The sequence below is a fragment of the Salipiger abyssi genome (genome assembly GCF_017311415.1).
Lineage (GTDB): Bacteria > Pseudomonadota > Alphaproteobacteria > Rhodobacterales > Rhodobacteraceae > Salipiger > Salipiger abyssi_A.
This window is the reverse complement of record NZ_JAEKIS010000025.1, coordinates 1-44,500: the sequence shown is the minus strand read 5'-3', so window position 1 is coordinate 44,500 and position 44,500 is coordinate 1. Positions and strand designations below refer to the sequence as shown.

Below are 44,500 nucleotides of genomic sequence, written 5' to 3'. Positions count from 1 at the left end.
CGAACGGTTCTACAATCCAAAGCGTCGGCACTCGACCATCGGGTATCTAAGCCCTATCACGTTCGAGGAGAGAGCTATGAAAGCTTAAACTGCCGTCCACGAAACCGGCAGCAGGCCACCCTTTGGAAGGGTAATGATCAATGGGTCTTACGCTGCAATGGGTTTGCACGGATACGTTAGCTTCGCATTTCACGACGATCGGCTTTCCGGCGTCATCTTCAGGTTCGCAGGCAAGGACAGTGCCAGCGTGCTTATGATGTTGCAGGATCAATACGGAGCACCGGACATGGAGCCAACCGCCATCAGAGGTCCGGAACAAATCTGGTTCTGGCGGGATGAGGCTTCTGGTAACAACGTGCGATACATCCATGTGCCCGCCAGCCTAGAGCCAGACGCTCTGGTCTATACGCCAATTTCGAGCGGCGACCTGTCAGGGCTTTAGGGCTGGCGTTTCCGCGAAAATCCGTTGCATGTTCGGCGGCAGTGCGCGGCGCTCCGCCACACACTCAAGATGCTGATGCCTAACGGTTTTTCGAAACATGCAACGCGTCATGGCAACATGCAACGCCATTTGCATGTTCCGACGCTGGGCGCGGCCGCTGAAAATCCTGCGAAACCCGCCTCAAATGCCTTGTTTTATTGGCTCGTGCGCCTCCACGGCGACCTTTATCCGCGCCACCCTGAAACCGCTCTGCATCGCCGTTTGAGGCCCGTTTTCCGGTTTACTGAAAGACATGCCCAGCTGCGCGCTCAGCACCTGCCAGATCGCCCGAAACGCCTTGTTTCATTGGGCCATTCGGATACTTCCGAGGTCATCCCTCTTCTTCCGGCATCACTGAAAGAATGTCTGTCACACAACACCCAGACCCGAGGATCGCCGCGCCGTCCTGAAACTGGTCTTCGCCGACCCGCTGCCATACACCCGCAATCAGGGCTTTCGAACCGCGAAAACTACCTTACCGTTCAATATCTTAGGGGAGATTTCCTCCGATGGGGAGGAAATGGCGGAGAGGAAGGGATTCGAACCCTCGAGACGGTTACCCGCCTACACACTTTCCAGGCGTGCGCCTTCGACCACTCGGCCACCTCTCCGCCGACCCCTTTAGCGGAACTGCGTAACCGGTTGCAAGGCCCAATCCGCCCACAAAACAAAGCCCCGGACCAGAGGCCGGGGCTTTGCAGCGCGAAACCGGAAGGCCGGTCTCACATATTCGGATAGTTCGGCCCGTCGCCGCCCTGCGGCACCGTCCAGTTGATGTTCTGCGCCGGATCCTTGATGTCGCAGGTCTTGCAATGCACACAGTTCTGGAAGTTGATCACGAACTCCGGCCCGTTCTCCTTCTCGACGAACTCGTACACCCCCGCCGGGCAATAGCGCTGCGACGGGCCCGCGAATTTCGCCAGATCCACCGAGACCGGCACCGATGCATCCTTGAGCTTGAGATGCGCCGGCTGGCTCTCTTCGTGGTTGGTGAAGGAGAAGGACACGTTGGTCAGGCGGTCGAAGCTGATCTTGCCATCGGGCTTGGGATAGTCGATCGGCTTGTGGTTCTCGGCGGGCTCGGTCATCGCGGCGTCGGATTTGCCGTGCTTGACCGTGCCGAAGAGCGAAAAGCCCAGCTGGTTGGTCCACATGTCGAAACCGCCGAGGCTGAGCGAGCCCATCAGGCCGTATTTCGACCAGATCGGCTTGACGTTGCGCACCTTCCACAGATCCTTGCCGATGGCGCCGTCGCGCACCTCGGTCTCGTAGGCGGTCAGCTCATCCGAGCCGCGGCCCGCCTGGATCGCCTCATAGGCCGCCTCGGCCGCCGCCTTGCCCGAGAGCATGGCGTTGTGGTTGCCCTTGATGCGCGGCACGTTGACCATGCCCACCGAGCAGCCCAGCAGCGCCACGCCCGGCGCCACCATCTTCGGCATCGACTGGTAGCCGCCCTCGGAGATCGCCCGCGCGCCATAGGCCACGCGCTTGCCGCCTTCGAGCAGCTCCGCCACATGCGGGTGATGCTTGAAGCGCTGGAACTCCATATAGGGGAAGAGATGCGGGTTCTTGTAGTTCAGGTGAACCACGAAGCCGACATAGACCTGGTTGTTCTCGATATGGTAGATGAACGCCCCGCCGCCGGCGTTCTTGCCCAGCGGCCAGCCCATCGTGTGCTCGACCCGGCCCTCGCGGTGCTTGGCGGGGTCGATCTCCCAGATCTCCTTCATGCCGAGGCCGAATTTCTGCGGGCATTTGCCGGCGGAAAGATCGTATTTCGCGATCACTTCCTTGGCGAGCGAGCCACGCACGCCCTCGGAGAGGAAGACATATTTTCCGTGCAGCTCCATGCCGGGCTCGTAGGCCGGGCCGGGGGTGCCGTCGGCTTCCTTGCCGAACTCGCCCGCGACCACGCCCTTGACCTCGCCATTGTCGCCATAGACCAGCTCGGAGCAGGCCATGCCGGGGAAGATCTCGACGCCCATCGCCTCGGCCTGCTCGGCCATCCAGCGGCAGACATTGCCCATGGAGACGATGTAATTGCCGTGGTTCGACATGAAGGGCGGCATCGGCCAGTGCGGGATGCCGACCTTGCCGGCCTCGCCCAGCAGGTAGAACTTGTCTTCCTTCACCGGCACGGTGACCGGCGCGCCCTTTTCCTTCCAGTCGGGGATGAGGGCGTTCAGGCCACACGGGTCGAGCACAGCGCCCGACAGAATATGCGCACCGACTTCCGAGCCTTTTTCCAGGACGACGACGTTCAGGTCGGCATCAAGCTGTTTCAGCCGGATCGCGGCGGAGAGCCCGGCCGGCCCCGCTCCCACGATCACAACATCGTATTCCATCGACTCGCGCTCGATTTCGGCCATGCCGACTCCTCCGCTGGCTTCTCAAGAAATAATCTTGCGGCCCGGGGTAGCGCGGCAGCGCAGCAAAGGTCAATCGAAACACGGCAGGATGCCGCTTGAAAGCGTCTTTCTCACCAGATTCCGGCCCCGCACCGCCGGACAGCTCCGCCGCACGGCGGAAATGCGTCGATTTCTCTTACCCGACGGGTCAAAGCCTCTAAAGACGCGGACCTGCCCACTTGACGAGGGGGCGGGAAGACACGTTATGTGCCATACTCAGACTGAAATGCACGAACCGTACGTTCAGGAGCCCTCTCCTTGGAAAAGATCCTAATGACCCGCGCGGGGTTCTCCGCGCTCGAAACCGAATTGAAAAAGCTCAAGAGCGAAGAGCGTCCTGCGATCATCCAGGCGATCGCCGAAGCGCGCGAGCTGGGCGACCTGAAGGAAAATGCCGAGTATCACTCCGCCCGCGAAAAGCAGGGCTTCATCGAGGGCCGCATCAAGGAGATCGAGTCGGTGATGGGGCTGGCGGAGGTCATCGACCCCAAGAAGCTGACCGGCGCGGTGAAGTTCGGCGCGACGGTCACAGTCGTCGACGAGGATACCGACGAGGAAAAGACCTGGCAGATCGTCGGCGAGCACGAGGCCAATATCGAGAAGGGCCTGCTCAACATCAAATCGCCCATCGCCCGCGCTCTGATCGGCAAGGAAGAGGGGGACAGCGTCGAAGTCCGCACCCCGGGCGGCGAAAAGAGCTACGAGATTCTGAGCATCGCTTACAAGTAAGGGTCGCGCCAGATGGCCGATAGCAACGACAGCCAGCCCACCCCGCTGGGCATCTACGAGCGGTCCCCGAAAGGCGGCCTCTCCGGCATCGAAATCGCCGCGATGGCGCTCAGCCTCGGCTGGCTGCTGCTGTCGGGGGGATTTTTCCTGATGTGGGGCGGCGAGGGCACCGACGGGTTGCGCTTTGTCCTGACGCTGATGGTGGTGTTCATGCCGGTGGCGCTGATCTGGGTCGCGGCCACCGCCGCCCGGGCCAGCCGGGTGATGCGCGAGGAGAGTGCGCGGCTGCAAACCGCCATCGACGCGATCCGCAACGCCTATCTGGCGCAGGCTCAGGCCGGGCGGAAGGACGCGGGCGCGGGCTCCATCGCCAAGAAGCTCGACGAGATCGCCGCCGCCCAGCGCAAGACCGAGACGGCGCTGGCGATCTTCACCTCGACCCGCACCGCCGCGAGCGCGCAGGCGCCGGTGCCGGCGCCTGCCGCCGAGATGACCGAGGATCAGCCCGCGCTCTCGCTGGGCACGCCCGCCGAGGCGTTGCAGCCGCCGCTGGCCAATGCCGATTTCATCCGCGCGCTGAATTTCCCCGAGACCGCCGAGGACGAGCAGGGCTTTACTGCGCTGCGCCGCGCGCTGAAAGACAGACCAACGGCGCAGTTGATCCAGGCAGCGCAGGACGTGCTGACGCTGCTGTCGCAGGACGGCATCTATATGGACGACCTGCGCCCGGACATGGCGCGGCCGGAGATCTGGCGCGCCTTCGCCGACGGGGCGCGGGGCCGCGCCATCGCCGCGCTTGGCGGCGTGCGCGACCGCTCCTCGCTGGCGCTGACCGCCGGACGGATGAAGCAGGATCCGATCTTCCGCGATGCGGCGCATCACTTCCTGCGGCTCTTCGACAAGGGGGTGGCGCGTTTCGCCCCCGAGGCCAGCGATTCCGAGGTGAGCGAGCTGGCCAACACTCGCTCGGCCCGGGCCTTCATGCTGCTCGGTCGCGTGGCGGGGACCTTCGATTGATGTGAGGGGCGTGGTGGGTTGAAAACCCACCCTACGGTTGAGCGTTGCTCGGGCGCGGAACAAGCCCGAAGGGCGCCGCGCCATCGCCGGCCCGTCCCCCGGGCTGGCGATTTGGTGACGTAACCACAACGTGTCGAGGTCTTTCGGAGGTGGCCTGGATAAATCGAGAGGTTCAGAGCTGAGGTCGCCAACCCACGGGCCGGCGATGGCTCGGCTTACCAATGCGAGGCACGGTAGGGTGGGTTTTCAACCCACCACGCCCCTCAAACCTCCGCCAGGATGAAATCGGCGATCCCAACCACATCTTCCAGATCGAGCACCGGACGATCTACAGTCACCGCATAATCGCTCGCCACCGCCCGTATCGTCGGATCCCCTTCGGCGATCAGCGCCCCACCCGCCCCCGCGCGATGCACCTCGATCTTGGGGTGGTCGTCCCGCTTCCAGCCCTCGATCAACACGATATCGCAGGGCCCCAGCCGCGCCAGCAGCGCCGCCAGCGGCATCTCCTCGTCAAGCTCGGTGAGCTGCGCCACACGGCGCCCGGAGGCAACGATCACCTCGCCCGCTCCCGCCGCGCGGTGGCGGTAGCTGTCCTTGCCCTCATGGTCGATGTCAAAGCCGTGATGGGCGTGTTTCAGCGTGCTGACCCGCAAACCACGGGTGCGGAACTCGGCGATCAGACGCTCGACCAGCGTGGTCTTGCCGGCATTCTTCCAGCCGGTGACGCCAAAGACCTTCATGCCAGCACCGCCTCGGCCTCCGCCAGATCGGCGGGCGTGTTGATGTTGAAGAACGGATCGAGCCCGGGCGCCGGAAACGCCGCCTCGCGCCCGCCATGGGCCTCGGCAAACGCGGCCACCTTGCGCTCGCCCCGCTCCAGCGCGGCGCGCAGCGCGCCGCGCAGCGATACCGGCCAGAGCCCGAAGACCGGATGCCGGCGCCCCCGGCTGGCGGCCAGCGCCAGCGGCGCCCCCATTCCCTCGGCGGCGAGCAGAAGCTGCGGCACCAGATCGCAGGGAAAGAACGGCGTGTCGCAGGCCACGCTCACCACCGTGTCGCCGCCCTCAGCCGCCGCCCAGTCGAGCCCGGCAAGGATGCCCGCCAGCGGCCCAGGATGGCCGGACAGCGGGTCGGACAGCACCCGCAGGCCCGTCGCCGCGAAACGCGCCGGATCGCCATTGGCGTTGAGCGCCAGCCCCGCCACCTGCGGTTCCAGACGCTCGACCGCATGGGACAGCAGGCTCTGCCCGCCCAGCATGAGCGACGCCTTGTCGCCGCCGCCCATCCGCGTCGCCAGCCCGCCGGCGAGGATCACTCCGAAAGGCTGCTTCACGGCAAGAGACTCTTTCGTGCGTACACACACAGTTGTGGCAATTGCATCTCTCCCGGCGCTTCGGTACGGCTTGACCACACCCTGAATTCGGAGATGCACCATGGCCGGCCCCGGCGTGAAGTCAAGCTTTTGGACCGGCGTCCGCGAGGGGCTGCCCTTCCTGCTTGTCATCCTGCCCTTTGCCACGCTGTTCGGAGTTGTCTCGTCGGATGCCGGGCTGAATGCCGGCGAGGCGCTGGCCTTTTCCATCGCGGTGATCGCCGGGGCGTCGCAGTTCACCGCGCTCCAGCTCTTGCAGGAAAACGTGCCGCTGGTGGTGGTGCTGGCCTCGGCGCTGGCGGTCAATCTGCGCATGGCGATGTATTCCGCCTCGCTGACGCCGGCCCTGGGCAAGCTGCCGCTCTGGAAACGCGCGGTCTGCGCCTATTTCCTGGTGGATCAGAACTACGCCCTGTCAGTGGTCAAGTTCGAGACCGAGCGCGACCTCTCGCTGGCCGAGAAATTCGCCTATTTCCTCGGCGCCACCATGCCGCTCTGCCCGTTCTGGTATGCCTTCACGGTGGTCGGCGCGCTGGTGGGCTCGGCGATCCCGACGGAATGGGGGCTGGATTTCGCCATGCCGCTGGCCTTTATCGCGATGATCGGCCCGGCGCTGCGCACCGGCGCGCATCGCACGGCGGCGCTGGTCGCCTCGGTGGCGGCACTGACATTCGCCTTCCTGCCCTTCAATCTCGGCCTGCTGGTCGCGGCGGGCCTGGGCATGGCGGCAGGGGCCGAAGTGGAACGCAGGGTGGGTGCAAAATGATCGACAGAACCGAGCTTTGGATCGTGATCGTGGCACTGGGGCTGGGAAGCTTCGGCCTGCGCTTCGTGTTTCTGGGGCTGGTGGGCGACCGGCCGCTGCCGGAATGGCTGACCCGGCATCTGCGCTATACCGCCGTGGCGGTGCTGCCGGCGCTGGTCATGCCGCTGGTCGTCTGGCCCAACGCAACCGAAGGCGAGACCGACCCGGTGCGGCTCACCGCCGCCGGCGTGACGCTGGCGGCGGCCTATTTCATCAAGAGCGTGATCCTGTCGATGCTGCTCGGCGGGCTGGTGCTCGCCGGCGGCGCCTACTGGTTCGGCTGATCCCCCGGCCCGGCGGCAATCGCCAGAGCCTTGTCGTCGGCATCGTCCTCGCGCAGCACCCGCTCGGTCACGCCGGGCATCTCTGCCAGCTGATCGGCGAGTTTCACCGGGAACCAGGTGTGCCTGATCCCCTCGAAGCCCGGCAGCTGCGACAGCACGCCCGAGGTTGCGACGGTGCATTGCGCGTGCGGCACCGAACCATAGCCCTGCACCAGACGCAGCGCCCGCTCTGCGACTTCCGGCGGCACTTCGATGCGCTGGATGCGCACGCGATAGGTCTCGCGGGCATGGGCGCGCTCGTAAAAGCCCTCGATGCGCGGCGTGATGCCGTAGAGCACATCGTCGGCCTCGACCAGGTAATCCGCCCGCACCGACCCGGCGGGGTCAAAGACCACCCGCTGCGACGGCGCGTTGATCATCATGCTGGAATGCGCGCCGGCATCGGTGCGGTTGTTGATCATCGTATAGAGGGTGATCGCCGGCGGGCCGGGGTGGCGATAGGCCGCCGCCGCGATCTCTTCAGGCGTGGCATTGGGAATCCTCGCGCCCGGGGTGGTGCATCCAGCAAGCGCAAGCGCTGCCAGACCGGCGAATACCGCGGCTCGAAAAAACATATCTGAAATGCTCCCGGTGGGATCGCGCAGGCGTCAGGTGTTGAACACCGCGAGGAACAGCAGGATGAAGATGATCACGCCGACCGTGCGGATCGTGAACTTGACGAACCCGTTGAAGGTTTTCTCCTGCGCGGTGATGTCCATGGTGCCGTGCTTGTGTTCAGCCATCTGCGACGTCCGTCCCTTTGGAATGCCTTTTGTCGGCATTTTGGTTAGCCGATTTCCCGCGCCCTGTCACCAGCACAAAAGACGCAAGATCCAGCTATCTTTCGCCGCACGCGCCGGCTCAGATCGCCTGCCAGAGCCAGACATCGTCCTCGCCAACGGTGCGCACCGCGCGGCCCTCGTGCCACAGGTGCAGGCAATGGGCCATCGCCTCGACCAGCGCCAGCCCGTAAGTGCCGCCGTCGATCCTGCGCTTGAAGAGCGGTGCGAAACAGGCGCCCGCCGATTTGGGTTCGGTCAGATAGGCATGCAGCCGGTCGAGCGCGGAATGGTGATTCTCGATGAGCTGCGCCATGCGGAAGGGCAGCCCGGTAAAGGGCAGCTTGTGCCCGCCCAACACCAGGTGCTCGGGCCGTGCCAGCGTCATCAGCCGTTCACAGGCCTCCAGCCAGTCGCCCACCGGGTCGGCCTCCGGCTCGGTGGCATAGACGCCGATATTGGAGCTGATCGTGGAGAGGATCTGATCGCCCGACAGAACCAGATTGTCGTCCTGCGACCAGAGCGTTGCGTGTTCGGGCGCGTGGCCGTTGCCGATATGCACGTCCCAGACCCGCCCGCCGATGCGGATCGTGTCGTCCTGCCGGATGCGAGTGAAGCCCAGCGGCAGCGGCCAGACCACATCCGCCGAGTTAAAGGGCCGCTCGCCGGCGCGCTGGCGCAGGATCTCCGGGTCCATGCCGCAATGGCGCCAATAGGCGAGCTGCGCCTCGGTCGGGCGGTCCTGCGTATCGAGCTGCAACATCCGCGAGAACAGCCAGGCGGTGCGGGTGGTGACCAGCTCGGCGCCGCGCTCCTGAAACCAGCCCGCGAGCCCGATGTGATCGGGGTGGTGATGGGTGACCAGCACCCGGCGCACCGGCTTGCCGCCGAGCGGGCCGCTCAACAGCGTCTCCCAGATCGCGCGGGTGCGGCGCGAGGAAAAGCCGGTATCGACAATGGTCCAGCCGTCGCCATCGTCGAGCGCATAGACATTCACATGATCCAGCGCCATCGGCAGCGGCAGGCGCATCCAGAGCACGCCCTCGGCCAGTTCCAGTGCCGCGCCCTCCTCCGGCGGCACCTCGTGCGGGTAACGGATGCCTGCGGTCATCACGCCGCCAGATCGTCGGGGCTGATCGACATCAGCGCCGCATCCTCGGCGCGCACATGTGCCAACAGGCCGGTATGCTCGGGCAGCAGCCGGGTGATGTAGAATCGCGCTAGCCGGCCATGCGCACCGTCACGGTCGGCCATCGCCGCGCGCAGGTGGTAATGCCCGCCCAGCACCCGCGCGAAGGCGCGCAGATAGGGCACGGCGGTGCCGAACCGCTCGGGCATCGGGCGCGCCACCAGCCATTCGGTGGTTTCGCGCAGCGTCTCGGCGGCCTGCCAGACCGCCTCGGCCAGATCCGGCAGCGCGGCCTTGGCGGCCTCCGCCTCGGCCTCGATCTCGTCGAGCAGACGGCCCGCGACCTCGCCGCCATCCATCAGCTTGCGGCCCACCATGTCCATCGCCTGGATGCCGTTGGTGCCCTCGTAGATCGCCGTCACCCGCACGTCGCGGTAATATTGCGCGGCGCCGGATTCCTCGACATAGCCCATGCCGCCATGCACCTGCACGCCCATGGAGGAGACCTCGCAGCCGGTATCGGTGCCGAAGGCCTTGGCGATCGGCGTCAGAAACGCCGCGCGGGCCTGCCACTCCGCCTCGCCGGTGGCGCGGCCCATGTCGATGGCAACCGCGCAGTCGAGCGCGATGGCCCGGGCGGTGAAGATCTCGGCCTTCATCGTCGCCAGCATGCGGCGCACATCCGCGTGGCCGATGATCGTGTCATAGGGGTTCTTGCCCTGCTTGCGCTCATTGGCAAAGGCCAGCGCGTGCTGATAGGCGCCTTCCGCCGCGCCCACGCCCTCGCCGCCGACGCCCAGCCGGGCATTGTTCATCATCGTGAACATCGCCTTCATGCCGCCGCCCGGTTCGCCCACCATCCAGCCGGTGGCACCCTCGTAGGACATCACGCAGGTGGGCGAGCCGTGCAGGCCCATCTTGTGCTCGAGACTCACCACCTTGAGGCTGTTGGCCACGCCCGGGTTGCCGTTCTCGTCGGGGATGAATTTCGGCACCATGAAGAGGCTGATCCCCTTGGTGCCGGCGGGCGCGTCGGGCAGGCGCGCCAGCACCAGATGGCAGATATTCTCGACGAAATCGTTATCGCCCCAGGAGATATAGATTTTCTGCCCGGTGACCGCATAGGTGCCGTCGCCATTGTCGGTGGCTTTGGAACTCAGCGCGCCCACATCCGAGCCCGCCTGCGGCTCGGTCAGGTTCATCGTGCCGGCCCATTCGCCCGAGATGAGCCTGGGCAGGTAGAGCGCCTTCATATCGTCGTCGGCGTGATGCTCCAGCGCCTCGATCTGGCCCTGGGTCAGCAGCGGGTTCAGTTGCAGCGCGAGGCAGGCGCCCGCCATCATCTCGTTCACCGCCGTAGCCACCGTCAGCGGCAGGCCCATGCCGCCGTATTCCGGATCAGCGGTGATCGCGACCCAGCCGCCCTCGGCAATGGCGCGATAGGCTTCGGCATAGCCCGGCGAGCAGCGCACCACGCCGTTTTCCAGCACCGCCGGATGCAGATCGCCGTTGCGCTGTACCGGCGCCATGACCTCCTCGCACATCTTTCCGGCTTCGGTCAGCACCGCCTGAACGGTGTCGCTCGTGGCCTCGGCGAAACGCTCGGTGGCCTGAACGGCGGAAAAGCCCACGACATGGTCGAGGAGAAAGCAGGTTTCGGAAACGGGGGCGCGATAAGGCATGAGCTGGGTCCAATCCCGGTTGGCAACAGGCAGGCGCTCGGCTAGCAAGAGCGTCATTCTCGGGTCGCGAGCCTACCGGTCCCCGCGCGCCTGTCCAATCGAAACGCGGCGTCACGAAATATCATGAGCGAAATCGCAACCGAGCGCCTTGCGGCCGACGAGCCGGGCATCACCCGCGCGGCAGAGATCCTGCGACAGGGCGGGCTGGTCGCCTTCCCTACGGAAACGGTCTACGGGCTGGGCGGCGATGCCGGCAACGACCGCGCCGTGGCGCGGATCTACGAGGCCAAGGGCCGGCCCTCCTTCAACCCGCTGATCGTGCATCTGGCCGATCTCGACGCGGTCAAGGCGCTGGTCGAGTGGACCGATCTCGCCGATTCCGCCGCCGCGGCCTTCTGGCCCGGCCCGCTCACCATGGTTTTGCCGCTGCGCGCCGGCGCGCCGGTATCGAAGCTGGTGACGGCGGGGCTCGAGACGCTGGCGGTGCGGATGCCGGCCAATCCGGCGGCGCGCGCGCTGCTGCGCGGCTTTGGCGGGCCGGTTGCGGCGCCCTCGGCCAACCGCTCGGGCCGCATCAGCCCGACCCGCGCCGCGCATGTGCTCGACACGCTCGACGGGCGGATCGAGGCGGTACTGGACGGCGGTGCCTGCGAGGTCGGGCTGGAATCGACGATCCTCGGCCTTGCCGGCAAGCCGACACTGCTGCGCCCGGGCCGGATCACCACCGAGGCGCTGTCGGAGGCTCTGGGCCGCCCGGTGCTGGCCCGCCGCGACCGCGAGGCGATCTCGGCGCCCGGGCAGCTCGCCTCGCATTACGCACCCCGGGCGCGGGTGCGGCTGAACGCGGCGGAATGGCATGCGGGCGAGGCGCGGCTGGGCTTCGGCAAGACCGAGGGCGATTGCGATCTCAACCTGTCGCCCACGGGCGATCTGGTCGAGGCGGCGGCCAATCTCTTCGAATACCTGCACCGGCTGGACGCCTCGGGCGCCGAGGCCATCGCCGTCATGCCGATCCCGCATGTGGGGCTGGGCGTGGCGATCAACGACCGGCTGAACCGCGCGGCGGCACCGCGGGAGTAGCGCGGGCGGCGCGTTCATCAGCCCCATTGGACAACACTCTCCAAAAGCTCCCCGCGCCCCTGGCCCGGAACAAGGCGCGTAGCGCCGCCGGGCCCAGCGGCTGCCCGTTCGGGCGGGCTGCCGCTTTGGTTACCCTCGCGCCTAGCTTCGATATCCTTCGGATTTGGCCGGGATAAATCAAGGGATTCAGAGGATAGCGCGGCACCCCACGGGCCGCCGCCGGGCCCGGCTACCGTTGCATATCTGACAAAACCGCCAAACAGCGCGACGATGACAACCGCCGAGGCCCCGGATCAGGTCCGGGGCGGTCGCCCTGTCACCCGTAGGGTGGGCAATCTGCCCACCGCCGTCACGACCGCCTCAGGCCGTTCCGCCCTCCGCCGAGAGCAGATGCGCGGGGATGCCCAGCGAGTTCAGCGCCGCCTCCCATTTCGAGGCATCGGCGATGTCGAAGACCAGCTCCGGCGAGGCGTCGCAGACCAGCCAGCCGTTCTGCGCCAGTTCCTCCTCGAGCTGCCCCGGCCCCCAGCCGGCATAGCCCAGCATCGCCATCCAGCGCGCCGGGCCATCGCCGCGCGCGATGGTTTCCAGCACATCCAGCGTGCCGGTCATGTGGAACTCTCCATCCACCTGCAAGGTGGTCAGCCCCGACTGGTAATCGGGCGAGTGCAGAACGAATCCGCGCCCCATCTCCACCGGTCCGCCGAAATGCACCTGCCGCCGGTCGAGCCCCGGCACCGGGGTGATCGAGAGCTGTTCCAGAAGCCCGGCCATGGTCACGTCGCCCGAGGGCTTGTTGACGATCAGCCCCATGGCGCCCTCGTCGGAATGCGCGCACAGGAAGACCACCGCTTGTTCGAATCGCGGATCGCCCATGCCCGGCATCGCGATCAGCATGTGTCCGGTGAGGTCCGTGGTGCCAGAGGCGATATCCATGGGGCAACCTTCCGATCGGGGTGTCGACCTCCAACATGGCCCCCAGCGGGACGCGGTGCAAGAGAGGAGGCGCGGCGTCTCCCGGAGGACACGGCGCACGGCGCTCTCGCCGCAATGTGACTTGGCATTTCATGCAGGATTGACCATGTGTTTCCTCATGATCCGAGCCCTGTCCCTGTTTTTCGCCGCCCTTCTCGCCTGCGCCGCCCCGGCCCTCGCCGCCGAACCCGTGGAGGCCGAGCTGCGCCCGGGCTGGCGCCTGCCCGATGGCGACCACATGGCGGCGCTGCATCTGACGCTGGCACCGGGGTGGAAGACCTACTGGCGCGCACCCGGCGAGGCCGGCATCCCGCCGGTCTTCGACTGGCGCGGCTCGCGCAACACCCGGTCGGTGGAGGTGCTCTGGCCCACCCCGCATGTGTTCTGGCAATCGGGCATGCGCTCGGTCGGCTACAAGAAAGAGCTGGTGCTGCCGCTGCGCATCACCCCGCAAGGCAATGGCGATATCCGGCTTAAAACCGAGATGCAGCTCGGGCTCTGCAACGAGATCTGCCTGCCGCACACGCTGCGCATCGACGCGACGCTGCCGTCCACGACCGCGCAGCCCGACCCGATGATCGCCTCGGCCCTCGCCTCAGCCCCCTTCACAGAATCCGAGGCCTCGGTGAAACAGGTGCGCTGCCGGGTGAGCCCCGCCGGAAGCGGGATCGCCCTGCGCGCCGAGATCGACATGCCCGGCGCCGGTGGCACCGAGGAAACCGTGATCGAAAGCGGCCAGCCGGCGCTCTGGGTCGCCGAGCCGAAGACCCATCGCGAGGGCGGCACGCTGGTGACCGAGACAAGGCTCATGCATATGGACGGCAAGCCCTTCATGCTCGACCGCTCACGCCTGCGCATCACCGTGCTGGGCGCCAGCCACGCGGTCGATATCCACGGCTGCGACGGCTAAGCGCTTGTAGGGTGGGCAATCTGCCCACCGTCAGCTCTCTGAACAACCAGCGCATCGCCCGTAGGGTGGGTTTCCAACCCACCGCCCGCGCCTCAGGCCGCGCCCGCCCGGCGCTGCATTGCATAAATGACCGAAGCCACCGCCCAGATCGCCAGCACGCCAAGCACCATGCCCCCGACGAACAGCAGGAAAGCGGCAAACAACGGCGGCAGAGCCGCGATCACCGGCAGCGACAGCAGCGCCGGCAGCGCGCCGATCACCGCCGTATAGCCCATCGTCACGCCCAGCCAGCCCAGCATCGCCGCCACCGCCAGCAGCATCAGCGCCCGCACCCGCCCGTGCCGGAACCGCACGCCGCGCCGGAAGGCCGCGACCCGCCGCGTGATATCGTGCTGCACCGCGATCAGCGCCGGCACCACGATCAGCACCAGCACCATGCCGAAGCCCAGCCCGTAGACCAGCGTGATCACCGTCGGCTTTAGGAACTGCGCGTCCGAGGAGCGCTCATAGAGCAGCGGGGCCAGCCCCAGCACCGTGGTCGCCGTGGTCAGGAAGACCGGGCGCAGACGGTCGGCAGTGCCGTCGATGATTGCCCGGAAGATGCCCCGGTCGGGCGCGTATTCGTCGATCTGCGTCACCAGCACGATGGAATCGTTGATGATGATCCCGGTCATCCCCAGCAGCCCCACCACGGTGAACATCGACAGCGGCACCTCCCAGAGCGCATGGCCGTAGATCGTGCCCACCAGGCCGAAGGGGATGATCGACATCACCACCAGCGGCCGCGTCCAGCTGGCAAAGACCCAGGCCAGCACCAGATAGATCCCCAGCAGCACCAGCGTCAGCCCGCTGCGCGCCTCGCCGAGAAAGCGGTCTTCCTGCTCGGAAAGCCCCGACATCCGCCATTCCACCTGCCGCTCGGCAGCGATGGTCGGCAGGATCTCCTGCTCCAGCGCCTGCATGATCTCGGTGGCGCGTTCCGCATCGTCCTCGGAAATGTCGCCGGTGACCGAGATCAGCCGCAGCCCGTTTTCGCGCCGCACCGTGGAAAAGCCGGTCTGCCGCGACACGCTGACGATATCGGCGAGCGGCACATAGGCACCGTCGGGCGTGCGCATCTGCATCCGCTCCATGAAATCCGCCGTCAGCTCGCTCTCCGGCAGCTCGACCCGGATCTCGGCGCTGCGCGGCCCGTCGGGATAGGTCGCCGCCTCGATCCCGCCCAGCCGGTTGCGCAGCACCCGGCCCAGCGCGTCGATGGTAAAGCCCAGCGCCTTGCCCTGCGGCGTCAGCTCCAGCACCAGCTCTTCCTTGTCATAGGAGAGGTTGTCCTCGACCGCCGAGACCTCGGGGAAGCGCAGCACGGCGGTCTTGAGATCCTCCGCCGCGCCCTTCAGCGTCTCCGAGCTGGCGCCGTAGAACTGCACGTCGAGCGCGTCGCCGCCCGGGCCGGACCGCCATCCGCGAAAGCTGATGGTCTCGACCAGCGGATGACGCTCCACCCGTTCCTGCAACTCGCCAACAAAGGCAAAGCTGGAATAGGGGCGCAGGTCGGCGTCGATCAGTTCGATGGAGATGCCGCCGAGCTGGTCCGGATCCTTGCTATCGGCGCCGGCGAGCCCGTACCCGGCATTGCCGCCGACCTCGGCGATGACGTAATCCACCGGGTTGCGGCCATAGCGCTCTTCATATTCCGCGCCGAGCTGCTCGGTGGTCTGCTGCAAGAGCCGCATCTGCGCCAGCGTGTCCTCGCGTCCGGCACCGGGCGCCATGGCGAAGTTGCCGGTGACCGAGGGCTGTTCGGGCGAGTTAAAAAAGCGCCATTGCACATCGCCATTGATCAGCAGCGAGACCTGGCTGGCCAGCGCCAGCACCGCGCCGGCCAGAACCACGTAGCGCGCGGTGATGACCCCGGCCATGAAGGGCCGGAACAGCCGCTCGCGGATCCAGCGGAAACCGCGGTTCACCAGACGCGAGGGCATGTCGTACCAGTGCTGCTTGGACGAGGCGGCAATCGCATGCGACATGTGGTTGGGCAGGATCAGGAAACACTCGACCAGCGAGGCCATCAGCACCGCGATCACGGTGAAGGGAATGTCGGCGATCATGTCGCCGAAGCGCCCGCCAATCACGGTAAGGCCGAAAAACGCGATCACCGTTGTCAGGGTCGAGGAGAACACCGGCAGCGCCATGCGCTTGGCCGCCGTCTCCGCCGCCTCCACCGGCCCCAGCCCGTGGCGCGACATGTGATCGGCGTGTTCGCCCACCACGATGGCGTCGTCGACCACGATGCCCAGCGTGATGATCAGCGCGAAAAGCGAGATCATGTTGATCGTCAGCCCGGAGGCATACATCAGCGCCAGCGCCGCCAGCATGGAGGTCGGGATACCCGCCGCCACCCAGAGCGCCGTGCGCGCATTGAGGAAGAGGAACAGCAGCACCACGACCAGCAGCAGCCCGGTGGCGCCGTTGTCCAGAAGGATGTTCAGCCGCCCGGTGATCGCCTCGGCCCGGGTGCGGATCAGGTCCACCCGCGTGCCCTCGGGCAGCGAGGCCTGGAACTCCCGCGCCACATCCTCGACCTGGTGCTGGATCTCGATGGCGTCGCCCTGGGCCGAGCGGTCGACCCGGATCGAAATCGCCGGATCGTCGCCGACGAAATAGCTCCGCTCTCGGTCGATCCCTTCGAGCCGCACAAGCGCGACATCGCCGATGGTGAGCTTGGTGCCGTCCTGCTCGGAACGCAGCACGATGGCGGAGATATCCTCGGCGCTGCGCTTTTCCACCCCGGTGCGCACGCGCGCGCTGCCGCCGCTGACATCGCCCGCCGGGTTGGCATCGACCTCGCCGGCGATGGCCTCGGAGATCTCCTGCATGGTCACGTCATGGGCGATGAGATTGCGCGAAGGCACCTCGACGATGACCTGCGGCGCCGCCAGACCTCGGATCGTGGTGCGGGTGACGCCCTCGGCAAAGAGCCGGACGATGAACTCGTCGGCAAACCGCCCGAGCTGATCCGGCGCCACCGGCCCGGTGATCACCACATCGGTGACCCGGTCGCGCCAGCCGCCGCTGCGGATCGTCGGATCGTCGGCGTCCTCGGGCAAAGTGGTGATCGAATCCACCGCCGCCTCGACATCGTCGACCGCCTTCATCATGTCATAGCCCGGCTCGAATTCGAGCTCGATACGGGCGCTGCCCTCGGTCGAGCGGCTTTCGGTGTTCATCACCCCCTCGACCGCCAGAAGCGTCGGCTCCATCACCTGCACGATGCCGGAATCCACGTCGCCCGGGCCGGCGCCGTCCCAGCGCACCGAGACGGTCACGTCGTCATCGACGACATCGGGAAAGAACTGCGCGCGCATGTTCGGCGCGGCCAGCAGGCCGGAGGCCAGAAGCATCACCAGCAGCAGATTGGCGACGGTCCGGTGGCGGGTGAAGTAACTCAGGATGCCGCTGGCCTGGCCGGGGATCTGCCGCATGGATCAGCCCCCCATCCGGGCTTCGATACGCTGGATGACCTGCGCCGGCACCCGCTCCTGCGAGAGCTGCGCGAGGATGCGCTCCTTGGCATCGTCGGGCATGCGGCTGTTGCCCTCGACCATCGCCACGAGACGGGCGCGGTGATCCTCGGTCAGCTCGACCAGATCGGGCAGCGCGGCGGGGGCGGCGGCGCCCTGCCGCAGCGGACGCACCTTGATGCCCGCGCCCAGCAGCGGCGTGCGCTCCATCACCACCTCGCGCCCCTCCAGCGCGTCGCCGCGCACCAGAACGTCGTCGCCCTGCCGGCGCAGCAGCGTGACCGGAATGCTCTCAAGCCGGTCCTCGGCATCGACCACCAGCACCGCGCCAGCGGCATCGAGCGCCGTGGCAGGCAGACGCACCACCCGCTCAAGCGGCGCCTCGGTGATCTCGACAGTGACGAAATCGCCCGGTTTGAACCCCGGTGCGCGGTCGAGCCTTGCATAGAGCTGGCGGCCGGTCTGGCCCTCGCCCACCGACGCCCCCTCGCGCGAGAGCGTGCCGGTGGCGGTCAGGTTGGTGCCGTAAAGATCGAGACTGGCCTGCACCGGCGCGGCGCGCAGCCGGCCCTGCTCGTCCAGCAGCCGTGCGTATTGCTGGGTCGAGACGCGAAAGGCCACCTCGAGCGCATCCGGATCCACCAGAACCGCAAGCTGTTCGTTCGACGACACCCGGCGCCCGGCCACCACGCTCACATCGCTGAGCTGCGCGGTGAATTCGGCACGGATCTCGGTCTCGTCGAGCCGGCGCTGCGCCTCGGCCCGCGCGATGCGCGCCCGGGCGAGGCTGGTCTCGGCCTGATCCACCCGCGCCTCCGCCTGCGCCACGGACTGGCGCCGCGTGACCACCGCCTGCCGCGCCGAAGAGGCGGCAAGCTCTGCCTCTTCGACGGCGGCGGCGGTGCCGACATTGCGGTCCGCGAGGTTCTGCTGCCGCTCGAAGGCGCGCTGGCGCAGCGCCGCCTGGTCCTCGGCGGCGCCCAGCGCATCCTCTTCCAGCCCCACGGCGCGGCGCGCCTCGCGCAGCTCCGCCTCGGCATCGAGCAGCGCGCTTTCGGCGCGGTCGAATTCCGATTGCATATCCGCCGGGTCGATCCGCGCCAGAAGCTGGCCCGCGCTCACCCGCCCGCCCTCGACAAAGTCCGGCGCCAGATCCACCAGCGTGCCCTCGACGGCGCTGCGCAGCTCAAGCGTGCGGCTGCTCTGCACCTCGCCGAAAGCGGTCAGCACCGGGGTCACCGTCTCGAAAGCGGCGGGCGTGACATTGACGGCAAACACCCGTTCACGCGCCTCGGGCATGCGCGGCGTGTCGTTCAGACGCGCCTGCACCGCGTCACGCACCAGCGTGCCGGCATAGACCAGCAGTCCCAAAGTCAGGGAAAGCAAAAAGAGCCCCATAAGGCTCTGACGGAGAAAGCGCATACCTAACTTCCCGAAAGACTGGGTGGCACCCAATTCAGTTTAGCATATGTGTCCGCGAAGCCTGAACTCCACCGGCATGATACGCAGGCCGGCGCTATTTCCGCCGCTTGTGTTCGTCGAGACGCGGAAAAATTTCGACAAAATTGCAGGGCCCATGGCGATAATCGAGCTGGAAGCACAGAATTTCATCCCAGGCATCCTTGCAGGCGCCGGTGCTGCCGGGCAGCGCAAACAGATAGGTGCCGCCCGCAACCCCGCCCGTGGCGCGGCTCTGAACCGCGCTCGCGCCGATTTTCTTCATGGAAATCAGGGTGAAGACCGTGGCGAAGGCCTCGATCTCCTTTTCATAGACATCGCGATGTGCTTCCACCGTGACGTCGCGGCCGGTGAGCCCGGTGCCCCCCGTCGACAGAATGACGTCGATCTCTTTGTCGGCGATCCAGTCACGCAATTGTGAGGCGATCAGCGCCCGGTCGTCAGTGGTGATGGCGCGGGCGGCAAGGGTGTGGCCGGCGTCGGTCAGCCGCTGCACCAGCGTATCGCCGGAGCGGTCATCGGCGAGCGTGCGGCTGTCGCTCACCGTCAGAACGGCGATGCGGACGGGGATGAATTCCTTGCTGTCGTCGATACGGGACATGGGCCTCTCACGGGGATGGGTCGGTCACGGGCAGGCACGGTTGCTCAACGTGCCGCGCGTTCCGATCCTCTGCGATACCGGCAGCAAAGGCCAGAGGCGCGTGGTCGCGGGCAGCGTGCGTCAGCCGATGGCCCTCAGCTTCGCCGATAGCTCCAGCATATCCGCCCAGGCCTCACGCTTCATGCGCGGCTGGCGCAGCAGATAGGCCGGGTGGAACATCGGCAGCGCCGGACGCCCCTCGGCCTCCGCCCAGTTGCCGCGCAGCCGGGTGATGCCGCGCCGGCCCAGCAGCGCGTCACAGGAGATATTGCCCATGATCACCAGCAGATCCGGATCGACCAGCGCGATATGGCGCGACAGGAAAGGCTTCATCATCGCGATCTCGTCGGGCTTGGGATCGCGGTTCTGCGGTGGCCGCCAGGGCAGCACATTGGTGATATAGACGCTATCCTGCCGCGACAGGCCCACGGCGCCGAGCATCCGGTCGAGCAACTGCCCGGCGCGCCCGACAAAGGGCTTGCCCTGCCGGTCCTCGTCGCGGCCCGGCGCCTCGCCGACGATCATCACCCGCCCGCGCGCCGCACCGTCGGAAAACACCAGCTGCCGCGCGCCGCGCTTCAGCTCGCAATGGTCGAAGGCCTCCATGGCGTGGCGCAGCTCGTCGAGTGAGCTGGCGGCCTCTGCCGCCTTGCGGGCGATGACGACCGGGTCCGGGCCGGTCTCCTGCGCCACGGGCGGCGGTGCTGCGCGCGCCGGGGTCGCCGGCAGATCGGCGGCCCGCGCCGCCTGCGCCTCCGCCTCGGCGGCAAAACGGTCCACCGGGCGCTCGCCGATCGCCTCGTCGGCGCCCAGCTCAAGCTGCCAGTCCAGCGCCGCGCGCGCCCAGTGCCAATCCATTCCCGAATCCATGATGGCCAAGCTTACGCCTGGGACCGGGCCGGCTCCACCGCATTCTGCGGTACGGACACCTTACATCGGCGGGAAATCTCCGGGATTGTGTTTCCAGCCACTGTTGGCCGGGGCGTAGCGCTTCCAGTTGCCGACAGCGGCAGAGGACGCACCGCCATCCCCATAACCCGCCGCACCGCCACAGCCCTGCTCGGCCTGTGCCCTGACCAGCGCGTCGTAATGCCCGCGCGCGCTGGATAGCTGCGCCGACTGGTCCTCGGTCAGCGGCAGCGTCGCGAGCAGCACACCTCAGATCACCAGCCCGCTGGTCACGATGACCAGATCCGTATCGGCCGCAGAACTCTGCCGATAGGCGACCTCCTGCACATGCCGGGCCAAGACCTGACGCTCGCGCGCAAGCTCGTTACAACTGGCGCCGCGATACACGATGCTGGGAACATAGCTTGCCGTTACGCGTGCAGGACGTTGTGCGCATGCCGACACAAGAACCGCCCCAACCAGAAGGGCGCAAACCCCGAAACCACGAAATCTCATTTTTTCCTCATGCCTTACACGATTTCCAAACAAAACCAGACGCGCAATAGCGTCAATAGAAACGCAGAAGCTATCCACAACAAATGCGGTATCTTCATGTGGATGCCACAACATATGGATGCAAGCTGCCCTTTGCCGACCGAAAGCACCAGGTCGTCCGGGCCTTGCCCGGGGGCATCGCTCTCCCTATAACCGGCGCAGTTTTCCAGGGAGCCTCACATGCGTTTCGATCAGCGCCACCTGCTCGGCATCGAGCCTCTGCGCCCCGACGAGATCACCACGCTGCTCGACCTCGCCGACCAGTATGTGACGCTGTCGCGCAGCCGCGAAAAGCATTCCAGCGTGCTCTCGGGCCTCACCCAGATCAATATGTTCTTCGAGAACTCGACCCGCACCCAGTCGAGCTTCGAGATCGCCGGCAAGCGGCTCGGCGCCGATGTGATGAACATGGCGATGCAGGCCAGCTCGATCAAAAAGGGCGAGACGCTGATCGACACGGCGCTGACGCTGAACGCCATGCATCCGGATCTGCTGGTGGTGCGCCACCCGCATTCCGGCGCCGTCGACCTGTTGGCGCAGAAAGTGAATTGCGCGGTGATCAATGCCGGCGACGGGCGCCACGAGCACCCGACCCAGGCGCTGCTCGACGCGCTCACCATCCGCCGTGCCAAGGGACGGCTGCACCGGCTCAATATCGCGATCTGCGGCGACATCGCCCATTCCCGTGTGGCGCGCTCCAACATCCTGCTGCTGCACAAGATGGAAAACCGCATCCGCCTCGTCGGCCCCGCCACGCTGATGCCCCCGGGCATGGATGCCTTCGGTGTCGAGATCTACGACGACATGCGCGAAGGGCTCGCCGATGCCGATGTGGTGATGATGCTGCGCCTCCAGAAGGAGCGCATGGATGGCGGCTTCATCCCCTCCGAGCGGGAATATTACCACCGCTGGGGGCTCGACGCCGAAAAGCTCTCCGTCGCCAAGCCCGACGCCATCGTCATGCATCCCGGCCCGATGAACCGGGGTGTCGAGATCGACGGCACGCTGGCCGACGACATCAACCGCTCGGTGATCCAGGAGCAGGTCGAGATGGGGGTGGCGGTGCGCATGGCGGCGATGGATCTGCTCGCCCGCAACCTGCGCGCCCGGCCGACGGAGCTCTCGGCATGACGGCGATGCAGATCAACGGCTCGGAAAGCGGCGTGGTGCGGCTCTTCCACCTCGATCTGCCGCCCGAAGCCGTGGAGCGCTTCACCACCCAGGCCGGCACCGGCGAATACCCTCTGCAATACGCGCTCGGCGCCAGCCGCCTGCGCCCGGCCTTTGTCGATGTGGTGGCGATCCGCGATCTCGGCAACATGTCGCTCTCGGCCTATCTCGGCGAGGCCTATCAGCTCTCGGGCGAGGATTTCCGCCAGATGGCACCGCGCATCGACGCGCTGCGCGGCCATGTGGTGATCCTGCCGAGCCAGGCCTTCGACCATGTCAGCCAGGAGCTGAGCGTCGCCAGCCCGCTGCGCTGGGTCGCGAGCTTTCAAGAAGAGACCGCCAAACCGCGCGGCCCGGCGCTGCGCAGCAAATCCGCCGCCGGCACGCTGTCCGGCGCGCCGGCGCGGGCCACGCCCGGGCGGCGCCGGCTGATGCTGGCGCTGATCGGGCTCGCAGTGCTGGTCCTGCTGGTGCTGGCGGCACTCTCGCGGGGCATGTCATGACGACCGCCACGGTCTTCGCCCCCGACCGCGCCACCTATATCCAGAGCCACATCACCCTGGCGCTGCTCGCCATGCCCGGGGCGATGATCGTGCTCTGGCTCACCGGCACGCCGCATGTCTGGACAGGCGCCGTGGGCGGGCTTGCCGCCGTGACGCTGCGCGGCTGGTATCTCATGGATGAAGAGCTCGGCCATGTCTGGGAGCTGACCACAGAGGGGCTCAAGGGCCCGGCGATGCGCTACGTGGCGCTCACCGATCTGGCAAAGCTGCGCAAGATCGGCTCCGCCGTGCAGCTCATCACAAAGGGCGGCGACAAGCATCTCATCAAGTTCCAGGCCGACCCGCAGGCCACCATCGCCAGGATCGACGCGGCCCGCCCGGCCCGAGAATGACCCTTCCCCTTTCATCTTTCTTCAAATACTCCAGCCCCGCAGGGACGACCCGCGCCGCCGACCGAGATCTTCGACAGGGACCGCCACGCCCATGACCGCAACGCTCATCACCCATGCCCGCCTGATCGACCCCGACGCCGGCAGCATCTCCGACGGCGCCCTGCTGCTCGATGGCGGGCGCATCGCCGAGCGCTTCGACACCCCCGCGCCCGAGGTCCCCGGCGCCGAGGTGATCGACGCCGGCGGCGCCTTTCTCGCCCCCGGCATTGTCGATATCGGCGTCAAGGTCGGCGAGCCGGGCGAGCGGCACAAGGAAAGCTACAAGACCGCCGGGCTCGCGGCGGCGGCGGGTGGCGTCACCACCATGGTCACCCGCCCCGACACCACGCCCGCCATCGACACACCGGAAGTGCTGACCTTCATCCGCGACCGCGCCGAGGACGACTCGCCGGTGAACGTGCTGCCCATGGCCGCGCTCACCAAGGGGCGCGAGGGCCGCGAGATGACCGAGCTGGGCTTTCTGCTCGACGCCGGCGCCGTGGCCTTCACCGATTGCGACCGCGTGGTGACCGACACCAAGGTGCTGTCGCGCGCCATGACCTATGCCCGCTCGCTCGGCGCACTGATCATGGCCCATCCGCAGGAGCCGGGCCTGTCGAAGGGCGGCGCCGCGACCTCCGGCAAGTTCGCCTCGCTGCGCGGTTTGCCCTCGGTTTCGCCCATGGCCGAGCGCATGGGGCTCGACCGCGATATCGCGCTCGTCGAGATGACCGGCGTGCGCTACCACGCCGACCAGATCACCACCGCCCGCGCCCTGCCCGCGCTGGAACGCGCCAAGGCGAACGGGTTCGACGTGACCGCCGGCACCTCGATGCACCATCTCACCCTGAACGAGATGGACCTCGCCGATTACCGCACCTTCTTCAAGGTCAAGCCGCCGCTGCGTTCCGAGGACGACCGGCAGGCGGTACTGGAGGCGGTGCGCACGGGCCTGATCGACATCATCGGCAGTTTCCACACCCCGCAGGACGAGGAATCCAAGCGCCTGCCCTTTGAGGAGGCCGCCTCGGGCGCGGTGGGGCTGGAGACCATGCTGCCGGTGCTGCTGCGGCTCTACCATTCCGGCGAGCTCGACCTGCCGACGCTGTTCCGCGCGCTGTCGCTGAACCCGGCGAAACGGCTGGGGCTCGACTGCGGACGGCTGGCCAAGGGCGCCCCCGCCGACCTGCTGCTCTTCGATGCCGACAAGCCCTTTATCCTCGACCGCTTCAAGCTTCAGTCGAAATCCAAGAATACCCCCTTCGACGGCGCACGGCTTCAGGGTAAGGTGATCGCGACCTTTGTCGCCGGAACCGCAGTCTACCGGAGCGCCTGATGCTTCCCGAAATCACCACCCTCCCCGCCGGGCTCGCCCTCTGGGCCGTGATCGGCTACCTGCTGGGCTCGATCCCCTTCGGCATGCTGCTGAGCAAACTGATGGGGCTCGGCGATCTGCGCAGTATCGGCTCGGGCAATATCGGCGCCACCAATGTGCTGCGCACGGGCAACAAGGCGGCGGCGGCGGGCACGCTGCTCCTCGATGGCGGCAAGGGCGCGGTGGCGGTGCTGCTGGCGCGCTGGCTGGCAGGCGAAGATGCCGCACAGCTCGCCGGGCTGATGGCGTTTCTCGGCCATTGCTACCCGGTCTGGCTGCGCTTTCGCGGCGGCAAGGGCGTGGCGACCTTCCTCGGCCTGATACTGGCGCTGAGCTGGCCGGTGGGGCTGATGAGCTGCGCCACCTGGCTGGCGGCGGCGGCGCTGTCGCGGATCTCCAGCGTCGGCGCGCTGGTGGCGGCGCTGATGTCCACCGCCTGGATGGTGATGCTGCGCGACTACGACCTGACGGCACTGACACTGGCGCTCACGCTGCTGATCTTCTGGCGCCACCGCAGCAATATCGCCCGGCTGCGCGACGGCAGCGAAAGCCGCATCGGCCAGAAGGGCTGAACCCGGACTCGCCATTTTCGGACCTCATACTCTAAGCAGGCTCGCCTCGTGCCCTCCGGCGCGGTAGTCTTGGCGCATGCTGGATTTCGACACATGCAACGCTGCCCGGCTCCGCCGCGACCCCGCCTATGACGGGGTGTTCTTCACCGCGGTGAAGACGACGCGGATCTATTGCCGCCCGGTCTGCCCGGTGAAACCGCCGCTGACCAGGAACGTCTCCTTCTACCCCAGCGCCGCCGCCGCAGAGCGCGCCGGCTACCGCCCCTGCCTGCGCTGCCGTCCGGAAACCGCGCCCTTTTGCGCCGCCTGGAACGGCACCCGCACCACGGTCGAGCGCGCGCTGCGGCTGATCGAGGAGGGCGCGCTGGATCGCAGCGGGGTCGAGGCGCTGGCCGCGCGGCTGGGGATCGGCGCGCGGCATCTGTCGCGGCTCTTCGCCGAGCAGCTCGGCGCCTCGCCCGTGCAGGTCGCGCAGACGCTACGCCTCCAGCGGGCGAAACGGCTGCTGAACGACACCTCCCTGCCGATGGCAGAGATCGCCCGCGAAGCCGGGTTCGGCAGCCTGCGGCGCTTCAACGCTTCGGTCTCGGCACTTTACGGGCGCCCGCCTTCGGCACTGCGCAAGGCAGTCCCATGAGCGCGCTCTACTATTGCCATACCGACAGCCCGGTCGGGCCGCTGCTGCTCGCCGGGGATCACGACTCGCTGCATTTCCTGAGCTTTCCCGAGGGGCACAAGGCCTTTGGCCCGCGCCCCGAATGGGCGTTTTCCGAAGCGCCTTTTGCCGAGGTCCGCCGGCAGCTCGACGCCTATTTCGCCGGCACGCTACGGCAGTTCGATCTGCCGCTGACGCTCTCGGGGACAGCGTTTCAGAACCGTGTCTGGCGCCTGCTCGCGACGATCCCCTATGGCGAAACCACCAGCTACGGCGCCCTCGCGCGGCAACTCGAAACGCCCAGTGCCAGCCGCGCGGTCGGTGCTGCCAATGGCAACAACCCGTTGCCCGTCATCCTGCCTTGTCACCGGGTGATCGGCAGCTCCGGCGCGCTCACGGGCTTTGGCGGCGGGCTGCCGGTAAAGAAATTCCTGCTGCAACATGAGGCGGAGATCGCCGGCGTCGGCGACCCGCAGCTGTCCTTGTTCTAAGGCCCCGGCAACAAAAAAGCCCCGCCAAAGCGGGGCCTTTCCCAAAGGTATCGGGTCGCTCAGAAGTTCGGCGACATCGGGTCGAGCCCGATATGGGTGCCGACGGCCACCATGTCCTGAAGCAGCTTGGCCGCCTCGTCGACAATACCCGGTTCGTTCTCGAAATAGGCGTCCTTGACCTCTTTGTAAGCGGCCTCGGCTTCCTTCACCAGCGCCTCGTAGGTCGCCTGATCCATATCCGCATGCGGCACGGCCTTTTCGGCCAGGATCGTCAGCTTTTCCCCGATCTCGGCGAACCCGCCGGTGACGACGAAGGACTCGGTGCCTTTCTCGGTCTCGACCTTGAGGATCCCCGGACGCAGCGTGGTGATCGTCGGTGCGTGGTTCGGCATCGCCGTCATGTCGCCTTCGGTCCCGGGGATCGACACCGCGGTGACCTGCGCCGACATCAGGCTGCGCTCGGGGCTCACCAGATCGAATTGCATCGTTTCAGCCATTTGGGCCTCTTCTCTCTATCACCTGTCCCGGGCCTGGCCCGGGGCCTCTGCGTCTGCGGCGAGAGGATCCCGGAAGGGCCCGGGATCCGTCCCCAATGGCTTACGCGGCTTCCGCGGCCAGCTTCTCGGCCTTGGCAAGCACCTCGTCGATGCCGCCGACCATGTAGAAGGCAGCCTCGGGCAGGTGATCGTACTCACCGGCAACCACGGCCTTGAACGACTTGATCGTGTCTTCCAGCGGCACCTGCACCCCGTCGGAGCCGGTGAACACTTTCGCCACGTCGAAGGGCTGGGAGAGGAAACGCTGGATCTTCCGGGCGCGGGCCACGGTCAGCTTGTCCTCTTCCGACAGTTCGTCCATGCCGAGGATCGCGATGATGTCCTGAAGCGACTTGTAGCGCTGGAGGATCCCCTGCACGTCGCGGGCCACCTGATAATGCTCTTCGCCGACGACCTGCGGGTCGAGGATCCGGCTGTTGGAGTCCAGCGGGTCCACGGCCGGGTAGATGCCGAGTTCTGAGATCGCACGGTTGAGAACCGTGGTCGCGTCGAGGTGGGCAAAGGTCGTGGCCGGCGCCGGGTCGGTAAGGTCATCCGCGGGCACGTACACGGCCTGGATCGAGGTGATCGAGCCGTTCTTGGTCGAGGTGATGCGTTCCTGCATCGCGCCCATGTCGGTGGCTAGCGTCGGCTGGTAGCCCACAGCCGAAGGAATACGGCCGAGAAGGGCCGACACCTCGGAGCCTGCCTGCGTGAAGCGGAAGATGTTGTCGACGAAGAACAGAACGTCGGTGCCGGACTGGTCACGGAACTGCTCGGCAAGCGTCAGGCCGGTCAGCGCGACGCGGGCACGGGCCCCCGGAGGCTCGTTCATCTGACCGTAAACAAGCGCCACCTGGCTCTCCGACAGGTTGTCGGGCTTGATGACGTTGGATTCGATCATCTCGTGGTAAAGATCGTTGCCCTCACGGGTCCGCTCGCCAACACCGGCGAACACGGAGAAGCCCGAGTGCACCTTTGCGATGTTGTTGATCAGTTCCATGATGAGAACGGTCTTGCCCACGCCGGCGCCGCCGAAGAGGCCGATCTTGCCGCCTTTGGAGTAGGGCGCGAGAAGGTCGATCACCTTGATGCCGGTCACCAGGATCTCGGTATCGGTGGCCTGCTCGTCGAATTCGGGCGCGGGCTGGTGGATGGCGCGGGTTTCCTGCGCCTCGACCGGGCCCTGCTCGTCCACGGGCTCGCCCACGACGTTCAGGATGCGGCCCAGGGTGGCGTTGCCGACCGGCACGGAAATCGGGCCGTCGGTGTCGGTCACTTCCTGACCGCGCACCAGACCTTCGGTCGAGTCCATCGCGATGGTACGAACGGTGCTTTCACCAAGGTGCTGAGCAACTTCAAGAACCAGTTTCTTGCCGTCGTTTTCGGTGGTCAGAGCGTTCAGAATCTCGGGGAGGTGGTCGTCGAACTTCACGTCGACCACGGCGCCGATGACCTGGGTCACTTTGCCTTTTGCGTTTGCCATTTATCGTCTCCGGTTCTTAGAGCGCCTCGGCGCCCGAGATGATTTCGATCAGTTCGTTGGTGATGACCGCCTGACGCGAACGGTTGTATTCGATGGTCAGCTTGTCGATCATCTCGCCCGCATTGCGCGTGGCGTTGTCCATGGCGCTCATCCGCGCGCCCTGTTCCGAGGCGGCGTTCTCCAGCAGAGCCGAGAAGATCTGGGTTGCGACACCACGGGGCAGCAGGTCCGCCAGGATACGCTCTTCGTCGGGCTCGTAATCGTAGAGCGCGGTTGCGCCCTCCTCGCCCTCGGGAGCGTCGTAGCTGGCCGGGATGATCTGCTGCGCGGTCGGGACCTGGCTGATCACCGACTGGAACACGCTGTAGAACAGCGTCGCCACGTCGAACTCGCCCGCGTCGAAACGGGTCAGGATGTCCTTGGCGACGCCCTGCGCATCCGCGTAGCCGAGCTTTTTCACCTCGGACAGATCGACGTGACCGACGAACAGATCGGCGTATTCGCGCTTGAGCTGCTCACGGCCTTTCTTGCCGACGGTGAGAATCTTCACCGTCTTTCCGGCCGCCTTCAGCTCGGCGATACGGGTCTTGGCGAGCTTCACGATATTCGTGTTGAAGCCGCCGCAGAGGCCGCGTTCGGAGGTCATGACGACGAGCAGATGCACGTCGTCCTTGCCGGTGCCCGAGAGCAGTTTCGGCGCGGTCGGGCTGTCGCCGACGGAGGCCGCCAGCGAGCCGAGCACCTCGTTGAAGCGCTCGGTATAGGGCCGCGACTGTTCGGCAGCATCCTGTGCCCGCCGCAGTTTCGCGGCGGCCACCATCTGCATGGCCTTGGTGATCTTCCGGGTCGATTTGACCGAGGAGATCCGGTTCTTGAGGTCCTTGAGGCTAGGCATGATCCTGTCCTTTCAGGGCGCTCAGGCGTAGGTCTTGGCGAATTCGTCCAGCGCTGCCTTCAGCTTGTCCGCGGGTTCACCCTTGATCTTCGGATCCTCGCTCTCGATCCAGTCGAGAATGTCCTTGCGCTGGCCGCGCAGGAAGGCGAGCAGCGCCGTCTCGAACTTGCCGACTTCGCGCACCGGGACGTTGTCGAGGTAGCCGTTGGTGCCGGCGAAGATGATGCAGACGATTTCCGCGTTGGTCAGCGGCGAATACTGCGGCTGCTTCATCAGCTCGGTCAGGCGCGCACCGCGGTTCAGCAGACGCTGGGTTGCGGCGTCGAGGTCGGAGCCGAACTGGGCGAAGGCCGCCATCTCGCGATACTGCGCGAGCGACAGTTTCACCGGGCCGGCCACCGAGGACATCGCCTTGGTCTGCGCCGAGGAGCCGACGCGCGACACCGACAGACCGGTGTTCACGGCGGGACGGATGCCCTGGAAGAACAGTTCGGTTTCCAGGAAGATCTGGCCGTCGGTGATCGAGATCACGTTGGTCGGGATAAACGCCGACACGTCGCCGCCCTGGGTTTCGATGATCGGCAGCGCGGTCAGCGAGCCTGCGCCGTGATCTTCGTTGAGCTTGGCCGAGCGTTCCAGCAGGCGCGAGTGCAGGTAGAACACGTCGCCCGGGTAAGCTTCACGCCCCGGCGGACGGCGCAGCAGCAGCGACATCTGGCGGTAGGCCACGGCCTGTTTCGACAGGTCATCGTAGATGATGAGCGCGTGCTTGCCGTTGTCGCGGAAATATTCGGCCATTGCGGTTGCGGCGTAGGGCGCCAGGAACTGCATGGGGGCCGGGTCGGACGCGGTGGCGGCCACGACGATCGAGTAGTCGATGGCGCCGGTGGCTTCCAGACGCTTCACCAGCTGCGCCACGGTGGAGCGCTTCTGGCCGATGGCGACATAGACGCAGTAGAGCTTCTTGCTCTCGTCGTCGCCGGCGGCGTCGTTGTAGGATTTCTGGTTCAGGATCGAGTCGAGCGCGATCGCGGTCTTGCCGGTCTGACGGTCGCCGATGATCAGCTCCCGCTGGCCACGGCCGATCGGGATCATGGCGTCGACGGCCTTGAGGCCGGTCGCCATGGGCTCGTGCACCGATTTACGCGGGATGATGCCCGGCGCTTTCACGTCTGCGACGCGGCGCTCGGTGGCTTTGATCGGGCCTTTACCATCCAGCGGATTGCCGAGGCCGTCGACAACGCGGCCGAGCAGCTCGGGGCCGGCGGGCACGTCCACGATGGAGTTGGTGCGCTTGACGACATCGCCTTCCTTGATGTCGCGGTCGGAGCCGAAGATCACGACGCCGACATTGTCGCTTTCCAGGTTGAGCGCCATCCCCATGATGCCGCCCGGGAATTCGACCATTTCACCGGCCTTGACCGAATCGAGGCCGTGAACGCGGGCAATCCCGTCACCGACAGAGAGCACGCGGCCCACCTCGGCGACTTCGGCCTCCTTACCGAAGTTTTGGATCTGCTCCTTTAGGATCGCAGAAATCTCGGCTGCTTGGATACCCATTTATCCGACCTCTTTCATTGCATTCTGGAGGGAATTGAGCTTCGAGCGGATCGAGGTGTCGATCATCTTCGAGCCCACCTTGACTACGAGACCGCCGATGAGGCTTTCATCTACGGTCGTTTTGATCTTCACATCCTTGCCGACGCTGGCTTTGAGCGTCTCTGCCAGCTTGGCGGACTGCTTGTCGCTCAGCGCAGTGGCGGAGGTGACTTCGGCGGTCACTTCGCCCTTTTCCTCGGCAATCATCTCGCGCAGCTGAACGACGAGCTGCGGCAGCACAAAGAGGCGGCGGTTCTGTGCCATGAGGCCCAGGGCGTTCTTCAGCGCCGGGATGAGACCCATCTTCTTCGCAACAGCGACGATGGCACCCTGCATGGCCTGGCGGGAATAGATCGGCGAGGTGACGAGGGCGCGAAGATCGGCACTGTCATCGAGCGCCAGCGCCAGATCGTTAACGTTGTTTTCAAGCTTTTCGAGTTTCTTGTTCTCTTTGGCGATGTCGAAGATCGCCGTGGCATAGCGTGCCGCGATGCCGCTGGAGATCGAAGCTGGTTCTGACACGTCCACCCTTCCGATATGAGGCCCCCGCGACGCACGGGGAGGCCCGGCGTCCGGAGGCGTTGTCCCAACCCTGAATTGCCTCAAGGCGTCGAAATCAGCGCGGATGTAGCAGAGGCTCCACGCCCTCGCAACATGCTTAGGGTGTTTTCAGACGTCCTGTAACCCGCCTTTTTCCAGCCCCGTATGCCAGGCCCGTCGGACCGCCAGGGGCATACCACTGGAAATATTCGGTTTTCCCCGGATTTATGCAAACAGGCGCGACACTTGGAGGCTGCCGACTGCGGCAACAAGAGATAGCGCAAACGTCCGTTTTGCCGCTCTCCGGCAGAGCGGGCCCGGCACCTGTTACCGCCTAAAGTATGAGCGGCCGGCGTCAGGAGAACCAAAGTGTTTGCGCAATCACCTACGGCGTCAAGTCGCGGCGAGTCACGTCGGGGTGATGCGATTCTGAGCAGAGGCCCGGATGCGCCCGGTCAAACCGCCTTGGGCTCTTTCTTGGGCGAGGGGGTGAGCACGTCGAGCGGGTTCGGCACGCGTACCTTGTCGCCCAGCCCCTTGCGCTGCGGCGGGTAGCGCTTGGCGACCCGCACGATCAGAACGCCGCCGGCCACCACCGCCGGGATCGCCCGGCCGACCCGCTCCCAGGCGGGGCCGGTGCGCATCCAGAACCGCCGGCTCGACGGTGGCTGATAGAGCACCGAGACATGCGCCTGCCGGACGAAATCGTGAATCTTGAGCTGCGCGTCGAGCTGGCTCAGCGAATAGGGCCGCCCGTAGCCGAAGGGCGTGGCGTCGGAGCGCGCCCAGAGCCCGGAGCGGTTCGGAACCACGATCAGCATCTCGCCCCCGGGCCCCAGCACCCGGTAACATTCCTCGAGCAGCTCGGACGGCCGCTCTGATGTCTCGAGCCCGTGCATCAGAACCAGCCGGTCGACATGGCCGGTCTCCAGCGGCCAGAGCGTCTCCTCGCAAAGCACCGAGACATTCGGCTGCCCGGCGGGCCAGGACAGCACGCCCTGCGGCGCCGGCATCAGCCCCACGACCCGGCGCGCATCCGGCAGATAGGGCCGCAGCAGCGGCACCGCAAAGCCGTAGCCTGCTACGGTCTGGCCCTTGGCATGCGGCCAGTAGGCCTGCACCTGATCGCGCACCACCCGCTGCGCCGCGCGCCCCAGCGCGCTGCGATAGTAGAAATCTCGCAGGGTCTGCACATCAAGGTGCATTGCGGGGCCTCTCCCGATCCGCCAAGCTGGGGCCAGTCTGGCAAAGCCTATAAGGAAAGACCATGGAGATCGTCACCGTTCCCTGTCTCAGCGACAATTACGCCTATCTGGTGAAGGCGCCCTCGGGCGTCTGCCTGATTGACGCGCCCGAGGCCGGCCCCATCATCGAGGCGCTGGAGGCGCGCGGCTGGGGGCTGGAGACGCTGCTCATCACCCATCATCACCACGACCATGTGGGCGGCGTCGCCGAGCTGCGCGAAAAATACGGCTGCACCGTAATCGGCCCCAAGGCCGAGGAGTCCAAGATGCCGGCGCTCGACACCGCCGTCGCGGGCGGCGATTCCCTGACGCTCGCGGGCACATCGGTCGAGGTTCTCGACGTGCCCGGTCACACGCTGGGCCATGTCGCGTTCTATTTCCCCGAGGCAAGCGCGGTCTTCACCGCCGACAGCCTGATGGCCCTGGGATGCGGACGCGTCTTCGAGGGCACGCCCGAGATGATGTGGGAGAGCCTGTCGCGCCTCGCCGCACTGCCGCCCGAGACCATGGTGTATTCCGGTCACGAATACACCGCCGCGAACGCCCGCTTCGCGATGACCATTGAACCGGGCAACGAAGCGCTTAAATTGAGAGCAGACGCCATTGCCAAAGCCCGGACAGAGGGGCATCCCACCGCCGCCTGCATGCTGTCCGAGGAACTGGCCACCAACCCTTTCCTGCGCCCCGACTCCCCGGAAATCCGCGATCTTCTGGGCATGCCGGACGCGTCTCAGGCCCAGGTCTTTGCCGAGATCCGGGGCCGTAAGGACAGGTTCTGAGCCGCCGCTTTTCACGCCACGTTGCACTCTTCACCGCAAATGTGAGCGCCCAAGGCTCAGAAATTTCTTGAAGCGCGGTCGGTATCGACCAAACTTTAACCGTAAGAGGCAAAGTTGGGCATACCCGCCCGACCACAGACAAGAGGAGCGCCGCCGTGCCGTCTTTCTCGAACACCCTGGAACAGGCCATCCACGCAGCCTTGGCTCTTGCGAACTCGCGCAGTCACGAATTCGCAACCCTCGAACACCTGCTGCTCGCCCTCATCGACGAGCCCGATGCCGCCCGCGTGATGAAAGCCTGCTCCGTGGATACCGAGGAGCTGCGCACAACGCTGGTGGAATTCATCGACGAGGATCTCTCGAACCTCGTGACCGACATCGAAGGATCGGAGGCGGTGCCGACCGCCGCCTTCCAGCGCGTCATCCAGCGCGCCGCCATCCATGTGCAGTCCTCGGGCCGCACCGAGGTGACTGGCGCCAACGTGCTGGTCGCGATCTTTGCCGAACGCGAATCGAACGCAGCCTACTTCCTGCAAGAGCAGGACATGACCCGCTATGACGCGGTGAATTTCATCGCCCATGGCGTCGCCAAGAACCCCGCCTATGGCGAGGCGCGCCCCGTTCAGGGCGCGCAGGAGGCCGAGGAAGAGGCCAAGACCCAGCAGGCCGAGGCGCCCGCCGACAACAAGGAATCGGCGCTCGGCAAATACTGCGTCGATCTCAACGCCAAGTCGCGCAAGGGCGATGTCGATCCGCTGATCGGCCGCGAGCACGAGGTCGAGCGCGCGATTCAGGTGCTTTGCCGCCGCCGCAAGAACAACCCGCTTCTGGTGGGCGATCCCGGCGTGGGCAAGACCGCCATCGCCGAGGGGCTGGCGCGCAAGATCGTCAATGGCGACACGCCCGAGGTGCTGTCGAACACCACGATCTATTCGCTCGACATGGGCGCGCTGCTTGCCGGCACCCGCTATCGCGGCGATTTCGAGGAGCGGCTGAAGGCCGTGGTAACCGAGCTCGAGGAACATCCCGACGCGGTGCTTTTCATCGACGAGATCCACACGGTGATCGGCGCCGGCGCCACTTCCGGCGGCGCGATGGATGCCTCCAACCTGCTGAAGCCCGCGCTTCAGGGCGGCAAACTGCGCACCATGGGCTCCACCACCTACAAGGAGTTCCGCCAGCATTTCGAGAAGGACCGCGCGCTCAGCCGCCGGTTCCAGAAGATCGACGTGAACGAGCCCTCGGTCGATGACACGGTGAAGATCCTCAAGGGCCTCAAGCCCTATTTCGAGGAGCATCACAGCGTCAAATACACTGCGGATGCGATCAAGTCGGCGGTCGAGCTGTCGGCGCGCTACATCAATGACCGCAAGCTGCCCGACAAGGCGATCGACGTGATCGACGAGGCCGGCGCGGCGCAGCATCTCGTGGCCGAGAGCAAGCGGCGCAAGACCATCGGCGCCAAGGAGATCGAGAATGTCGTGGCGAAGATCGCCCGCATTCCCCCGAAAAACGTCTCCAAGGACGATGCCGAGGTGCTGCGCGATCTCGAAAACACGCTCAAACGCGTGGTCTTCGGTCAGGATCCGGCCATCGAGGCGCTGTCGGCGGCGATCAAGCTGGCCCGGGCCGGTCTGCGCGAGCCCGAAAAGCCCATCGGCAACTACCTCTTCGCCGGCCCGACCGGCGTCGGCAAGACCGAGGTGGCCAAGCAGCTCGCCAGCACGCTGGGGGTGGAACTGCTGCGCTTCGACATGTCGGAATACATGGAGAAACACGCGGTCTCGCGTCTGATCGGCGCGCCTCCGGGCTATGTCGGCTTCGATCAGGGCGGCCAGCTCACCGATGGCGTAGACCAGCATCCGCATTGTGTGCTGCTGCTCGACGAGATCGAAAAGGCGCACCCGGATGTCTACAACATCCTGCTCCAGGTGATGGACCACGGCACGCTGACCGACCATAACGGGCGCACGGTGGATTTCCGCAACGTGATCCTGATCATGACCTCGAACGCCGGCGCCACCGAGCAGGCCAAGGCGGCCATCGGCTTCGGTCGCGACCGCCGCGAGGGCGAGGACACCGCCGCCATCGAGCGCACCTTCACGCCGGAATTCCGCAACCGCCTTGACGCGGTGATCAGCTTCCAGCCGCTGCCGAAATCGGTCATCCTCTCGGTCGTCGAGAAGTTCGTGCTGCAACTCGAAGCGCAGCTCATGGATCGCAACGTGACCATCGAGCTGACCAAGCCGGCCGCCGAATGGCTCGGCGAAAAGGGCTACGACGACAAGATGGGCGCGCGTCCGCTGGGCCGCGTGATCCAGGAGAACCTGAAAAAGCCGCTCGCCGAGGAGCTGCTCTTCGGCAAGCTCGCCAAGGGCGGCGTGGTCAAGGTGGGGGTCAAGGACGGCAAGCTGTCGCTGTCGATCGAAGGCCCCGACAAGCTGCGCCTGTCGTCGAAGAAGCCGCCGCTTCTCACCGCCGACTGACATGATGCCCCATGGGCACTGCAACGCATCTCTCCGCCGCGCCCTGCGCGGCGGAGTTCGTTTTGGCCCCCGGCTCTTTCTGTGTCAGCGCTCACGACGGGCTGGCATCGACCCGCCGCTCCGCGCTATGACGGCCCCCGACGCGCCGAAGACAGGAGAGGCCGCGTGAGCAAACGCCCCGAAAAACCCGCCCCGCGCCGGTCGCGCCCGGTGCAGCTGGCCGACACGATCAAGGAATGGGTCGTAGAGCACGAGCTGCGCGCCGGCGACAGGCTACCCGGCGAGGCAGAGCTGATGGCGCGCTACGGCCGCTCCAAGGGCACCGTGCGCGAGGCGATGCGCATTCTCGAGGCCCAGGGCCTGGTCGAGACCCGCACCGGCCCCGGCGGCGGCAGCTTTGTCGGCGAGGTCACCGGCGAGCGGGCGCGCGCGCTGCTGGCGAATTACTTCTACTTCCGCGACCTGTCGATCTCCGACATCTACCAGATGCGCAAGCTGCTCGAACCGGAGGTCGCCGCCGAGCTTGCCGGGCGGCTCGACGCCGGGCAGCTCGCCGCGCTGGAGGCGGTGATCTCGGAATACCCCCTGCCCGCCCGCGACACCGAGGAAGAGCGCGCGCAGCATGTCTCTTCGCTGAAATTCCACGCGCTTCTGGCCTCTTACGCCGACAACCCGCTGCTTGCTTTCGTGGTGGAATTCATGGCGCAGATCCTGACCGAGCTGACCGTGTGGCGCCGGCTCTATGAACCGCATAACCGCCCGCTCTGGCAGAAGGGGCGCAGCTATCAGATCGAGCTGGTGGATGCGCTGCGCAAGGGCGACGCCTCGCGCGCCCGCGCTGTGATGCGCGCCCACATGGAGGTCGCCGAGACGCTGATGAAGGAGCAGGAAGCGCGCGTGCTGCGCCGCTTCATCGCCGAGTAAGCCCGCGCTATCGCGGCGCCAGCGAACAGCATCCCGACACCGCCCGCTCCAGCCGACCGCTCAGCACCAGCACCGCCGAGAGCCCGTAAAGCGCATCCGACATGCCATCGGAGCATTGCGGATCTTTCTGCATCACCAGAACCGCCTGCTGCCCCGGCGCGCCGGCCGCCGAAATAAACGGCTCAAACCGGGCATCCGCCCGGCGGAACGGTCCGGACTTGAGGGTCAGCGCCTCATCGTCGATGGCTGACCAGGTCGCGGTGTCGCCCGCATCGACGTGATAGCTCCAGAACGGCTCGGTGCCGAAACAGGTCACCTCGCCGGCATCGGGCATGGCACTCTCCGGCTGAACCGTGAGGTAGGCAAGCGAGGCCCAGCCCGTCTGCTCGCCCAGAACCACCCGGCCCCATGTTCCGGCCTCGTTGACCGCGGTGACCTCTACATGGGTCTGACTGTGCGACAGCGCCCCGATCACTGGGGCGGACGCTTCGGGCGCGGCGCGAACGTTGAGCTGGTCGTCCGTCGCCACCCCGGTCACGTCGTAAAGCGCCGGCACCTCCTGGGCGGCGAGAGGCCCGCTCGCCCAGATTGAAACCATGAGTAAGAAAACGGCGCGCAGCATCCCGGCCTCCTCCGAACGGCATCCCTAGACCCACAGCCTAGCCGAGACCCGCGCGATCCCCTAGGCCATTCTCTCTGACCGCGAGATCCGAAGTCAGCCCGCCTTAACGGACGCGCCTGCCGCGCCGGTAACCTGCGAGACCATAATGTCGCGCAGCTTGGCCGCTGTGGCCGACAGCGGCGTGTGGCGCCGGGAGATCAGCCCGATCTGACGCGACACCGGCGGATCGCCGAGTTCGCAAATCGACAGACGGATCTCGTCCGACACGGGGATCGCGGAAAGCGGCAGCGGCGCAACCGCGAGCCCGGCACGCACGAGTTCCAGCGCGGTCGAAGTCCGCGGAACCTCGTAGCTCCAATAGAGGGTCAGCCCGCTGCGCGCCATCGCCCGGTCGATCAACGCGCGATTGCCGCTGCCCTGGATCGGCAGGATCAGTCGCTGGCCCGAGAGGGCGCGCCATGTCAGCGGCCCGGATCCGGCGAGAGGGTGGTCGCGGGGCATGATCAACACCACGCGGTCCTCGAACAGAGGGGCGAAATCGATCTGGCCGTCCAGCGCGGGCAGCGAAGAGATGCCGAAATCGGCTTCGCCGTCCGAGACCGCGTCCGCCACCTCGTTGGCCAGCATGTCCAGGATACGCACCCGCGCGCCGCCAGGTCCGGCACCGAACAGGCCAACGGCGGGGATCAACACCCGCGGGATCGCGCTCGGCACTGCGGCGACCGTGACGATTGCGCTGTTCTGTGCGGCAAAGCGTGCGGTTTCGTCCTGCATCTCGCTGAGCGTCTCGCGCGCCTCGTCCAGCATCGCCTGCGCCCGCGCCCGCAGCCGCTTGGCCGCCAGCGTCGGGCGGACCGAGCGCGTCGTACGTTCGAACAGCGTCACCCCGAGCGCCTCTTCCAGCTTGCGGATGCGCCGCGTCAGCGCCGATTGCGATAGCGCCAGATGCTGCGCCGTGGCGCCGAAAGAACCGGTTTCGAAGAGCACGAGAAACGCTTCCAGGGCGTCGAAATCGAAATTTATGCGCATACTGAAATAATGATGGAGATATTTGCATTTATCAAAGGAAATGCGCGGCGCTAGCTTGCTCGACGCAACAGGAGCTTCAGGATGCCGGAGAAACAGGACAGGTACGATGTCGTGGTTGTAGGCGGTGGCAACGCGGCGCTTTGCGCGGCGATGACCGCCGCAGAGACGGGCGCAAAGGTGCTGATCCTCGAAGCCGCGCCGGAGCCCTATCGCGGCGGCAATTCGCGCCACACCCGGAACTTCCGATGCATGCACGAGGGGCCGCTTTCCGTACTTATCGACCGCTACGGCGAGGATGAGTATTTCGACGATCTCATCAAGGTGACCGGGGGCAGGACCGACGAGGCGCTGGCCCGGATGGTCATTCGCGAGACGGAAGCCTGCCTGCCATGGATGCAGGACCACGGCGTGCATTTTCAGCCGTCGCTGTCGGGAACCCTGTCGCTCGCGCGGACCAACGCGTTTTTCATGGGCGGCGGCAAGGCGCTGGTGAATGCCTATTACCGCACCGCCGAGGCGCTTGGCGTGGATGTTCTCTACGACGCGCCGGTGACCCATCTCGCGGTCGCGGACGGCCGCGTGAACCGGGTCGAGTACATCCACGGCGGTCAGCAGCACAATCTCGCGCCCAAGGCCGTGGTCGTCGCCTCCGGTGGGTTCCAGGCGGATATCGACTGGCTGGCCGAGGCCTGGGGCCCGCCCGCGCGCAACTTCCTGATCCGGGGCACGCCATACAACCGGGGCACCGTGCTGCGCGACCTGATCGACCAGGGCGCGGACACGGTGGGCGATCCGACGCAATGCCACGCGGTCGCCATCGACGGGCGGGCGCCGAAATACGACGGCGGCATCGTCACGCGGCTCGACTGCGTGCCCTTCTCGATCGTGGTGAACCGCGACGGCGACCGTTTCCACGACGAGGGCGAGGACGTCTGGCCCAAACGCTACGCGATCTGGGGCCGGCTAGTCGCAGCGCAGCCCGACCAGGTGGGCTATGTCATCATCGACAGCAAGTCGCTGCCGCTGTTCATGCCCTCGGTCTACCCGCCCATCGAGGCCGGATCGCTTGCCGAGCTTGCCCGGAAGATGGGGCTGCCTGCGGGCAAGCTGCAAACCACCGTCGCGGCGTTCAACGCCGCCTGCGGCGACACGGTGGGCTTCCAGCCGACCGAGCTGGACGGCGTCGCCACCAACGGGCTCACACCGCCCAAATCGAACTGGGCGCGACCGATAGATACGCCGCCCTATTACGGCTACAGCCTGCGAACCGGGGTAACCTTCACCTATCTCGGGCTTCGGGTCGACGAGCGCGCGCAATGCAGCGACGCCGCCGGCCCGATCAGCAACCTCTGGGCCGCGGGCGAGACGATGGCCGGTTCGATCCTCGGGCAGGGCTACCTGGCGGGCTTCGGCATGGCCATCGGAACGGTCTTCGGACGCATCGCGGGCCGGGAGGCCGCAAACCATGTTGGATGACACCGCAATCGAAGAGGCGCGCCGCCAGGCACAGATCTGCAACGCCTGCCGCTACTGCGAGGGCTACTGCTCGGTCTTTCCGGCGCTTCACGCGCAGCGGGTGATGGCGGACGGCGATATCGTGCAGCTCGCAAACCTGTGCCACAACTGCCAGAACTGCTTCGATGCCTGCCAGTATACCGCCCCGCACGAATTCGATCTGAACCTGCCGGGAATCCTCGCGGAGGTGCGGCAGGAAAGCTGGGAAGAGACCGCGTTCCCGGCGGCCCTCGGGCGCAGCTTCCACCGCAACGGGACGCTGATCGCGATGGCGGCGGTGGTTGCGATGGCGGCGCTTTTCGCCCTGCTGCGGGCTCTGCCCGGCGGCGGAGAGGGGTTCTATGCGATGCTCTCGCACGGCGCGATGGTGGCGATCTTCCTGCCGGCCTTCGTGTTCCCGCTGGTCGCGCTCGGCGTCGGCCTGAAGCGCTACTGGTCACGGGTCGGCGGCGAGCGCATCCGCCTTGGGCACCTGCGGGCCGCCTTTGCCTCGGCGGCCCAGATGCGCAACCTTGCGGGCGGGCACGGCAAGGGCTGCAATTTCGAGGACGGCGACCGGTTCTCGCAGGGGCGGCGAGTGATGCACCAGCTGGTGATGTACGGCTTCCTGCTGTGCTTCGCCGCCACAACCGCCGGCACGATCCTGCATTACGTCTTCGACATGCCGGCGCCCTACGCGCTGTTCTCGCTGCCCAAGCTGCTGGGGCTGAGCGGCGGCATCCTGCTGTGTATCGGCACGCTGGGGATGATGCGGCTGAAGCTGCGCTCGCGCCCGGATCTGCAATTTCCGCCCGTGCGGAGGGGCGAGTTCGGCTTCATCCTGCTGCTCTTCATCGTCAGCGCCTCGGGGCTGGCCCTCTACGCGGGCGGTGGCACGACGGCTCTCGGCGCGCTGCTCGCGCTGCACCTCGGAGCCGTGCTCGCCTTCTTCCTGCTGACGCCTTACTCGAAGATGGCCCATGGCTTTTACCGCTTCGCCGCACTTGTCCGCGATGCGCAGCGCCGCTGACAATAAGACCCGCCGCCCGTTGCCCGGACGGCGGCGCTGCCTTTTCCACGGATCACCGACCCGTCCAAGCCCATAAGGATCAGAGCCTTGAGCACCTCCCCGGACTTCCGCCCATCGCAAAGCATCCAAGCCATCAAGCCCTCGGCCACGTCGGCAGCCGCACAGCGTGCCCGCGAGCTGCGCGCCGAGGGCAAAGACATCCTGAGCCTCACCACCGGCGAGCCGGATTTCGAGATCCCGCTGCATGTTCGCCAGGCGGTGCAAGAGGCGGTCGCGCGGAACGATTCCAACTACACCGCCACTGGGGGCATCGACGCGCTCAAATCCGCAATCGTGGACAAATTCCGGCGTGAGAACGGGCTCGACTACGCGACCTCCGAGGTGATGGCCTCGAGCGGCGCCAAGCAGGTGATCTTCAACGCCTTCCTCGCCACACTCGACCCCGGTGACGAGGTCATCGTGCCCAGCCCCTGCTGGGTCACCTATCCCGATGTCGCGCGGCTGGCCGGGGCCGAACCGGTCATCGTCGAGACCGGCGCCGCCGAGGGCTTCCTGCTGACGCCGGACCGGCTGGAGACGGCGATCACCCCGCGCACGCGCTGGCTGGTGCTGAACGCGCCGTCGAACCCCTCAGGGGCGATCTACAGCCGGGCGCGACTTGCCGCGCTGGGCGAGGTGCTCGAGCGCCACCCGCAGGTCTGGATCCTGTCCGACGACATCTACGAACACATCCGCTACGACGGCGCCCCTTACGATGTGCTCGCGGCGGTCTGCCCGGCGCTGAAGGCGCGCACGCTCAGCGTCAACGGCATTTCCAAGGCCTTCGCGGCGACCGGCTGGCGGCTTGGCTACTGTGGCGGGCCCGCGCCGCTGATCGCGCAGATGACCAAGCTGCAATCCCAGAGCACCGGCAATCCCAGCACGCTGGGGCAAGCGGCCGCACTCGCGGCGCTGACCGGGCCGATGGATTTCCTTGCCCCGGTTCTGGCCAGCTACCAGAAGCGCCGCGACCGGCTGGTCGCGCGGCTGAACGCGATGGACGGGTTGAGCTGCGCCACCCCGGCAGGGGCCTTCTACGTGTTCCCCGATTGCAGCGGCCTGCTGGGCCGCAAGAGGCCCGAGGGCACGGTGCTGACCAGCGACTGGGACGTGGTGTCGTACCTGCTGAGCGGCGGCGTCGCGACGGTGCACGGCGCGGCCTTCGCCTGTTCGCCGCATTTCCGGATTTCCTTCGCGACCGAGCAGGCGGTGCTCGACAGCGCCTGCGACCGGATCGAAGCCTCCCTTGCCGCCCTGAGCTGAGGAGCCCCCGATGGACCTGCAATATTACGTTCTGGACGTCTTCTCGGGCACCGCGCTCGAAGGAAACCCGCTGGCCGCGGTGGTCGATGCCGGCCACCTGGACACCGAGACGATGCAGCGCATCGCCGCCGAATTCAACCTGTCCGAAAGCATCTTCCTGACGCCGCCCGAGCAGGCGGGGAGCCGCGCGAGCGTGCGCATCTTCACCAGGACACTTGAACTGCCCTTCGCCGGTCACCCGACGGTGGGCGCGGCCTCGCTGATCGCGCATCTCGACGGGCTGGCGGTGGGCGAGCGGAGCCGTTTCGCGCTCGACGAGGTGGTCGGGACGCTGCCCTGCCTTGCCGAGGCCACGGCGCCGCGCGTGGCCTACGCGTCCTTCGGCCTGCCGCGCCTGCCCGAGACCGAGCCGGCCCATGGCAGCCGCGCGGCGCTCGCGGCGGCGCTGTCGCTGCCCGAGGGCGACATCGGCTTCGGCACGCATGTACCGCTCGAGATGAGCGCGGGCACGCCCTTCACATCGGTGCCGGTCAAGGATCTCGAAACGCTTGCCCGGGTGCAGGCGCGCGAGGATCTCTGGGTAGCCGCATTCGGCGACGGCAGCCACGCGGCGGCCTTCGTCTACACCGCCTTGACAGACACCGAGACGGACGACTTCCGCGCCCGCGTCTTTGCCCCCAACCAGGGAATTCGCGAAGACCCCGCGACCGGCTCGGCCAGCGCCGCTTTCACCGGCGCCGTGGCGCGGCTCGATACGCTGCCGGACGGGGCGCATCATGTGGTGGTCCAGCAGGGCTATGAGATGGGGCGGCCGAGCCGACTGCATCTCGATATCGAGATGTCCGGCGGCGCGGTCGCCAGCGCCACGGTCGGAGGCGAGGCGGTGATCGTCGCGCGGGGCACGCTGACGATCTGAGCGCGGCGGGCCGTCTGGGCATTGGCCGCCTATTCGGCGGCCCGATTGATCGACATGGCGCGGATCTGTTCGCGCCGCGCAAGCCACCACGAGTAGCTGTCGGGCAGCAGCGAGAGCCCGTCGAGTCCGAGATCGCGCGCCGCCTTCACCGGCCAGTTGGGATCGAGAAGCAGCTCCCGCGCCAGCGCGATCAGGTCGGCCTTGCCCTCCTGAAGGATCGCCTCGGCCTGTGCCGCTTCAGTGATGAGCCCAACTGCCTGCGTCATGATCCCGGCCTCCTTCTTCACCGTCTCGGCAAAAGGCACCTGATACCCCGGCACGCGCTTGACGATGGCCATATTGAGCGGCCCGTTGATCCCCCCCGAGGAGCAATCGACCACGTCGACGCCGCGCGCCTTCAGCTCTTTCGACAGCGCGACGGTATCCTCGATATCCCAGTGTCCGCCCTTGCCGTCGACCGCCGAGACACGGAAGAACAGCGGCTTGTCATCGGGCCATGCGGCGCGCACCGTCTCGGTGATCTCCAGCGCCAGGCGCATTCGGCCCGCGCGGTCGCCGCCATAGCCGTCGGTCCGCTTGTTGGTGATCGGCGACAGGAACTGCTGGATCAGGTAGCCGTGAGCGCCGTGCACCTCGCAGACCTCAAAGCCCGCCTCGGCGCTGCGCAGCGTGGCCTCGCGCCATGCCTCCAACATGGCTTGGATATCGTCACGGTCCATCTCATGCGGGACAATTGCCGCTTCCGAGGTCGGGATCGGACTGGGCGCGAGGCCCTGCCAGCCGGGCTGGCCACGCGCCGCGTCCTCCTCGTTCAGCGGGCGGAAGCCGGTCCAGGGCGGCTGGCACGACGCCTTGCGGCCGGAATGGCCCAGCTGGATTGCCGGCAGCGCGCCCTGGCTCAGCAGAAATTCGTTGATCCGCCGGTAGGCGGGAACGTGATGCGGCTCGTAGATACCGGCGCAACCATAGGTCTTGCGCCCGCGCCGCTCGACCGAGGTCTCCTCGCCAAAGACGATGCCCGCACCGCCCATGGCGAACTTGCCCAAATGCACCAGATGCCAATCCGACGGGCCGCCATCCACCGAGACATACTGGCACATGGGCGACACCACGATGCGGTTTCGGGCGGTGACGCCGCGCAATGTCAGCGGCTCGAAGAGCATCGGAGCGGGGCTGGATGTCGGATCGGTCATTGATCTCCTCCGGGGGGAATAGGTGCGGCCGTCAGGGTGACGGCGGTCAGAATTATGGCGAGCACAAAGGCCAGAGCCGCGAGTGAGAAGGCGCCGTTGCACCGCCACGCCAACGCGTTCGGACTGGCGCCCAGCATCGAGGCCAGCACCACCGTGCCTGTTGTGAAGGGTGAGATGCCGTAGGCGACGCCCCAGCCGGCCGCCAGCGAGAAGGCAAGAAAATAAGGCTCGGTCAGCTCGGGCGGGATGGCTCCGAAGGCGCCGCCGATGAGCGAGGCGGCGACCAGCGGGTTGAGCCCTGCCGCTGAAAGCACCGCCATGGCGAGCGCGATCGCCGGGTAGAGCAGCATGCGTTGTCCCGTGTATGGACGCCCCCGGGGCTGCAAGCGATTTTTTGACTTTGGCAACAGCATTGCGGTCGAGTTCCTTCGTGTATCCGGCCTCTGGTTGCGACCTTCAATGCCGCGGGCCCT

Annotated in this window: 43 protein-coding genes and 1 tRNA gene; 20 read left to right on the top strand and 24 right to left on the bottom strand. The window is 66.6% G+C overall.

Features of this window, described 5'->3' with window-relative positions:
- Nucleotides 1–1,002: 1,002 nt before the first annotated feature.
- Nucleotides 1,003–1,092 (bottom strand) — tRNA-Ser (locus I6N89_RS22440).
- A 111-nt stretch (nt 1,093–1,203) separates the two neighbouring features.
- Complete coding sequence (locus I6N89_RS22435) at nt 1,204–2,850, bottom strand: electron transfer flavoprotein-ubiquinone oxidoreductase (RefSeq protein ID WP_076699629.1); 1,647 nt, start codon at nt 2,848–2,850, stop codon at nt 1,204–1,206.
- Nucleotides 2,851–3,147: 297 nt separating this feature from the next.
- On the opposite strand from I6N89_RS22435, the gene greA reads away from it, so the two are divergent.
- Both greA and I6N89_RS22425 read left to right on the top strand, forming a co-directional pair.
- The gene (gene greA / locus I6N89_RS22430) at nt 3,148–3,618 is read left to right on the top strand and encodes a transcription elongation factor GreA (RefSeq protein ID WP_207020589.1); all 471 of its coding nucleotides are present in this window, start codon (nt 3,148–3,150) and stop codon (nt 3,616–3,618) included.
- 12 nt (nt 3,619–3,630) lie between these two features.
- Nucleotides 3,631–4,635 (top strand): hypothetical protein, encoded by a 1,005-nt coding sequence (locus I6N89_RS22425; protein WP_207020588.1) that lies wholly within the window; start codon nt 3,631–3,633, stop codon nt 4,633–4,635.
- Nucleotides 4,636–4,898: 263 nt separating this feature from the next.
- Here the strand turns inward: I6N89_RS22425 and mobB are convergent, their stop codons facing one another.
- A complete protein-coding gene (gene mobB / locus I6N89_RS22420; RefSeq protein ID WP_207020587.1) occupies nt 4,899–5,378 on the bottom strand; it encodes a molybdopterin-guanine dinucleotide biosynthesis protein B in 480 nt (159 codons plus the stop codon).
- The gene (gene mobA / locus I6N89_RS22415; protein WP_207020586.1) at nt 5,375–5,971 is read right to left on the bottom strand and encodes a molybdenum cofactor guanylyltransferase MobA; all 597 of its coding nucleotides are present in this window, start codon (nt 5,969–5,971) and stop codon (nt 5,375–5,377) included. Before mobA ends, mobB begins: the two co-directional genes overlap by 4 nt.
- A 100-nt stretch (nt 5,972–6,071) precedes the next feature.
- Between mobA and I6N89_RS22410 the strand changes: the two genes are divergently transcribed.
- Together I6N89_RS22410 and I6N89_RS22405 are read left to right on the top strand one after the other, a co-directional pair.
- Nucleotides 6,072–6,776: an AzlC family ABC transporter permease gene (locus tag I6N89_RS22410; protein ID WP_207020585.1), complete on the top strand. Its 705-nt coding sequence runs from the start codon at nt 6,072–6,074 to the stop codon at nt 6,774–6,776.
- On the top strand, nt 6,773–7,099 hold the full coding sequence (locus tag I6N89_RS22405) for an AzlD domain-containing protein (RefSeq protein ID WP_207020584.1): 327 nt from the start codon (nt 6,773–6,775) through the stop codon (nt 7,097–7,099). Before I6N89_RS22410 ends, I6N89_RS22405 begins: the two co-directional genes overlap by 4 nt.
- Here the strand turns inward: I6N89_RS22405 and I6N89_RS22400 are convergent.
- The 4 genes from I6N89_RS22400 to I6N89_RS22385 form a co-directional block, all read right to left on the bottom strand.
- On the bottom strand, nt 7,084–7,713 hold the full coding sequence (locus I6N89_RS22400; RefSeq protein WP_207020583.1) for a hypothetical protein: 630 nt from the start codon (nt 7,711–7,713) through the stop codon (nt 7,084–7,086). The genes I6N89_RS22405 and I6N89_RS22400 overlap by 16 nt on opposite strands.
- 33 nt (nt 7,714–7,746) lie before the next feature.
- The gene (locus I6N89_RS22395; RefSeq protein ID WP_076699605.1) at nt 7,747–7,881 is read right to left on the bottom strand and encodes an aa3-type cytochrome c oxidase subunit IV; all 135 of its coding nucleotides are present in this window, start codon (nt 7,879–7,881) and stop codon (nt 7,747–7,749) included.
- A 118-nt stretch (nt 7,882–7,999) separates the two neighbouring features.
- Nucleotides 8,000–9,028 (bottom strand): MBL fold metallo-hydrolase, encoded by a 1,029-nt coding sequence (locus tag I6N89_RS22390; protein ID WP_207020582.1) that lies wholly within the window; start codon nt 9,026–9,028, stop codon nt 8,000–8,002.
- The gene (locus tag I6N89_RS22385) at nt 9,028–10,728 is read right to left on the bottom strand and encodes an acyl-CoA dehydrogenase (protein ID WP_207020593.1); all 1,701 of its coding nucleotides are present in this window, start codon (nt 10,726–10,728) and stop codon (nt 9,028–9,030) included. Before I6N89_RS22385 ends, I6N89_RS22390 begins: the two co-directional genes overlap by 1 nt.
- 123 nt (nt 10,729–10,851) lie before the next feature.
- Between I6N89_RS22385 and I6N89_RS22380 the strand changes: the two genes are divergently transcribed.
- Entirely contained in the window at nt 10,852–11,808 is a 957-nt protein-coding gene (locus I6N89_RS22380) for an L-threonylcarbamoyladenylate synthase (RefSeq protein ID WP_207020581.1), read from the top strand.
- A gap of 360 nt (nt 11,809–12,168) precedes the next feature.
- On the opposite strand, the gene I6N89_RS22375 is transcribed toward I6N89_RS22380, so the two are convergent.
- The gene (locus I6N89_RS22375; RefSeq protein ID WP_207020580.1) at nt 12,169–12,744 is read right to left on the bottom strand and encodes a YqgE/AlgH family protein; all 576 of its coding nucleotides are present in this window, start codon (nt 12,742–12,744) and stop codon (nt 12,169–12,171) included.
- Between the two features lie 145 nt (nt 12,745–12,889).
- Between I6N89_RS22375 and I6N89_RS22370 the strand changes: the two genes are divergently transcribed.
- The gene (locus tag I6N89_RS22370) at nt 12,890–13,693 is read left to right on the top strand and encodes a protein-disulfide reductase DsbD domain-containing protein (RefSeq protein WP_236016783.1); all 804 of its coding nucleotides are present in this window, start codon (nt 12,890–12,892) and stop codon (nt 13,691–13,693) included.
- A gap of 92 nt (nt 13,694–13,785) precedes the next feature.
- On the opposite strand, the gene I6N89_RS22365 is transcribed toward I6N89_RS22370, so the two are convergent.
- The 5 genes from I6N89_RS22365 to I6N89_RS22345 form a co-directional block, all read right to left on the bottom strand.
- The gene (locus I6N89_RS22365; protein WP_207020579.1) at nt 13,786–17,175 is read right to left on the bottom strand and encodes an efflux RND transporter permease subunit; all 3,390 of its coding nucleotides are present in this window, start codon (nt 17,173–17,175) and stop codon (nt 13,786–13,788) included.
- Between the two features lie 3 nt (nt 17,176–17,178).
- The gene (locus I6N89_RS22360) at nt 17,179–18,636 is read right to left on the bottom strand and encodes an efflux RND transporter periplasmic adaptor subunit (protein WP_207020578.1); all 1,458 of its coding nucleotides are present in this window, start codon (nt 18,634–18,636) and stop codon (nt 17,179–17,181) included.
- Between the two features lie 94 nt (nt 18,637–18,730).
- Nucleotides 18,731–19,273, bottom strand: coding sequence for a molybdenum cofactor biosynthesis protein B (moaB, locus tag I6N89_RS22355; protein ID WP_207020577.1), 543 nt, complete (start codon nt 19,271–19,273; stop codon nt 18,731–18,733).
- Nucleotides 19,274–19,393: 120 nt separating this feature from the next.
- On the bottom strand, nt 19,394–20,182 hold the full coding sequence (locus I6N89_RS22350; protein WP_207020591.1) for a uracil-DNA glycosylase: 789 nt from the start codon (nt 20,180–20,182) through the stop codon (nt 19,394–19,396).
- Nucleotides 20,183–20,242: 60 nt separating this feature from the next.
- Entirely contained in the window at nt 20,243–20,467 is a 225-nt protein-coding gene (locus I6N89_RS22345; protein WP_207020576.1) for a hypothetical protein, read from the bottom strand.
- A gap of 468 nt (nt 20,468–20,935) precedes the next feature.
- Between I6N89_RS22345 and I6N89_RS22340 the strand changes: the two genes are divergently transcribed.
- The 7 genes from I6N89_RS22340 (at nt 20,936) to I6N89_RS22310 (ending at nt 25,952) form a co-directional block, all read left to right on the top strand.
- On the top strand, nt 20,936–21,886 hold the full coding sequence (locus I6N89_RS22340) for an aspartate carbamoyltransferase catalytic subunit (RefSeq protein ID WP_207020575.1): 951 nt from the start codon (nt 20,936–20,938) through the stop codon (nt 21,884–21,886).
- Nucleotides 21,883–22,428, top strand: coding sequence for an aspartate carbamoyltransferase catalytic subunit (locus tag I6N89_RS22335; RefSeq protein ID WP_207020574.1), 546 nt, complete (start codon nt 21,883–21,885; stop codon nt 22,426–22,428). The genes I6N89_RS22340 and I6N89_RS22335 overlap by 4 nt, the downstream gene beginning before the upstream one ends.
- Nucleotides 22,425–22,820 carry a hypothetical protein gene (locus I6N89_RS22330; protein WP_207020573.1) on the top strand — a complete coding sequence of 132 codons (396 nt, stop codon included), beginning with the start codon at nt 22,425–22,427 and terminating at the stop codon, nt 22,818–22,820. Before I6N89_RS22335 ends, I6N89_RS22330 begins: the two co-directional genes overlap by 4 nt.
- A 91-nt stretch (nt 22,821–22,911) precedes the next feature.
- On the top strand, nt 22,912–24,195 hold the full coding sequence (pyrC, locus tag I6N89_RS22325) for a dihydroorotase (protein WP_207020572.1): 1,284 nt from the start codon (nt 22,912–22,914) through the stop codon (nt 24,193–24,195).
- Nucleotides 24,195–24,806 carry a glycerol-3-phosphate 1-O-acyltransferase PlsY gene (gene plsY, locus I6N89_RS22320; RefSeq protein WP_207020571.1) on the top strand — a complete coding sequence of 204 codons (612 nt, stop codon included), beginning with the start codon at nt 24,195–24,197 and terminating at the stop codon, nt 24,804–24,806. The genes pyrC and plsY overlap by 1 nt, the downstream gene beginning before the upstream one ends.
- Nucleotides 24,807–24,882: 76 nt before the next feature.
- Complete coding sequence (locus tag I6N89_RS22315; protein WP_207020570.1) at nt 24,883–25,443, top strand: bifunctional transcriptional activator/DNA repair enzyme AdaA; 561 nt, start codon at nt 24,883–24,885, stop codon at nt 25,441–25,443.
- Nucleotides 25,440–25,952 carry a methylated-DNA--[protein]-cysteine S-methyltransferase gene (locus tag I6N89_RS22310; RefSeq protein WP_207020569.1) on the top strand — a complete coding sequence of 171 codons (513 nt, stop codon included), beginning with the start codon at nt 25,440–25,442 and terminating at the stop codon, nt 25,950–25,952. Before I6N89_RS22315 ends, I6N89_RS22310 begins: the two co-directional genes overlap by 4 nt.
- Before the next feature lie 59 nt (nt 25,953–26,011).
- Here the strand turns inward: I6N89_RS22310 and I6N89_RS22305 are convergent, their stop codons facing one another.
- The 6 genes from I6N89_RS22305 to I6N89_RS22280 all read right to left on the bottom strand — a co-directional run bounded on the left by I6N89_RS22305 (nt 26,012) and on the right by I6N89_RS22280 (nt 32,213).
- On the bottom strand, nt 26,012–26,449 hold the full coding sequence (locus tag I6N89_RS22305; RefSeq protein WP_207020568.1) for a F0F1 ATP synthase subunit epsilon: 438 nt from the start codon (nt 26,447–26,449) through the stop codon (nt 26,012–26,014).
- Nucleotides 26,450–26,549: 100 nt separating this feature from the next.
- Nucleotides 26,550–27,974: a F0F1 ATP synthase subunit beta gene (gene atpD / locus I6N89_RS22300; protein WP_207020567.1), complete on the bottom strand. Its 1,425-nt coding sequence runs from the start codon at nt 27,972–27,974 to the stop codon at nt 26,550–26,552.
- Between the two features lie 16 nt (nt 27,975–27,990).
- Nucleotides 27,991–28,869: a F0F1 ATP synthase subunit gamma gene (locus I6N89_RS22295; protein ID WP_207020566.1), complete on the bottom strand. Its 879-nt coding sequence runs from the start codon at nt 28,867–28,869 to the stop codon at nt 27,991–27,993.
- Nucleotides 28,870–28,890: 21 nt separating this feature from the next.
- A complete protein-coding gene (gene atpA, locus I6N89_RS22290) occupies nt 28,891–30,429 on the bottom strand; it encodes a F0F1 ATP synthase subunit alpha (RefSeq protein WP_207020565.1) in 1,539 nt (512 codons plus the stop codon).
- Nucleotides 30,430–30,996, bottom strand: a complete 567-nt coding sequence (locus tag I6N89_RS22285) for a F0F1 ATP synthase subunit delta (protein ID WP_207020564.1) — start codon at nt 30,994–30,996, stop codon at nt 30,430–30,432.
- 467 nt (nt 30,997–31,463) lie between these two features.
- Nucleotides 31,464–32,213, bottom strand: a complete 750-nt coding sequence (locus tag I6N89_RS22280; RefSeq protein WP_207020563.1) for a class I SAM-dependent methyltransferase — start codon at nt 32,211–32,213, stop codon at nt 31,464–31,466.
- A 62-nt stretch (nt 32,214–32,275) separates the two neighbouring features.
- Between I6N89_RS22280 and gloB the strand changes: the two genes are divergently transcribed.
- The 3 genes from gloB (at nt 32,276) to I6N89_RS22265 (ending at nt 36,441) form a co-directional block, all read left to right on the top strand.
- A complete protein-coding gene (gene gloB / locus I6N89_RS22275) occupies nt 32,276–33,031 on the top strand; it encodes a hydroxyacylglutathione hydrolase (RefSeq protein WP_207020562.1) in 756 nt (251 codons plus the stop codon).
- Nucleotides 33,032–33,186: 155 nt separating this feature from the next.
- A complete protein-coding gene (gene clpA, locus I6N89_RS22270) occupies nt 33,187–35,517 on the top strand; it encodes an ATP-dependent Clp protease ATP-binding subunit ClpA (protein WP_076699521.1) in 2,331 nt (776 codons plus the stop codon).
- Nucleotides 35,518–35,682: 165 nt separating this feature from the next.
- Complete coding sequence (locus I6N89_RS22265) at nt 35,683–36,441, top strand: FadR/GntR family transcriptional regulator (RefSeq protein ID WP_328805918.1); 759 nt, start codon at nt 35,683–35,685, stop codon at nt 36,439–36,441.
- A 7-nt stretch (nt 36,442–36,448) separates the two neighbouring features.
- Here I6N89_RS22265 and I6N89_RS22260 read toward each other — a convergent pair whose 3' ends face one another.
- Together I6N89_RS22260 and I6N89_RS22255 are read right to left on the bottom strand one after the other, a co-directional pair.
- The gene (locus I6N89_RS22260) at nt 36,449–37,063 is read right to left on the bottom strand and encodes a COG3650 family protein (RefSeq protein ID WP_207020561.1); all 615 of its coding nucleotides are present in this window, start codon (nt 37,061–37,063) and stop codon (nt 36,449–36,451) included.
- Nucleotides 37,064–37,156: 93 nt separating this feature from the next.
- Entirely contained in the window at nt 37,157–38,092 is a 936-nt protein-coding gene (locus tag I6N89_RS22255) for a LysR family transcriptional regulator (RefSeq protein WP_207020560.1), read from the bottom strand.
- Between the two features lie 81 nt (nt 38,093–38,173).
- Between I6N89_RS22255 and tcuA the strand changes: the two genes are divergently transcribed.
- From tcuA to I6N89_RS22235, 4 genes are all read left to right on the top strand, one after another.
- A complete protein-coding gene (gene tcuA / locus I6N89_RS22250; protein WP_207020559.1) occupies nt 38,174–39,568 on the top strand; it encodes an FAD-dependent tricarballylate dehydrogenase TcuA in 1,395 nt (464 codons plus the stop codon).
- The gene (gene tcuB, locus I6N89_RS22245; protein ID WP_207020558.1) at nt 39,558–40,616 is read left to right on the top strand and encodes a tricarballylate utilization 4Fe-4S protein TcuB; all 1,059 of its coding nucleotides are present in this window, start codon (nt 39,558–39,560) and stop codon (nt 40,614–40,616) included. The genes tcuA and tcuB overlap by 11 nt, the downstream gene beginning before the upstream one ends.
- Nucleotides 40,617–40,703: 87 nt before the next feature.
- On the top strand, nt 40,704–41,918 hold the full coding sequence (locus I6N89_RS22240) for an aminotransferase class I/II-fold pyridoxal phosphate-dependent enzyme (protein ID WP_207020557.1): 1,215 nt from the start codon (nt 40,704–40,706) through the stop codon (nt 41,916–41,918).
- Between the two features lie 10 nt (nt 41,919–41,928).
- On the top strand, nt 41,929–42,834 hold the full coding sequence (locus I6N89_RS22235) for a PhzF family phenazine biosynthesis protein (RefSeq protein WP_207020556.1): 906 nt from the start codon (nt 41,929–41,931) through the stop codon (nt 42,832–42,834).
- Between the two features lie 29 nt (nt 42,835–42,863).
- Here I6N89_RS22235 and I6N89_RS22230 read toward each other — a convergent pair whose 3' ends face one another.
- A complete protein-coding gene (locus I6N89_RS22230; protein WP_207020555.1) occupies nt 42,864–44,027 on the bottom strand; it encodes an NADH:flavin oxidoreductase/NADH oxidase in 1,164 nt (387 codons plus the stop codon).
- Complete coding sequence (locus I6N89_RS22225) at nt 44,024–44,377, bottom strand: hypothetical protein (protein ID WP_207020554.1); 354 nt, start codon at nt 44,375–44,377, stop codon at nt 44,024–44,026. The genes I6N89_RS22230 and I6N89_RS22225 overlap by 4 nt, the downstream gene beginning before the upstream one ends.
- Nucleotides 44,378–44,500 lie beyond the last annotated feature (123 nt).

What these genes read in the sequence shown, in the direction of transcription:
- tcuB (WP_207020558.1), top strand. Translation starts at nt 39,558, where the DNA reads ATGTTGGATGACACCGCAATCGAAGAGGCGCGCCGCCAGGCACAGATC.
- I6N89_RS22360 (WP_207020578.1), bottom strand. Translation starts at nt 18,636, where the DNA reads ATGCGCTTTCTCCGTCAGAGCCTTATGGGGCTCTTTTTGCTTTCCCTG.
- I6N89_RS22310 (WP_207020569.1), top strand. Translation starts at nt 25,440, where the DNA reads ATGAGCGCGCTCTACTATTGCCATACCGACAGCCCGGTCGGGCCGCTG.
- I6N89_RS22280 (WP_207020563.1), bottom strand. Translation starts at nt 32,213, where the DNA reads ATGCACCTTGATGTGCAGACCCTGCGAGATTTCTACTATCGCAGCGCG.
- I6N89_RS22435 (WP_076699629.1), bottom strand. Translation starts at nt 2,850, where the DNA reads ATGGCCGAAATCGAGCGCGAGTCGATGGAATACGATGTTGTGATCGTG.
- I6N89_RS22425 (WP_207020588.1), top strand. Translation starts at nt 3,631, where the DNA reads ATGGCCGATAGCAACGACAGCCAGCCCACCCCGCTGGGCATCTACGAG.
- I6N89_RS22350 (WP_207020591.1), bottom strand. Translation starts at nt 20,182, where the DNA reads ATGGATTCGGGAATGGATTGGCACTGGGCGCGCGCGGCGCTGGACTGG.
- I6N89_RS22400 (WP_207020583.1), bottom strand. Translation starts at nt 7,713, where the DNA reads ATGTTTTTTCGAGCCGCGGTATTCGCCGGTCTGGCAGCGCTTGCGCTT.
- I6N89_RS22340 (WP_207020575.1), top strand. Translation starts at nt 20,936, where the DNA reads ATGCGTTTCGATCAGCGCCACCTGCTCGGCATCGAGCCTCTGCGCCCC.
- I6N89_RS22365 (WP_207020579.1), bottom strand. Translation starts at nt 17,175, where the DNA reads ATGCGGCAGATCCCCGGCCAGGCCAGCGGCATCCTGAGTTACTTCACC.
- I6N89_RS22255 (WP_207020560.1), bottom strand. Translation starts at nt 38,092, where the DNA reads ATGCGCATAAATTTCGATTTCGACGCCCTGGAAGCGTTTCTCGTGCTC.
- moaB (WP_207020577.1), bottom strand. Translation starts at nt 19,273, where the DNA reads ATGTCCCGTATCGACGACAGCAAGGAATTCATCCCCGTCCGCATCGCC.
- I6N89_RS22335 (WP_207020574.1), top strand. Translation starts at nt 21,883, where the DNA reads ATGACGGCGATGCAGATCAACGGCTCGGAAAGCGGCGTGGTGCGGCTC.
- I6N89_RS22375 (WP_207020580.1), bottom strand. Translation starts at nt 12,744, where the DNA reads ATGGATATCGCCTCTGGCACCACGGACCTCACCGGACACATGCTGATC.
- I6N89_RS22295 (WP_207020566.1), bottom strand. Translation starts at nt 28,869, where the DNA reads ATGCCTAGCCTCAAGGACCTCAAGAACCGGATCTCCTCGGTCAAATCG.
- I6N89_RS22230 (WP_207020555.1), bottom strand. Translation starts at nt 44,027, where the DNA reads ATGACCGATCCGACATCCAGCCCCGCTCCGATGCTCTTCGAGCCGCTG.
- tcuA (WP_207020559.1), top strand. Translation starts at nt 38,174, where the DNA reads ATGCCGGAGAAACAGGACAGGTACGATGTCGTGGTTGTAGGCGGTGGC.
- I6N89_RS22390 (WP_207020582.1), bottom strand. Translation starts at nt 9,028, where the DNA reads ATGACCGCAGGCATCCGTTACCCGCACGAGGTGCCGCCGGAGGAGGGC.
- I6N89_RS22235 (WP_207020556.1), top strand. Translation starts at nt 41,929, where the DNA reads ATGGACCTGCAATATTACGTTCTGGACGTCTTCTCGGGCACCGCGCTC.
- I6N89_RS22385 (WP_207020593.1), bottom strand. Translation starts at nt 10,728, where the DNA reads ATGCCTTATCGCGCCCCCGTTTCCGAAACCTGCTTTCTCCTCGACCAT.
- atpA (WP_207020565.1), bottom strand. Translation starts at nt 30,429, where the DNA reads ATGGGTATCCAAGCAGCCGAGATTTCTGCGATCCTAAAGGAGCAGATC.
- I6N89_RS22225 (WP_207020554.1), bottom strand. Translation starts at nt 44,377, where the DNA reads ATGCTGCTCTACCCGGCGATCGCGCTCGCCATGGCGGTGCTTTCAGCG.
- I6N89_RS22405 (WP_207020584.1), top strand. Translation starts at nt 6,773, where the DNA reads ATGATCGACAGAACCGAGCTTTGGATCGTGATCGTGGCACTGGGGCTG.
- I6N89_RS22330 (WP_207020573.1), top strand. Translation starts at nt 22,425, where the DNA reads ATGACGACCGCCACGGTCTTCGCCCCCGACCGCGCCACCTATATCCAG.
- I6N89_RS22410 (WP_207020585.1), top strand. Translation starts at nt 6,072, where the DNA reads ATGGCCGGCCCCGGCGTGAAGTCAAGCTTTTGGACCGGCGTCCGCGAG.
- mobB (WP_207020587.1), bottom strand. Translation starts at nt 5,378, where the DNA reads ATGAAGGTCTTTGGCGTCACCGGCTGGAAGAATGCCGGCAAGACCACG.
- atpD (WP_207020567.1), bottom strand. Translation starts at nt 27,974, where the DNA reads ATGGCAAACGCAAAAGGCAAAGTGACCCAGGTCATCGGCGCCGTGGTC.
- I6N89_RS22370 (WP_236016783.1), top strand. Translation starts at nt 12,890, where the DNA reads ATGTGTTTCCTCATGATCCGAGCCCTGTCCCTGTTTTTCGCCGCCCTT.
- plsY (WP_207020571.1), top strand. Translation starts at nt 24,195, where the DNA reads ATGCTTCCCGAAATCACCACCCTCCCCGCCGGGCTCGCCCTCTGGGCC.
- gloB (WP_207020562.1), top strand. Translation starts at nt 32,276, where the DNA reads ATGGAGATCGTCACCGTTCCCTGTCTCAGCGACAATTACGCCTATCTG.
- I6N89_RS22380 (WP_207020581.1), top strand. Translation starts at nt 10,852, where the DNA reads ATGAGCGAAATCGCAACCGAGCGCCTTGCGGCCGACGAGCCGGGCATC.
- I6N89_RS22315 (WP_207020570.1), top strand. Translation starts at nt 24,883, where the DNA reads ATGCTGGATTTCGACACATGCAACGCTGCCCGGCTCCGCCGCGACCCC.
- I6N89_RS22395 (WP_076699605.1), bottom strand. Translation starts at nt 7,881, where the DNA reads ATGGCTGAACACAAGCACGGCACCATGGACATCACCGCGCAGGAGAAA.
- I6N89_RS22260 (WP_207020561.1), bottom strand. Translation starts at nt 37,063, where the DNA reads ATGCTGCGCGCCGTTTTCTTACTCATGGTTTCAATCTGGGCGAGCGGG.
- pyrC (WP_207020572.1), top strand. Translation starts at nt 22,912, where the DNA reads ATGACCGCAACGCTCATCACCCATGCCCGCCTGATCGACCCCGACGCC.
- I6N89_RS22305 (WP_207020568.1), bottom strand. Translation starts at nt 26,449, where the DNA reads ATGGCTGAAACGATGCAATTCGATCTGGTGAGCCCCGAGCGCAGCCTG.